Below are 57,671 nucleotides of genomic sequence, written 5' to 3'. Positions count from 1 at the left end.
CAACCCCGGCTCCGTTATCTTGACATACAACTGGTTGTCACATACCAAACCGAAGAATGTCCGGCCGCAGTACAATCCGTAGTCCCCAAACATTTTTCTGAAGGAAATATCCCCGGCATGCCGGAGCTGGAAACAAATATACTCTACTACATCCGGGGAAGAAGCCATGCCGGACTCTCTCATGCCTCCCCCGCCCGCTGCAAGAAGCAAATGACAGCCGGGAAGGCCGACGGCAGGAACGAGGCATCCCCGTTATTGACGGGAAAAGGCGCAGCATGCCCCACGGAGTCATGACGGACGGCATCCATGCCGCCGCGGCCGCTCCGTACTCCCGACCCTGCCCGGCAAGCCACGAACGGCGGCGATTCCGTCCGCACAGAGCCATTCTTATGATTGCCGTGACGAATCTTTTTATTCATGATGCCCATGAATCTTCCATGACCGCCGCGTCCGACATCCTCAGGGAACCAGCCTTCATCTCCCGTCAGGAAGCCCCCTCCCTTATGGAAGGGGCCGGAACCTGCCAGACGGAAGACGGCGATCAAAACACCTCCGCGAACCGTCCGGGAAACCATAAGGCCATGGGGAAGAAAGGCCTTGCGGAGAAACGGAAAACACCCCGACCGCGGAGCGGGCGCGTCATCCTGCTCAACGGAGCCTCCAGCTCGGGAAAAAGCACGTTGGCCCGGAACTTGCGGCTCCTGCTGAAAGAGGAAGCCATGATTTTCTCCATGGACGATTATCTGGCCATGAGCCGGGGAAAGCATGAAACCGCCCTGGATGCCGTCAGGGAATCCGGCCTGCCCTTCATTGAATCTTTCCACGCCGCCATTGCAGAGGCGGCCCGGAAAGGCGCCCTGGTCATCGTGGACCACGTCATCGGCGAATCCCCCCGCTGGATTCAGGACCTCCTGAACCGCCTGGACGGCATCTCCCGTATCCTGGTCAGGGTGGAATGCCGTCAGGATGTTCTGCTGGAGCGCGAGCGGCGCCGCACTGACCGGACCCCAGCCCCGGCTCATGCCCAGCGCCAGCACGCGGGCATCCACCGCCATTTCCCGCATGATTTCTCCATAGACACTTCCGAAGACGCTCCCCGAAAATGCGCCATGCGGCTCATCAGCCTCCTGCCGGGAGAATTCCTGCCCTGATGCCGCGGGAACAGGCGGCAGCCTCCCAATTGGGAAAACGGGCTGTTCCCGCAAACATGCCGGAAAGACATGAATAGGACTTTACAGAACCGCCTTCGTTACGGTAGCCTGTGCCCGCGCTTGTTGCATGGAGAGATGGCAGAGCGGTTTAATGCAGCGGTCTTGAAAACCGCCGTGGGGCAACCCACCGTGGGTTCGAATCCCACTCTCTCCGCCAAACTTCTTTAATGCCGGGCACAAGCCATGCCTGTTTTCGCGGAACAGAAAAAGGCAGACGAATACGGCGACCGCCCCGGCATTCCCGGAACGGCCTGAGTGTCTTATCGCTCCTTCCTCCCTCCTAAGACTCTCCATCCAGCTCCCGGCGGATGTATTCCGCCGTGGGAGAGTCTTTTTTGGCTATCTGTTCCGGCGTGCCTTCCGCCACGATGGTTCCTCCGGCATCGCCGGGGCCGGGGCCCATGTCGATGACGTAGTCCGCCTCCGCCATGATTTCCGTGTTATGTTCAATGACGATGACGGTGTTTCCCTGGTCCGCCAAACGGTGCAGCACGTCAATGAGCAGCCGTACGTCCCGCGGATGCAGGCCGATGGAGGGTTCTTCAATCAGGTACAGGTCTCCGGGCAGTTCCCTGCCTTTCATCAGGGCGTTCCGGCTGACGCGCCGGCCCTTGATGAGTTCCGTCACCAGCTTGAGCCGCTGGGCCTCCCCGCCGGAAAGCGTGTTGGAGGCCTGCCCCAGCGTCAGATAGCCCAGGCCGGTTTCCGACAGCAGTTTGAGGGGATCCGAGATGCGGGGCTGGCTTTCAAAAAATTCCGCCGCTTCCGCAAAGTCCATCTGAAGCACGTCCGCAATGGTCTTCCCCTTGTACCTTACGGTCAGGGTTGCGGCGTTGTAGCGTTTACCCCGGCAGGTCTCGCACGGCACATAGCAGGGGGGCAGGAAGTCCATTTCCAGCTTTTGCATGCCCGTACCCTTGCAGGATTCACAGTTGCCCTGCCCCGTATTGAAGGAGAAGCGGCCGCGGTCAAAGCCCAGCCTGCGGGCGTCAGCCGTCTGCGCGAACAGGGTCCGGATGTCGTCCAGGAAACCCACATAGGTGGCCGGGGTGGAACGGGGCGTTTTGCCAATGGGGCTCTGGTCCACGCCGTACACCATGCGGATGGAGTCAAAGCCGGAAGAGGTTTTCCATAATTTTCTCTGGTCCCTCGTGAGCTTGTCGCCGATGGCCTGGCGCGCAGCCAGACGGATGGTTCCCGTCATCAGGGAGGTTTTCCCCGCACCGGATACGCCGGTAAGCACCGTCAGCCGTCCCTTGGGAATGGCCGCGTTCACGTCCTTCAGGTTGTGCAGGCGGCAGCCCTCCACGCGCAGCCACGCGGATTCATCCTTTTTGGAAGGAATCCTGCGCCTTTTCCCGCGGTAGGGGTGCCTGGGCTTATGGTGCAGGGCCGCGCCCGTGACGGAGTCCGGCATGGCGGCCAGTTCCTCAAAGGTGCCCTGGGCCATGATTCTGCCGCCGTGGATGCCGGCTCCCGGCCCCATGTCCACAATATGGTCCGCGCGCCTCATGGTATCTTCATCATGTTCCACCACCAGCAGGGTGTTGCCCCGGCGTTTGAGTTCATCCAGCGTGCCCAGCAGCAATTCGTTGTCCCGCGGATGCAGGCCGATGGTCGGTTCATCCAGCACGTACAGCACGCCGCGGAGGTGGGAGCCCAGCTGGGAAGCCAGGCGGATGCGCTGGGTTTCCCCGCCGGAGAGCGTCGTGGCGCTCCGGTCCAGGGAAAGGTAGCCCAGCCCCACCCGCTGGAGAAAGTCGAGGCGCTGCGTGATTTCCGCCACGACGTCACGGGCAATGAGCGCTTCCTCCCGTTCAAATCGCCACCCTTTGACCAGTTCCGCGGCGGCCACGGCAGGCAGGGAGGCAATGTCACCGGGAGTCACGCCCTGAAGCCGCACGGAGCGGGCAAATTCATTCAACCGCACGCCCCGGCAGGCAGGGCAGGTTGTTATTCCCTTGTCATCGTCCGCCCGCCGCGCCAGTTCCCTGTCATATTTCAATTCGGCTTCCAGCAGGGATTGCGCCTGGTCTTCCTTTACTTTCCCCTTGCCGACGATTCCATGCCCGCGGCATACGGGGCACCACCCGCGCGGAGAGTTGAAGGAGAACGTGTACGGTTCCAGTTCCGGGAAGGATTGCCCGCAGGAGGCGCATGCCAGCCTGGTGCCCATCAGTTCCGGACGGCCGGAGCCGGGCGGGAGCACTTGCAGAAACCCTTCCCCCATCTCCAGCGCGGCATGAACCGCCCCGGCAAGCTTTTCCAGCGGCCAGGAGGCCTCCGGACGTGCAACGACCAAGTCCAGGTCATGGCTGGAATAGCGGTCCAGCGGCTGGAATCCGCTCAGGGGAACCAGTTTGCCGTCCACCCACATTTCCTCATATCCCTTTCCTTCCGCCCAGCGGGCCAGGTCGGCGTAATGCCCCTTGCGCCCTCTGACGAGGGGGGCCAGCAACGCGAGCCCGCCATGTTTTTTCAGCTCCCTCGCCACCAGCTCCACCACTTCGGATTCCGACCTCTTGCCCACCGGAACGCCGCACTGCGGGCAGTAGGCCTGCCCCAGCTTGGCATACAGCAGACGCAAGAATTGCCAAATTTCCGTGACGGTTCCCACGGTGGATTTGGTGCCCCCGCGGGACATGTTCTGTTCAATAGCCACCGTAGGGGGCAATCCGGTCAGGCGGTCAATGTCCGGACTTTCCAGCTGTTCCGTGAATTGCCGGGCGTACGGGGACATGACGTCCATGAAACGCCGCTGCCCTTCCGCGAAAAAGATATCAAAAGCCAGGGAGCTCTTCCCGGAGCCGGAAAGCCCGGTCAGCACGGTCATTTCTCCCCGCGGCACGTCCAGGTCCACGTTTTTCAGGTTGTGGTGGCGCGCTCCCCGCAGGGCCATGACGCCTTCCGGTATATCCATGTCCGCGGAGTCCGGGACGGCGGCGTCCGCAGGGTCGTAAACGGAAGGGTTGCCTTCCAGCACATCCCTGAGGTATTTGCCCGTGTATCCCTTTCCGGCGGCTGCAATTTCCTCCGGCGTGCCCGTGGCCACCACATGGCCGCCTCCGGCGCCGCCCTCCGGCCCCAGGTCAATCACGTAGTCCGCGGATTTGATGAACTCCGGATTGTGTTCAATGACCAGCAGGGTATGCCCCTGCCCCACCAGTTCCCGGAACACGGCCAGCAGAACTTCAATGTCCGCAAAGTGAAGACCCGTTCCCGGCTCGTCCAGAATCAGCATCTTGGGGCTGTTCGCGCCGGAACCGATCTGGTCCAGCAGGATCTTAGCCAGCTTCAGGCGCTGGTTTTCACCGCCGGAAAGGGTATTCAGAGGCTGCCCCAGGGTCAGGTGCCCCAGCCCTACGCGCTGAAGCACGCCCAGCTTGGAAGCGATGCGGGAGGCTTTGGCCCCTTTTTCCGTGCTGAAGCATTCCAGCGCAGCCGCTACCGTCATGCCGAGCACGTCCGCAATATTCCTGCCGTCACGGTACACGCTCAGCACTTCGCTCCCGTACCGGGAGCCGCGGCACAGCGGACACTGCACGAAAATGTCGGAAAGAAACTGCATTTCCACCTTCTCACTCCCCATGCCCATGCAGCGCGGACACCGGCCGTCCCCGCTGTTGAAGGAGAAGAAACCGGGCTTCATGCCGCGCGCGCGGGCCGTCTCCGTTTCCGCGAAGAGGGAACGTATTTCTTCAAAAACTCCGGCATAAACGGCAGGGGTGGAGCGCGGGGTGCGGACGATGGGGCTCTGGTCCACCATCACCACCTCATCCAGATGTTCCCAGCCCTTGATGGACCTGACGTGGGCAGGTTCTTCCTCACATACGGCTCCTTTCTCCACCAGCGCGTTCAGGTAAAGAACATCGTGGGCCAGGGTGCTTTTCCCGGACCCGCTGACGCCTGTCAGGCAAGTAAAGACGCCCAAGGGCACTTTCACGTCCAGTTTGCGCAGGTTATGGCGCGTAGCGCCGGATACGGTCAAAAACCGGCGCGGCTTGCGCCTCTTTTTGGGCACCGCGATGCGTCGCCTGCCGGAAAGAAAAGCCCCCGTCAGGGATTCCGCAATTTCTCCAATCCGGGCAGGCTCCCCGGAATAAACCAGCCTTCCCCCTTCCCGTCCGGAACCGGGGCCCATGTCCACCAGGCAGTCCGCGGCGCGCATGACCGCTTCCTCATGCTCCACCACCACCAGGGTGTTCCCGCGCTTTTTGAGCCGGTTCATGGCGAAAATCAAACGGGACGTATCGCGGGGATGAAGTCCAACGGTAGGTTCATCCAGCACAAACAGCGTATCCGTCAGGGATGCGCCCAGACAGGTGGTCAGGCTCACGCGTTCAATTTCCCCTCCGGACAGGGACCGCGTGGAGCGGTCGGACGTCAGGTAGCCCAATCCCACTTCATTCAGATATTCCAGGCGGCTCCTGAGTTCCGCCACGGCATGTTTCAAGCCGGGGTCTTCATCCGCCCGCGGCGTCACGTACCTATCCACCCAGGCCAGCAGTTCATCCATGGGCATGCCGGAAAGTTCCGGCATACTTTTGCCGCCCACCTTGAATTGAAGGGCTTCCGGCCTCAGGCGCAAACCGTGGCAGGAGGGGCATTCCTGATATGTGCGGAAACGGCTCAGATACACCCGCACGTGCATCTTATGCGTGCGGCTTTCCAGATATTTGAAAAAGCCCGCAATGCCGTACCACAGCCCCTGTTCATACATTTCATCCGGGTCATCGCCATCACCGTACAGCAGCCAGTCCCGCTCCCATTGCTTCAAATCCTTCCACGGCACATCCAGACGGACTTTGCGGGCGTTTTTGCGCCAGCCGCGCATCAGGTCCCGCTTGCATTCGGAAAAGACTTTCCCGTCCCCCTCAAAAATATGGATGGCCCCGTCATGAACGCTGAGTTCCGGCTTGATGCACCGGTTGTAGTCAATCGTGATGACGCGCCCGTAGCCGCGGCATTCCGGGCACGCCCCCAGGGGGGAATTGAAAGAAAACAGGCCCGGCCGCGGCTCCATCAGCGGATGCCAGTCCCCGCGGAATTTCAAAACGGACAGCCAGACGCCGTCCACACGGGGAATCACATGGGCCACGCCGCCGCCCAGGCGCATGGCCGTTTCCAGCGCTTCCAGCCTGCGTTCCCTCTGGTCTTCCGTCAGCCTCACGCGGTCCTGAACCACCAGCAGCGGTTCTCCTTCCTCCAGCGTCCAATCCTCATCCTCCAGCCGGAGGGTCTCTCCATGCGCAAAAGCGCGCAAGTACCCCTGTGCCACCAGATTCCTTTTCAACGCGGGAAGATCCACAGATTCGGGCCGCGCCACCTCCAGGCAAACCATCACTTCCGTTCCGGCGGGGAAGTCCGCATGCAGTTTTTCATCAATGGTGCCCGGCGTTTCCGGCTTGATTTCCCGTCCTGTTTCCGGGTCAATGCCCACGGCCAGACGGGCGAAAACAAACTTCCAGTAATCATTCAGCCCCGTCATGGTCCCCACCGTGGAGCGGGATGTCCTGACGGAGTTGCGCTGATGCAGGGCGATGGCCGGAAGAATATTCTCTACGGCGTCCACGTCCGGCTTGTCCATGCGGTCCATGAACTGGCGCACGTACGGGGAAAAAGTTTCCATATAACGCCGCTGGCCTTCCGCGTACAGCGTGTGCATGGCCAGACTTGTTTTCCCCGAGCCGGAAGGTCCCGTCACCACCGTCAGCCGCCCTAGGGGAATATCCACATCCACATTCTGCAAATTATGCTCACGGGCGCCGCGGATGCGGATGCGCCCATCCTCGCAATGACTCATGGAGAAAGAATATTATTAATTTGGAATCATTCCAAGAGAAGCGCCTGTCATGAATCCGGGTTTCCGGCGGCGTCCAGCCAGGTCCAGCCTATTACGTCATCATCGGCACAAATGGAGGGCCGTGCTTGCATTTCTTCCGGCAGCCGCTAGTATTTTTCGATTCTTAGACCGCTGAAAGCGACTCTACCTCGTCAATTTTCAACAAGACAAAGATGATTAAGTGGATTCTAACCAAGATTGTCGGCACTAAAAACCAGCGTGAAGTGCGCCGTCTGCGCCCCATTGTGGAACAAATCGTTTCCATTGAAGAATCATGGAACGGCAAGGGACAGGAATTCCTGCTTGAGAAAACGAAGGAATGGCAGGGGTACCTCCATCGCTTCCTCCCCATGGATCTGCCCCCCGTGCGCATTGTGGAAGCCGCGCCCAGGGAAGAGCTGGAGGAAATAGCCGCCAAACTGAACGCCCGTTTTGAATCCCTGAAAGAAGAATTCGCTTCCCTCCCCACGGTGGAAGCCACCCCCGCCTCCATTGAAGAAGGGAAAGCCGCCTGGAACAACATCACGCCCCAGTTTGACAAGCTGCGCGAACGTTATCTGAACCAGATACTGCCGGAGGCCTTCGCCGCCGTCAAACACGGCGCCCGCCTGCTCTGCGGGGAAGAACGCGATATCTGCGGACAAAAACAGGTTTGGGACATGGTCCACTTTGACGTGCAGCTGCTGGGCGGCATTGCCCTGCACCGCGGCTACATTGCGGAAATGGCCACGGGGGAAGGGAAAACGCTTGTCGCCACCCTCCCCGTTTACCTGAACGCCCTGACCGGCATGGGCGTGCATGTGGTGACCGTGAACGATTACCTGGCGCGCCGCGACTCCGAATGGATGGGCATGCTCTTCCAGTTCCTAGGGCTGACTGTCGGCTGCATCCAGAGTATGATGCCCTCCCAGCTCCGCCGGGAACAATACGCCTGCGACATCACTTACGGCACCAACGCCGAATTCGGCTTTGACTACCTGCGCGACAACGGCATGGCAACCTCCAAGTCCGAACAGGTGCAGCGCGGGCACTACTTCTCCATTGTGGACGAAGTGGACTCCATCCTTATTGACGAGGCCCGCACCCCCCTCATCATTTCCGGCCCCGCGGTCGTCACCCGGGAACAGCAGTATGATACCCTGCGCCCCGCCATTGAACGCGTGGTAAAGGCCCAGACGGACCTTTGCAACGAACTGATGGCCCAGGCCCTGAAAGCCCAGGAGGAAGGCCGCACGGAAGAAGTGGGCCGCTGCCTGTTCAAGGTAAAAATGGGCCAGCCCCGCCACCGCGCCTTCCTGCGCGCCATGCAGGATCCCGAACTGCGCCGCATCGTGGAAAAATATGAACTGACTCTTTACCAGGATACCCGCAAGAAGGAACTCTACAAGCTGAAGGAGGAAATGTTCTTCACCGTGGATGAAAAAACCCACGACGCCGACCTGATGGAAAAAGGCAGGGAGGTCATCTCCCCCGGCCATCCGGAAGATTTCGTGTTGCCGGATCTGGGAACCGCCTTCGCGGAAATGGACGAAGACCCGCGCCTGACGGAAAAAGACAAACTGCGCCGCAAAAATGAACTGACCAAACAGCTTGACGAAACGGGAGCGCGCCTGCACACCACCTCCCAGCTGCTGAAGGCCTACTGCATTTACGAAAAAGACGTGGAATACGTCGTCAAGGAAGGCAAGGTCATCATCATCGACCAGAATACGGGCCGCGAAATGCCGGGACGCCGCTGGAGCGACGGTCTGCACCAGGCGGTGGAAGCCAAGGAAGGCGTGGAAGTGGAGCGTGAAAACCAGACGTACGCGACCATCACCATCCAGAACTACTTCCGCCTGTACAAAAAACTGGCGGGCATGACCGGCACGGCGGAAACGGAAGCCGCGGAATTCCATGATATTTACAAGCTGGACGTTCTTCCCATCCCGACCAACCGCCCCTGCATCCGCAAGGACCAGAATGACCTCATCTTCAAATCCCGCCGTGAAAAATTCAATGCGGTGGTCAACAAAATCCAGGAACTTCACGACAAAGGCCAGCCCATCCTGATAGGCACGGCCAGCGTGGACGCCTCCGAAACGCTCTCCCGCATGCTCAAGAGGGCCAAAATCCCCCATGAAGTGCTGAACGCCAAAAACCACCAGCGCGAAGCGGAAATCGTAGCGCAGGCCGGCAAGCGCGGAGCCGTCACCGTCTCCACCAACATGGCGGGCCGCGGCACGGACATCAAGCTGGGCGAAGGCGTCGCCGACCTCGGCGGCCTCTTCGTCCTGGGTACGGAACGCCATGAATCCCGCCGCATTGACCGCCAGCTGCGCGGCCGCTGTTCCCGCCAGGGGGACCCCGGCGCCTCACAGTTCTTCATCTCCTTTGAAGACGACCTGATGCGCAACTTCGGCGCGGCGGAACGCATGACCAAGATGATGGAACGCCTGGGCGTGGCCGACGGCGAAGCCCTGGAACACAGTTTCCTGAACAAATCCGTGGAATCCGCCCAGAAACGGGTGGAACAGCGCAACTACATGTGGCGCAAGCACGTGCTGGACTATGACGACGTGATGAACAAGCAGCGCGAAATCGTTTACGGATACCGAAATGAAGTGCTCTCCACGGAAAACCCGCGTGAAATGATTTACGATATTCTGGAAGAAGTAATCGCTACGCGCGCTCATGAATTCCTGGATCCGGATGCGGAAGGCGTCACCCACCCGGACGAATTGCTCGCCTGGATGAACGCATCCTTCCCGCTGGGACTCACGGCGGAGGCCGCCAAACTGGAAGAACGGCCCATAGACGACACCATCGCCTTCCTCACTGACAAGGTCAAGGCCACTTACGAAGACAAGGCCTCCCGCGAACGCCCGGAATACCTGGACCACATGGAACGCCAGATCATCCTGGGGGCCATTGACAAAATGTGGCAGGAACACCTGTACAACATGGACTCCCTGCGGGAAGGCGTGCGCCTCCGCGCCCAGGGGCAGAAAGACCCCCTGGTGGAATACAAATCGGAAGCCTACGATCTCTTCATCACCCTGATGGAAAGCATCAAGGGAGAAGCCATCAGCAACCTCTTCAAGAGCACCACCAACCTGGACGCCTTTGAGGACTTCCTGGCCAGCCTGCCCCAGTTCGAATCTTCCGACGAAAACCAGGAAGGCGGAACCAGCCTGCCTGAAATCGGTTTTGACGGCATGCCTTCGGACCTGCTCTCCGCCCTGAGGGAACAAGTCTCCCGGGCACGTGAACAACAAGCCGCCCAGCAGGCGGAACCGGAACAGGCCCCGGCCGTCATTTCCGACGCCACTACCATTGGGGAAGGTTACAAACCCGCCGTGGCGGAACCCAAACTGGTCATGCCCAAGCGCAAGGTCAGCGTCGTCCTCCGCAGGGAGGAAGCCCCCCAGGCGCCGGCGGCAACACCCTCCTCCGGAGACGGGGAAGAAACTGCCGTTACTCTGGACTCCCAGGACTTCGCGGAAACCATGGACAACCGGGATTCCGCGGATACCCGCACATTCTAAAAACGCCACGCATCATTTACAGGCCGGGGAGAAGCGGATATTCCCGTTCCCCCCGGCCCCAAGCTTCCGGTCCGCCTTGGCTACGCTCCCGCTCAACAAATCCGCCAATGTCCGTTCCGTGCTGGAGTATGTTCCGTACTTCAGGGATAAAATCTTTGCCGTGCATGTGGAACGCCCCCTGGTGGATTCCAGGGAATTGGTGGACGCTTTGCTGGATCTGGACGTACTGCAGGAAATAGGCGTCAGGCCCGTTCTGATTGTGGAAGGGGCGGATGCCTCCGCGCTGTACGAACACACGCGCGTCTGTGAAATGCGCTCCGCCCTGGTGGAAGCGCCGTTGAAAGGCGGCCAGCTTGTCCGGGAAAGAGTCCGGGAAATCCTGGGGCGCCACCAGATTCCCGTGGTGGCTTCCGGCCGTTCCGGCTCTTTTGACCCGGAATCCGTCCATATGGCCTTCAGCCTGGGGGCCTCCAAATACATCGCCCTGCTCAATGACCACAAGGTTCCGTCTCTGGACGGCCGCCCCATTGCCGCCATTCTGGAATCGGAAGTAGCGGGGCTGGCAGGAAACGTGACCCACCGCGAACTGCTTGACCAGGCGGCGGAAGCCTGCCGGGCGGGAATCCCCCGCGTGCATCTGCTGGACGGAAAAATGCGCGGCGTGCTGGTGGAGGAACTCTTCTCTGAAGAAGGCGTAGGCACCATGGTCCACACGGACTCCTACCGGGAAATACGCCCGCTGAAGGAAGAAGACATTCCGGAGCTCCTCTCCATGATCGCCCGTTCCGTGGTGGACTCCAAACTGGTCAACCGGAATTACGAAGACATCGCCGCCAGGATGGACAGTTACTACGTACTGACCCTGGACGACAGCATCGTGGGCTGCGTTGCCGTTTATCCCTACCCGGAACACCACAGTGCGGAACTGGGCTGCCTGTATATCAAGCACCGCCATGAAGGCCGCGGCTACGGCCGCGCATTATGTGAATTCGCCAAAAGGAAAGCGGAGGAAATGGGCATGGACTTCATCTTCGCCCTCTCCCAAAGCGCCGTCCATTACTTCCGGGACCGCATGCATTACGCGGAATTTTCCCGCGACAGCCTGCCTCCGGAACGTCTGCGCACCCTGGAACTCAGCGGTCGCAAATCCGGGGTTTTTGGCCTCAGATTGAAATAAGAAACCGGCCGCATGCCGCGCGCGCCTTTTTTGAACCTGTTTTCTCTGGAAGGAAAGCAGGCGGTGACAAGCCCATGCTCTTTTTTATTATTCAACTGCAAGACGGGAAAGAAATTTTAGAAAATATCCCTAACTCGCATTCATTACAGAATTGCAACAACTCTTGATATTCCAGAACCAGCGGCCAGGATGGAAATCCTGCACATCTCACCAAATAGCAAGCCCCTTAAATCCAATGATTTAAGGGGCTTTAAAATGGTAGCAGGGAGGTGATTTGAACACCCGACCAAAGGCTTATGAGTCCTCTGCTCTACCACTGAGCTACCCTGCCGTTAAGTGGTTGATGCCGTAAGGCGGGGAAATATTTAGCCCGGATTGGAAAGAATGTCCAGATTTTTTTATGGATCAGGAGCATTTTATCACGGCAACCCGCTTTTCCCTTCAGGTAAATTATTACTGATGAATCATTTTTTCCACTCATCCGTTTCACACGGCCTGCGTCCCAGGCCGTTTCCCGCATACGGGCATTTACGGCGCGGGGCATTATGATGCCTCCAGCCCCATGCCACTGACAGAGCGGGACAGGAAATAGAGGCCCATAAAGATTTTCGGGTCCACCACTTTTCCCTGTTCCATCTGCTCCATCAGCCAGCCATGCACCAGAGGAAGCGGAATGCGGTGCACCGTAATATTTTCATGAGCCACACCTCCTCCTTCCGATATTCGATGCAGGCCTTCCGCCAGATAGAAAGATACCATTTCCGTAGTCAATCCTGGAGAGGAAGGCCCCGCAAGAAGATACGTCCAGGAATCCGCACGGTATCCGGTTTCCTCTTCCAATTCACGCCGGGCGGATTGCAGCGTGCCTTCCTCCCCTTCATCCCCGGAAATCCCCGCGGGCAGTCCGACTGTCCGGGCATGCAGGGGAACGCGGTATTCTTCCACCAGCAGCAGTTCTCCTTCTTTCGTCACGGCCACAATCATGACGGCTCCAGTGGCATTAACCCGGCGCACGTATTCCCACCTTCCTTCTTTCAGGAGTTCCAGAAATTTCCCCCGGCAAAGAGACAGGCATGCTTCCTCTGGCTGTTCCATTTGTTCCATGATGCAACCCACGTTAGGTTCCCGGCCGGCCGTTGTCAACCATGCGGACCGCCTCCCTTCCGCATCTTCCCGGGCAATTCCGCTCCGGTTCCTGTAAGTGGTTGATTTCCGGCGGCGTAATCATGCCCTTTTCGTCACCCGGCCCAGTAACAACATAATAACATATTGATAATAAGCAATTCACAACGTCATGCAGAAAATATACTCAGGAGTACTAAATTATCGGAGGAAGCAAGAACAAAATATTTTTTCATGTGGAACCCCCGTGGAACGTAGAGCCGCGGAACGATGACTCGCGCTGTTTCAAAAAGATATTTTTTCCTCAGACGCAAATCAGTAATTTGGCGCTCCCGTCAACCGGGGTGTCGGACTGAAAGCGGATGAGTTCGCCTTCTCCACCCCGACGAACGCCACGAGCTGTCACGGCTGCGGAGGAACCTGATACGGTTCCATCCGCAGCGCGGCCTCGTAGCGGGACGGAACGCCTTACGGCTATTTCTAACCAGCAACATCTTTTATTTCCAATAACAATGACGCCGCCATCAGAACTGTCTGCCACCTGGTCCAGAATCACGGGAGCCCTGCAAACAATCATGTCCCCGGAGGTGTATGGATTGTGGTTTCCCAAGTTTTCCCTGCTGGAGGATTCAGGGAAGGCTTTGACGCTGATGTGCGACGATCCTATGGCCGCCCTCTGGGTAGAAAACAGCTATACGCCGGAGCTGAAGCAGGCCGCCATGCTGGCTCTGGGCACGGAACGCCAGATCAAGTTCGTCTGCACGGATGAAGTGGCTTCCATGCCCGCTGCAGAAGGCCAGCCGCAAAAGGCCTCCTCCCGGGCCAAAACGCCGCAGGCGGCGGATTCCCCGGCCGCACCGGTCAAAAAACAGCGCACCCCGGCAGCCAGGGCATGCCTGAATGATTTATATACGTTTGATTCGTTCGTGGTTTATGAGGACAGCCGCTTCGCGTATCAGGCCGGGCTGTCCGCCGCCCAGTCGGAACGGCCCCTGTTCAATCCGCTTTTCCTGTACGGAAAATCCGGCGTAGGTAAAACCCATCTGCTCCAGGCCATCGGCCATGAAGTGCTCCATCAGGATTCATCCACCAATGTGGTGTACGTCACGGGCGAACAGTTCGCCAATGAATTTATTGACGCTTCCCGAACCCAAAACGGACAAAGCTTCACCAAACTGCGCCGCAAATACCGCAAGGCTGACGTCCTGCTGGTGGACGATGTGCAATTTATCTCCGGCAAGGAAAAAACGGTGGAAGAATTCCTGCATACGTTTGACGAACTGTTCCATGCCCACAAAACCATCGTGATTTGCGCGGATGCCGCCGCATGCGACATTTCCAATCTGGACCCCCGGCTGGCGGCGCGCCTGGAATCCGGCCTTACGGTAGAATTGAACCTTCCGGACGACAACGCACGGCTGGAAATCCTGCGCAGCAAGCGCGACCGGGCCGGCATGAACGTCTCCGACGAAATTCTGGAGTTTCTGGCCAGCCGCATCCAGAAGAGCGTGCGCCGTCTAGAAGGCGCGCTGCTCCGTGTGGCCACCTTTACTTCCCTGTCCGGAGACATGCCTGATATCGCCAAAATCGAGCAGCTTCTACGCGACATCCTGCGGGAAGAAACAAGCCGCATCCTGACCGTGGATTCCATCCAGAAGCGCGTGGCGGATTTTTACGAACTCAAGGTGAGCGATCTGACCGGCAAGCGCCGCCCCAACAGCATCGCCTTTCCGCGCCAGATCGCCATGTACTTGAGCCGCCGCCTGACGGAACGCTCCCTGAAAGATATCGGCCAGGCATTCGGCGGCCGGGACCACGGCACCGTCATTCATGCGAACAAGCTGGTAGCCTCCCGTATGGAAGAGGATGTGCGCGTGAGGGACATCGTCCAGAGGCTGGAAGAAGAGCTGAGGGATTGATTTCCCTTCTCTTCGTTCCCTGCCGGCCAGGCGGGAAAAGCTCCGCCCCCGTTTAGCCCCCATGGCTTTTCAAACGGAAGAAGCGCTTCCGCGGCGCGGGGGAGAATAAGCTTGAGGCGAAAGCGGTTTGGATTAGAATCACCCTGTTCCCATTGATTCCATGATCCACGCCGACCAGCTTTCCAAAGAGTTTGGCCGCTTTCAAGCGGTAAAGAATGCCTCCTTCCAGATTGAAAAGGGGGAAATCGTAGGGTTCCTGGGGCCGAACGGCGCAGGCAAAACCACGACTTTGCGCATGCTGACCGGCTATCTGCCCCCCACTTCCGGCACAGCCACGATTGCGGGGTTCGACATTGTGAAAAATCCCCTGGAGGCTCGCAAACATCTGGGTTATCTGCCGGAACACGTGCCTCTTTACGACGATCAGCGCGTCACGGAATACCTGAAATTCCGCGCCAGGCTTAAAGGCATTTCTTCCAAGCAGATCTGGCCTGCCGTCTCCAAGGTTGTAGAACAATGCGGCCTGGATCCCGTGCGCCGCAAGATGATCCGCACCCTTTCCAAAGGCTACCGCCAGCGCGTAGGCCTGGCGGACGCCCTGCTGGGGGAACCGGACCTGCTGATCCTTGACGAGCCCACCAACGGTCTTGACCCCAACCAGATACGCCAGATACGCGAGCTGATCAAAGGCCTGGCGGCCAACCACACCATTATTCTTTCCACCCACATTCTCAGTGAGGTGGAAATGATTTGCAACAAGGTCATTATCATTGACCAGGGGACTATCAAGGCGGCGGATACCCCCACCAACCTGACGGCCAACCTCCGGGCAGCCGGCAAGATTACGCTGGAATTCCGGGGAGACCTGGCGCTGATTACACGGAAACTGGAAAATCTGGAACATGTGAAGAAGGTCATCCATGAAGGAACGGACGCCGACGGCTGGCATACGCTGACCGTACGCGCGGAGGCCGGAACGGATACCCGTGAAAAGGCCGCGCGCCTCCTTGCGGAACAGGGATGCCCCCTGCGCCATATTTACCGCCACACCCCCACGCTGGAAGAAGTGTTCGTGGAAATGACCCGCAAAGATTAACCCCCATTTTTCCATCCCCGCCCATCCACCACCTCCCATTTCCCTTTTCTCCCCATGTCTCCAGTACTTACCATTTTCAGAAAAGAACTCAGAAGCTACGTAATGACTCCGTACGGATGGGTTATCCTGGCTTTCGTCATGGCCCTTCAGAGCGTCTCCCTGTCCGGCACGCTGAAGGCTTTTCAACTGGCCCCACAGAAGGAAGGCATCCTGTTCTTCATCCTGCATTCCCCCATGTTCTGGTTTTACTTCCTGTTCATCTTCCCGCTGCTCACCATGCGCTCCCTGGCGGAGGAAGAAAAGACGGGAACGCTGGAATCCCTGCTTACCACGCCCATCAAGACATGGCAGGTGGTCCTGGGAAAATACTTCTCCGCGTACGCCTTTTACATCATCCTGTGGCTGCCCATGCTTCTCTACCCCACCCTGGCGGACTGGTCCAACCTGATTGTGCAGTGGATTTACGGATATGACGCGGGCATGGTTCTTCCCTACCGCCTTGCGGACTGGGCCGGGGCATACGCCATACTGCTGCTGATCGGCGCCTGGTTCACGGCCATTGGCATTTTCGCCTCCTCCATGACGGGCAGCCAGATTATTTCCGGCATCATCACCATCGGCCTGCTGGTTCTGATTTTCTTCATGGGGCTGATTCCCGTGGTGTGGGGGGAATTCCCCGCAGCGGGGATTTTCCACTACATGTCCTGCTCGGAACATCTGGACCGCTTTTCCGCCGGGCTGGTTGACACGCGCCCCGTCGTATTTTACCTGACCATGACAGTCCTGACGCTGGCCGTCACCATCCGCATCATTGACCACCGCCGCTGGAAACACTGATTCATCCCGCCTTCACCCCTTTTCATTTTTATCTATGAGCGAAACACCAGACACCCCCACCGCGGCCGCGGAAGCCTCCCAGCCCGCCGCCCGCAAGGTCAAACGCCCCTGGATGACCTGGATCAAGCTTTTCCTGCTGTTCCTTATCGTCGTATGCCTGAATTACGTGGGCTGCCACGAGTATTACCGCCGGGACCTGACGGAAGACCAGCGTTATGAAATATCCCGCCAGAGCATCAACATGCTCCAGTCTCCGGAAATCCAGAAGCGCAAAACACCCGTCAAAATCACGTTCGCTTTCCTGCGCACCACGCAAAACTACACCCGCATGCGTTCTCTGCTTGAGGAGTACGAACGTTATTCCAACGGCAAAGTGAAGGTGGAGTACGTGGATCCCCTCCGCCAGCCGAACAAGGCACGTGAAATCTCCAATATCTACGGAATTGAATTCAAGAAGAACCTGGTCATCATTGATGCCCGGGAAGATACGGAAAAAGCGCTCAAAACGTTTGAAGGCACCCAGGCAGACGCCGCCCACGTGCGCATCCTGCCTGGAGACGCCTTCGTAGTGTACGCCCCCGGGCCGGACGGCAAAAGCATGAAGGCGGTGGCCCTCCAGATTGAGGATATGATGACTGCCGGCATTTACGGGGCGGCCAACGGCGAACCGCGTAAAATCTATATCGCGGCGGACAAGAGCAACTTCAACGAGGCCCTGAGCAACAACCAGGAGGAAAGCATCTTCACGACGCTGGGCAAAATCTGCCGTTCCGTCAACCTGCAGCTTGTGCCCATCCGCATGAGCGGTCTGGAAGAGATTCCGGAAGATGCCGCGGGATTTATGATCATCGGTTCCAAATATGATCTGTCCCCGCAGGAGGCGGAAGTGCTCCAGCGGTACTGGGCGCGCCCGAACGCCGCCATCCTGATCATGCTGGAACCCCGGAATGACATCCCCAGACAGCTCTACCGCTTTCTCCGCGAACAGGGGCTGCGGCCCCAGAATGACCGCGTGATGCTCCGCAACAGGGGCAACCGTTCCGTTTTTGAAATTAACTCCATTTTCGCCCCCTCCCTGAATTGCACCCGTGAATTCTGGAATTCCAGCACCGGACTGGAAGGGGAGAGCATCTCCCTTATCCTGGATTCCGACAACGCGGCCATGGAACAGAAGCGCATTACGCCGTATCCCCTTCTGGTAACCACGGAGGATTATTATGGAGAAACCAAATACAACCAGTTCCCAGCCAAATTCGACGCGAGGGAAGACAATCCGGGGCCTCTGATGATCGGCGCGGCCCTCATCCGGGGGAATGCCGGGGACGTGAACCAGAACAAGACTACCGGGCGCCTGGTTCTGCTTGGCAATACGGACCTGCTTCAGCCCCGGCAAATCAAACCGGAACAAAGGGATTTCATGCGTACGATGATCGGCTGGATGACGGACCGTGAAGAATTGCGCGGCCTCGGCTCCCGCCATGACCTGACCGTCAAGCTGAATCTGGACCGCAATGCCCTGGGCGTTTTGGAACTCCTGACGAATATCGGCCTCCCCCTGCTGGCGCTGCTGATCGCCCTGATTATCTGGAACACGCGCCGTCATTAACCCCATCCACGCCCATTACCGGAAGCACATGCGCACATTCCGCTTTATCCTTCTCATCCTCATCGCCCTCGCTTCTGTCGGCGCGGCGGTGCTCCTCACCATTGACGGCAACCTGTCCCGCATCATCGGGCGCACCGCTTTCAGTTCCGGAGAACGGCTTTTCCCGTACACCCGGGAAGAAATGAACGAGGTTTCCTGGATGCGCATCAATTGCGTGGGGGATGTCGCGGAATTCCGCCGCAAACCCAACGGCGTCTGGTGGTGCGAAAAGCCCTGGAACGACCGTATGGATCCTCGCGCGGCGGCGGCCATTCTCCAGTACACGTACTCCACCAGCATCGTGGACGCATTGCCCCTGCACAAGATTGATTCCGCCTCCCTGAAGGAATTCGGCGTGAAGACCACTCCCGTTACCATCACTCTCAAGGAAATGAGCGACGACGGAAAGCGTTCCTCCACCGTGGCGCGCTATACGCTGGGTTCCCCGGCGCCCTGGCTGGTGGACGATCCGGAAAACAAGACCACGGATGACACCACCTATATGCAGACGGATTTCTACGGACGGGACACCCGCATTCTGGTGGGCACCGGGAACATCCTCCCTCTGTTCAAGTCCGGCATCCGCCAGCTTCGGGACCACCGCCCCCTGCTCCTGCATCCGGCCATGCCCGCCTCCATTGAGATCAATAACCGGGGCCAGCGCATCGCCCTGGAGCGCAAGACTCCCGGCTCCCCCTGGAAAATCACGCATCCCCTTTCCCTGGATACGGACCCGGCCATGATGGAGGTGCTTCTGGGCACGCTTCAGAAGCTGACCGCCGTGCGCGTGTACAACCCGGAGGAAACAAGCGTACCGGACATGACGGATGATCAAATCACCTCCGTCTCCATCAGGAATTTCACAGGCAGCCTTTCGGGGGACGGCAAATCCCTGCAAATGGAGGAACAGCCCGTCACGCTTAGGATTTACCCTCCCTCCGACAACGGCAGCCTGTCCGAACTGGTCAAGGCCACCGTTTCCGACCGCAAGGCCGTCTTTGAACTGGCGCAAACGACGGAAACCAACAAGGAAATCCCCGGCGTACGCAATATTCCGCTGGATCTGGATCTTTTGCGTTCCAAGCAATTGACGGACATCGGGGATTACAAAATTACCGGCCTTTCCATCCGCAAGAGCTTTCAGGATTATCCCACCATTGCCCGCTTCATTCAGGGAGATGAGAAAAAAGGCATCAAACCCACCTGGCTGTACACGGCAGAGGGCGCCCGTTACCAGGAAGCTAATCCGGATCATCTCATTTCCCTGCTGAAAACCGTTAAACAGGGAAAAGTGGCCGGCTTCGCCTCGGACAAGGCTACGGATCTTTCAGTGTACGGGCTGGATAACCCCAGAATGACGCTCACCATGTCCCTTCTGCCCAAGCCCGGTGAAGAACCCCGCCCCCCCGTGACGGTGTTTTTCTCCAAGGGAGCGGACGGTTCCTGGTATGCCCGACAGGCCGGGAAACCCACCGTCGCCATACTGGACAACGCCTACATGAGGGATTTGCTGGCAGATGCCCTGGCCTGGAAAAAAAAGAGGCTTCTTTCCTTCAGCAGGTTTGACCTCAGAGAAATGCACCTGGACCGCATCGGTTCCGGCGGCCCCCTGATTCTAAAATTCGACCGTCTGGACGATTCATGGACGGCTTCCAGGAACGGGAAGGATGAAACCCTGAATATTAACCCGAACCGCGCCAACCGCTATCTGGACGAACTGGAAAAAATGGAGGTGAGCGCCTGGCTCCCCTATACGGACGTCATGGCGCATGAAGCCCTGAAAAATCCCGTTTTCCGCCTGAAACTCGTCCTCCAGTCTTACAAGGATGCGGGCCCCGTGCCAACCAAATCCGGCGCCGGCGATATTACCTTTGCCCCGGAACCGGAAACGGAAGACAAAGTCATCACGCTGGAAATCGCCCCGGCGGGAGAAGCCGGATACAGCAGGTTTTATTACGGCAGAGTCAATACAACCCCGAATTATTTTATCCTGAACATGGACGCCGTACGTCTGCTCGGCGCCAGCCTTTCGGAAGACAACTAACCATTCCTCCCGCATGAGCAAGATTGAGCTGCACACCGCCATTTCCTTTCTGGATGGAATCCTTTCCGTGGATTCCATTCCGGACGCCTCCCGCGCCCTGAACGGCCTTCAATTGGAAAACGGAGGCACTGTTTCCAAAGTGGCCGCCGCCGTGGACGGCTCAGAAAAGGCCATTCATGCGGCCCTGGAAACAGGGGCGGACCTGCTCATCCTTCACCACGGCATTTTCTGGCAGCCCATGCAGCCCATTACCGGCATCGCCTACCGGAAGCTGAAAGCCGCTATAGACGGGAACCTGGCGATTTACGCCGCCCACCTCCCTCTGGACGTCCACCCCGCATACGGCAACAATGCCCTGCTGGCGAAGGCCTGCGGCCTCCGTTCATGTTCTCATGAAGGACTGAACTATCACGGCGTTTCCCTCGGTACGCACGGAGAATTTTCAGGCACATGCGCGGAATTGGCGCAAAAGCTGGAAACCGTCCTCGGCGCGCCCGTGCAGGCCTTCTGGCAGGATTCCCCGGAGGCTCCTGCCGGAAATGTCTTCATCTGCACCGGAGGCGCGGGGGACGATCTTGCCCAGGCCGCAGCCCTCGGCTGCGGCACCTACGTAACCGGGGAAGGTTCCCACTGGAACATCCCCCTGGCCCAGGAACTGGGCGTCAATCTGGTCTTCGGCGGCCACTACTTTACGGAGACGTTCGGCGTAAAGGCCTTGGGGCTTCTTCTCAAGGATGTTTACGGGCTGGACTACACTTTTATTGACCTGCCGCCTTCCTCCTACAGCCATTGACCAAACGCCGCGGAACATGAATCTGACTACGGACGACGCCGACGGAAAAATCCGCCTGGACCAATACCTTGCCGCCCACCTTCCGGAACTTTCCCGCTCCAGAATCCAGAACCTGATCAAAAGCGGGGACGTATTGGTCAACGGTTCTCCCGCCAAGCCTAAAAACCCCGTTTCCCGCGGTGACTCCATCACCGTCCGCATTCCGGAGCCGGAACCGGCGGAAGCCCTTCCCCAGGATATCCCCCTGGACATCCTGTATGAAGATGAAGACGTGATCGTCATCAACAAGGAAAGCGGCATGGTCGTGCATCCCGCGGCCGGCAACCCGGACGGCACCATCGTAAACGCCCTGCTCCACCACTGCGGGGATCTCTCCGGCATCGGCGGAGTGGAACGCCCCGGCATCGTCCACCGCCTGGACAAGGACACCTCCGGCTGCCTAGTCATCGCAAAAAATGACGGCGCCCACCAGTCCCTGACGGCGCAGTTCGCGGCCCGCAGCACGGAAAAGCGTTATCTGGCCGTCGTCCAGGGCATTCCTTCCCAAAGTTCCGGCACGGTCTTCACCCATATTGGCCGCCATCCCGTGAACCGCCTGAAAATGGCGGTAGTCAATCCCGGTTCCGGGAAGGCCGCCATTACGGACTACGATTTGCTCTGCGCGGACCCGGCCACGGACTCCTCCCTGGTTCTGTGCACGCTGCACACGGGAAGAACCCACCAGATACGCGTGCACATGCTCCATCTGGGCCATCCGCTCATCGGGGACCCCATTTACGCCAAGCCCGCCCGGCAGAAGGCCAAACCCGGCCGGCTCATGCTCCACGCGTGGCGGCTGGGCTTCGACCACCCGCGCACGGGAAAGCGCATGGAGTTTGAAGCTCCCGTCCCGCCGGAATATACGCCGTGGCTCCAACTCTTCCCCAACGGGCTTTACGGGACCATTCCGGAGCCCCGGAAAAGACATGACGGGCAAGGCTGACACGTCGCGCCCTTTTCCGTGCGCCGCACACAGTTCTCCCCTCAGGAATATCAGAGGCGCAACCGGCGCTTCCTGCGCAGGAATAAAAGACTGCCGCCTGCAAGAAGGAGAGAAAAAGAAGCCGGCTCCGGAACTGCTTCAATCAGATTCAGGCCATAGGCGGAATCAATGTAATAGTCGAGCGTTGAATGGTACCCGTCCATATGAAGATAACCATTTTTTTCAGTCAGGGAGCAGGAACGCAACGCGGTCGTATCATCATCGGAGTCAGTAAAATAGATTTTGGTAAGTAGCCCTGTTCCGTCATCCCTGTCGACTCCCCAAAGTGTGATCGCGTGCCCCATGGCATCATTCGCAGAAATGCCAAGACTTACCCCATAGCAGGAATTCAGGGAAGAAACGATAAAATCGGAGCAATAAGCGGAAAACGTGTCGTACCCGGACGGGAGGCTGCTGGACGTTTCCGTCGTCATATCGTTCCAATAATAGATATTTTGTTGATACAGCTTCGGGTTATAATACCCCCCTCCCCATGTTGATGGATCCAGCGTATGCGGCATGGAATACCCATACTCATCAAGCCCGAAATCATAAGGCAAATAGCTTCCCTCATACCACCATTCCCAAGCATACTGGGCGGCGCCGCCCAAATCCTGAAAGGAATTGACATAGGTTCGGAAAATATTCTCCCCGGTCGGAGTCCCGTTATTCGCGCAGGAGGCATAGGAGCTATTCTCTTGCCACCAATTGATGAGGTTGGAAGCGGAAGCGGCCCAGCACAAGTAGGTATCTCCATTCCACGATTTGTTGAAATCGCTCCATCCGGATTCCTGCGTTACACCGTAGGTCCAGACAGAGCCGGAAAAAGCCGGAGAAGAAGAGAGCAAAACGCCGACACAAAAAGCATAGAGGGAATGATATCTCATGTTTTATTTCGTACTTTTTTTTATTCCAAAAACAAGTTTTTAATGGGAAGGACACAAAAAAACTTTCTCTTCGCTCGGCAACTCTATTTTCGTCTCATCCTTCCCTGCCCGGTTGAATTCCATCAGAACGAAGATTCTCTTCATCTTCTTTTTCCCGTGAGCGGAAAATTCCCGTTTTCCCCATTGCTCCGGGCCGCACCGTTTCCGGGCAGCAGCAGGAGCTTTAATCTTGATTTGCCCCACCGGAACCGCTACCTTGACACGGCTTTAACCACACAGCTTTCACAGAGACATGGAGACCACGCACCACGGGGAGGACGCCTCTCCGGACAATCCCCCCAGGCAGCAAAAAAGCGGAAACACGGATGAACAGACCATCGCCCTGACAAAGGCGCGCCTGGCTATTGACGAGGTGGACGCCCGGATTGTAGAGCTGTTAAAAAAACGCGCCGAATGGGTGCATGAAGTCGGCCGCATTAAAAAGGAAAAAAATTCCCCCATCTTCGTTCCCGAACGGGAAACGGCCATGCTCAACAAACTGAACCGCCTGAATGCGGGCGTGCTGCCGGAAGCCTCCCTCCAGGCTATTTACCGTGAAATCATCTCCTGCTCCTTCTTCCTGGAAGGCGGCTTGACCATTGCTTACCTGGGCCCCAAAGGGACCTGGAGCCATCAGGCGGCTCTCAAGCAGTTCGGAAAAAGCTGCGAACTCATTCCGTGCCAGAGCTTCAAGGACGTGTTTGACATGGTGGACCGGGGAAAGGCCCAGTACGGCGTAGTTCCCGTGGAAAATTCCTCGGAAGGTTCCGTCACCGCCGTGATGGATCTTTTCGTCACCTCACCCCTCAAAATCTGCGCCCAGATCAATCTGAACATCCGCAACAGCCTGATGGCGGATATTCCGCGGGAACACATCCGCATCCTGTATTCCCACCCCCAGGTCCTCGGCCAGACGAGAAACTGGATCCAGCGGCACTTCCCGAACGCGGAACTCGTGGAAACATCCTCCACTACGAAAGCCAGCATTCTTGCCAAGGAGAACGCCGCCATGGGCGCAGCGTCCCTAGGCTGCCCTCTGGCCGCGGAATTGTTCGGCCTGAACATTCTGGAAGAAGACGTTCAGGACCAGTCCTGCAACACCACCCGTTTTGCCGTCATCGGACGCCAGGAAACGCAGCCCAGCGGCAGGGACCGCACCTCCCTGCTCATCCGCATCCAGCACAAGCCCGGCACCCTGGCGGAAGTGGTCAACTGCTTCCAGCGGCACAACAATAACCTGATACGCATTGAATCCCGCCCGTCCAAAGTCATCAACTGGGAATACGTCTTCTACATAGACGCCGCCGGCCACATTCAGGAATCCCCCCTCCGGGAAACCCTTCCGGAGCTGGAACAGCACTGTTCCATGCTGAAAATTCTGGGCAGCTACGCGGATACGGACGTCATTTAAGCCGGTTCAGCTTTCCCCCCAGCCTCACACCATCCTGAACAACCATGAACATAGCCACGATTGCCGCCCTGGCCGTCACTCTGGGGCTTCCCGCCCCAGCCCAGCAGTCCGTCACTAAAATCATTACGGAAAACGGGCAGCCCTCTCTGGCCCTGGACGAACAGTTCGCGGCCCGGCTGCGCGGCGGCGGAACAAAGCAGAACTCCCCGGCCACCGTTCCCTCGGAATTTTCGGCAGCCGCGCCCGGACTCCCCCTCCCCGCGGACGCCAATCATGCCGCAGTCAGAGAAACGGCGGAGGAACGTAACCGGCGCATGGAATGGTGGAGGGACGCCAAATTCGGCATGTTCATCCACTACGGCCTGTATTCCGGACTGGCCGGGGAATGGAAAGGCAGGCCCGGAGGTTCCGAATGGATTCAAAAAAACGTGGAAGTGGATACGGACACCTACGCCGCGGAAGCCCTGCCCCTGTTCAAGCCCAGGGAAGGACTGACGGAAGAATGGGCCCAGCTCGCCCGGGATGCGGGGTGCCAATATATAGTGCTCACCAGCAAGCACCATGAAGGCTTCGGCCTGTTTGACAGCGCCTTGACGGATTACGACGCCAAAAGCGCCGTGAACAGGGACATCATCCGCGAATATGTGGACTCCTGCCGCAGACGCGGCCTGAAAGTGGGCCTCTACCACTCCGTCATTGACTGGCACCACCCGTCTTATGACAACACCATCTGCCCGGACCTCTGCTACCCTGCAGGGCAGGCGGCCATGCTTAACAGGAAAAACATTCCCCGCGACCATGCCGCCTACCAGAAATACCTGCACGCCCAGGTCCGGGAGCTGATGACCCGTTACGCGCCCATCGACATCATGTGGTGGGACTACTCCCAGGGGGCCATGGAGGGGGCCAAAGGCTGGAAAGCGCCGGAACTGATGGACATGGTGCGCTCCATTAATCCCGGCGTCATCATGAACAACCGCCTGTACGCCTATTCCGGCCTGAACAAGGACCAGGCCGGAACGCTGGACCTGCGCTGCGGGGACTATATTACCCCGGAACGCTTCATCCCCCGGCGCGGATATCCCGGCGTGGACTGGGAATCCTGCATGACGGTGAGCGACAAATGGGGCTACAACCGTTACGACACCAACATCAAGTCCCCGGAAACCATCATTGAAAAACTGGTGGAATGCGTTACCAAGGGAGGCAATCTTCTGCTGAACGTCAATCCCATGGCAGACGGCACCATTCCGGAAAAAGTGGCCGCCACCATGCGCGGCGTAGGCCGGTGGCTCAACATCAACGGTGAAGCCGTGTACGGCACACGGGCATTCATTCAACTGGACCAGCCGGCCTCCATCAATCGGCAGGGGGATATCTTCGTCTTCCTGATTCCGCCGCCGGACAAGGGAGCGGCCCAGCCGCCCAGCGAAGGAACCATGAAAGAACTGACGGCGGGCGCGGAACACGCCCGCATGCAGCCGCTGGACGCCACCGGTTATGAAGATGATGAGGGAACGGCCATCACCCTGCCCGCCGGCTATTCCAAAGCATTGCTTTTGGGGGACAACACCGTCCTTCCCGTCGTCAACGGAACGGTTCTGTTCAAGGCTCATGAACATTCCAAAACACCCTGTTCCGTCATCAAACTGAGCAAATAGCCATTGTTCCCACTCATTTTTCCTATGGAGGAAGACCTTTTTTCCCTGGCAGCCGGCAAACAGCCTTCACAGCAGGCAACGAATGAAACGGCATCCCGGGCTGGGGAGGCGCGGGAAAACGCCGGCGCCGGCCACCCCGGAAACGCGGAGGAAACCGCTCCCCGCCGCATAGACTACCTGCGTGCCGAACTGCGCCGCCACAACCGTCTGTATTACGAACAGGCGGAACCGGAGATTTCCGACGCGGAATATGACGCCCTGTTCCTGGAGCTGGAAAAACTGGAAGAAGCCCACCCCGAACTGGCGGATCCGGACTCCCCCACGCGCCGCGTAGGCGGCGCCCCCCTCCAGGGCTTCAACCAGATCAGGCATGCGGTGCCCATGTTGTCCATTGACGACATTTTTGAGCAGCGGGACGCCCCCGTGCCGGATGAAGAACTGGAGGAATTCTACCATAAGCTGGCCAGGGCGCTGCAAACGGAGAAAGTTCCCGTCTCCGTGGAACCCAAGATTGACGGAGTGGCCCTTTCCATCATGTACCGCGGCGGGAAGCTGGCTTACGCGGCCACGCGCGGAGACGGAGACGTTGGGGACGACGTAACGGCCAACGTACGCACCATCCGCAGCGTTCCCCTCACCCTCCCCCCCGGCGCGCCGCCCGTGCTGGAAGTGCGCGGGGAAGTCTTCATGCCCAATGAAGCCTTCGCCAAACTTAACGAAGAACGGGACGCCGACGGGCTCCCCGCCTTCGCCAACCCGCGCAACGCCACCGCCGGAACCCTCAAGCAGCTGGACCCCCGGCAGGTGGCCGCCCGTCCGCTGGCTTTCCTGGCCCATGGACTGGGCGCGTATGAAGGCCCGGAACTCAGGGACGCAAAAGACTTCTGGGACATGCTCCGCCATTGCGGCATCCCCTGCAATGAACCGGTGTATTACACGGACAGCCTGGAATCCACCCGCCAGGCCGTGCGGGATATTGACAGCCTCCGCCATACGCTCCCCTACGGTACGGACGGGGCCGTTATTAAAATCAGCACCATGGCTACGCGGGAAGCGCTGGGCGCTACGGCGCGCGCCCCCCGCTGGGCGGCGGCGTATAAATTCCCCCCGGAACAGAAGGAAACCACCCTGCTGAATATTATCGTGCAGGTAGGACGCACCGGGGTGCTGACGCCCGTGGCGGAATTGCGGCCTGTGCTGCTGTCCGGTTCCACGGTGGCGCGGGCCACCCTGCATAACCAGGATGAAATCGACCGGAAGGACGTCCGCATCGGAGATACGGTGCTGGTGGAAAAGGCGGGGGAAATCATCCCCGCCGTTCTGAAAGTGAACCTCTCCAAACGCCCGGAGGACGCCAGGCCCTACAGCATTCTGGAAGCCACGCAGGGGCTGTGCCCCGCCTGCGGCAACCCCATCATGAAGGAAGAAGGGAAAGTAGCCTGGCGCTGCACCAACTTCACCTGCCCCGCGCAGGCCGTGACGGGCATCACCCACTTCTGTTCCCGTTCCGCTCTGGATGTGGAAAGCATCGGCTCTTCCGTGGCGGAAGCGCTGAGAAGCTCCGGCCTGGCATCCTCTGCGCTGGACCTTTTCTCCCTGACTACGGACCAGCTCGCCAACCTGAACCTGGGCACGCCGGAGGAACCGCGCCGCTATGGGGAAAAAAATGCCCGGAAAGCGCTGGACGCCCTGCAAAACGCGCGCGGGCTTCCGCTGGAACGCTGGCTCATCGCCTTCGGCATTCCCCTGGTGGGGGAAGTTGTCGCCAAGGCGCTGGCGGACACGCATCCCGACCTGAAGCATGTGGCGGATTCTCCCTACCTCCGGGACATCGTCCGCCTGGATGAACTGGTGGAACAGGCCGCCAAAACCAACCCCAACACCCGCGACAACAAAAAGGCGGTGAAGGAAGGCGCGCTTTCCGCAGAAGCGGTACAGGAACGCCACCAGGAACTGATGGAGGAAATCGACCGCCTGACCGCGCCCTATCTGGCAACGGGCTACCTGCGTAAAAACACGGCCAAATTCAGCTATGGCTCCGAAATAGGCGTGGCGGCGGCCAAATCCCTCCTAAGCTTTTTCGCCTCCGCAGCAGGGAATCACACCATGAACGTCCTGAACGGATTGGGCATCAATCCCCAGTCCCAGTCCTACCGGGCCAACCTTCTGGAAATCCCGGCGGGATCCCTGTCCGGAAAAACCTTCGTCATTACGGGAACGCTCAGCCATCCGCGGGACTACTTTGAACAGCTTATCGCCTCCCACGGAGGAAAAGCTACCGGGGCCATCTCCAAATCCACCTCCTTCCTCCTGGCAGGCAACGGAGGAGGATCCAAGCGGGACAAAGCCCTCAAGCTGGGCGTGCCCGTCATTTCCGAGGAAGACTTCTACAAAATGATTGGAAATTAATTGCCGCAAAACAGCGGGAACGGGAAGCAAAAACTGAAGCGCACGCATCATGCGTCCGGCTGCCTGTATCTTCACATTCCCTTCACTTTTTTCCGTGCGCCGTTTTCCGGGAATTTCATTCCTGAATCCAGCAAAAAAGCTTGCTACAGGCTGCCATCTGCCCCCTAATAAACCGCGTATGCTGAACCTGCCCAATGCCATTACCCTGACGCGTATTGCCCTGGTAGTCGTCTTTACGGCAGCAGTCAGCGTCGCGGACCAGTATTCCTGGGGATACCTGGCCGCCCTGGTCACGTTCATTCTGGCTGCCTGCACGGACTGGCTGGACGGCTACCTGGCCCGCCGCCTGAATCAGGTCACCACCTTCGGCAAACTGATTGACCCCCTGGCGGATAAAATAGCCGTCTCCGCCGCCTTCATTTACCTGACGGGGGAAGGACTCTGCCCCGCCTGGATTACCATTCTCATCATCAGCCGGGAATTCCTGGTCACCGGACTGCGCCAGATCGCGCAGGATCATGGCGTCATCATCCCTGCGGGGACGTCCGGCAAATGGAAAACCGCCTTCCAGCTGGCCTTCTGCATCGCCTGCCTGCTGGCCCTGACATGGACGCATACGCCGGAATACCTGCCCTCCATCGCGGACCGGCTGGCCGCGCTCTGCCTGTGGCACGGTTCCGGCGCATCCAACTTGCTGTACCAGGTTACGCTGTGGGGGTCCGTCCTCCTGACCGTTTATTCCGGAGCGGTTTACTGCGCGGGCGCCCGCAAATTCCTGCAACGCTGAACGTTGTCTTTTCCCCATCCGTCAGGAGGGTAAACAGCATTTTTCATTTTCCGGAACATTCCGTATTCCAGGCGCATGATTTCATTCCGCCAGGTTTCTGGATGAAAGAACGCACACGCTGAACCTTCTTCCATTGCTCTTCGTGCGCATGCAGAAAAGTCCCGCCCCCTTGAAGCCATCCATCCTTTGTTCCGGGAGAGGAGCGCCTGTACAGCTCTCAAGCCTCTTTACCTGTCCCTGATATGACGTTCCTCAAAAATATTGAGGGGATCATCGTGCTTGGCAGTTGGTTTGCCTCCGATACTGCCTGATTTTTGTTTACCGGCCTTTTCCCATAATCTTTCCAGGGAAACAGGAGTTCCGTTCAAATCATACCGGCCAAGAGCAAACTGTTTACTGTCCCTGTCAAAATAATAATTGTAACAATCCTTTCTTGGATAACAAAAAGACTTTTTGTTCGGGGCGGAAGCAAAAAACTGTAATGATCCCTCTTCAGAATTATAAACCGAAATCTTTCCTTCTTGATCAACGCAAAGAAACAACGAATAAAAGATACCCTTTCGAGCATCATAACTGTGCCATCGGCTCCAAGAGTCACCCCTTCCAACTTCTCCCCTTATCCCTCCAAAAAGAAGCTCCCCATCCTCACCCCGCTTAACAAAAGTCTGTACAATATATAAATAATCTTTGCTGTCTTCCCTGTACCACGCAACATATTTTGAATCATTCTTTCCCTTTCTATCGACACAAACTCCAAAAACAACCTTTTTTTCATCATTATCAGAATACAATGTATCTTGTTGTTCAATATTTACATACCTCTCATCCAATTTGTAGAACGATTCCTGCATGACACTCTTCCATTGAGGTTCATTGGAATATAATGGGGTTGGCAGATACTCCCCGGTAAAAAGGTTTGTACGCATGGAAATAGACTTCCTCTTTTGCAACATTTTCTTTAAATATTTCATATTGAAAGAATTATCTTCTTTCACAAAATCCACCGGATATTTGTAATGATACGAATTTGCCTGTTCAAAAAGAGCATCAATAACATTTTGATAATATTTTATCCCTGCCTCAGAAGTAAGGCGTTTTTGTTTCGCTTCAGCAAGAAATCTGACAAATGGATGCTCCTTGCCATTCCTGCCGGAATCCGGAAAACCGGCTTCCCCGCCCCGGTTTTCCTCCCGCGTCAGATTATTCAATAACCGCTGATCAGCTTCTGAAAGTTTTTCCAGTAAAATAGTTTTGACCTTTCCTCCATTCACGACCAGCTGAATTTTATTACCCACCCTTCCCTCATACGTTGCTTTTAACTGATGCCCCGTCACCGCTGTCCAAATCCGGGGCTTGCTTAAATCCGCCCTTTCTTCCGATTGGAAATCCGCAAAGAGAGGACTGCCGCAACATATGGTCAATACGGAAAAAATGACCATTCCATTCTTTATTTTTGTTTTCAGGGGCATAACTCATTTAACATGGTTTATCCAATGAATAAGTATACGGATAAGGAATCCGCTGATTGGAATATGTTGTCTCTAACATGGCGGCCTGCATCCCTGATGCAGATGAACCCTGAATTGGAACAGGAACAGGACCTCTTGGACGTTTCCCCTAAATTGTTCACCAAAAAATGAATCAGGCCATTCATACGCAGAATTTAGGGTTGACGGCGGATTCCTTACCCGCTTCATCCAATAATCCGTTTATATTCAGTTCCTATAAAAAATTCATGACGAAAACTGTTTCCAAAGCGGAGGGGAAAAGGAGCTTCCAGGAACCAGCCGCGTACCGGAATATGGAGCCATGACAGAGCAGGCGTTTTTATTTTTCTTGACAGATGCTCTTCGTCGTGTTCTGATGAAGCCGTTCCCGCCGAATGGTGTTTGGTTGTTGATTGTTGATAGTCATTTGCGGTTGGCGGAATACGGGCGTCCCCGTCTTGACCTTTTCAGTATCGCTTCTGCGGGCTTTTTTGTTCCGTTATTGCCGTGATTCCGTCAGTTCATTGCAGCCGGGGCGCATTCACAGACACACCCACAGACATGGTATCGACTACATTCAGGGAGCTTGGCTTGTCGGCTCCCATTCTCCACCAACTGGAGAACCTGGAGTACAAGACCCCCACTCCCATCCAGGCCGCCAGCATCCCGCTGCTGCTGCGGAACAAGGACCTGCTGGGGCTGGCGCAAACCGGAACCGGCAAAACGGCCGCGTTCGCCCTGCCCCTTATTCAACATCTTTCAGAACGTCCCGGAAAACCGCCGGGCCGCCGGGTGAGGGCGCTTATTCTGAGTCCCACCCGGGAACTGGCCGCGCAAATTCATGAAAACATCCTCGCCTACGCCCGAGGGCTGCACCTGTCCACCGCCGTCATTTTCGGAGGCGTGGGGTATGCTCCCCAGTTCAAAAAGCTGGCGGACGGTCTGGATATTCTCGTAGCTACGCCCGGCAGACTGATTGACCATCTGGAACGCCGGACTGTCAGTCTGGACAGCGTGGAAACCCTGATTCTGGATGAGGCGGACCATATGCTGGATATGGGATTCGCTCCGGCCCTGAAAAAAATCGTCTCCAGAATCCCGGAAAAACGCCACACGCAAATGTTTTCCGCCACAATGCCGGAAAATATCCGGAAACTGGCCCAGACTCTGCTTCAGGAACCAGAAACGGTGAGGGTCTCCCCTCCCTCCTCCACGGCGGACAAGGTGGAACAGTTCCTTTGCATGGTCGGCTCCCAGGCGGAAAAAAGGCCCCTTACCCTGAAACTGCTGAAACAGCAGGAGTTGCCTGGCCGCACGCTTATCTTTACCCGGACCAGGCACGGAGCCGACCGCCTGGCCTCCTTCCTGTCCGGAAAGGATTATCCGGCTTCCGCCATTCACGGGGATAAAAGCCAGGGCACGCGCGAACGCATGCTCCGTGAATTCCGCTCCGGGGAAACGCCCGTCCTCGTCGCCACGGACATCGCCGCCCGCGGCATTGACGTGAAAGACGTGCAGCTCGTCATTAACTATGACCTGCCGGAAGAACCGGAGGTCTATGTGCACCGCATCGGCCGCACGGCGCGCGCCGGAGCCGCCGGGCAAGCCATCGCCCTCTGTTCCCCGGAAGAAATCAGAAAAGCCAGGGATGTGCACAAGCTGCTGGGACGCCTCATTCCCGTGCACGCTTCCAGCGCTTCCGTTCCTGATGAATTGCGTACGGTTCCGGGCGCGTGCAGGAAAAGGAGCAACTCTATGCAGGAAAAACGTTCCTCATTCCGCAGGGGGCCGCGGAAAGGATACGGAAGACGCAACTCCGCCGGAATGCACGGCAGCCGTTCGGAGGCATGATTTTAATCATTCAAAAAAACTTTTGAACGGAATCGGAGCCTGCCCGGTCTCACTTGCTGCAAACGGTTCGCCGGACCGTTCCAGTCGGGAAGCTTCAACCGGAGTTTCAATCATGAAAATAATCTCGTTCATCATCAAGACACTGTGCGCGGGCACCGTCGGTTCCCTCGCCTGCCAGGCCGCCATGCAGGCTTACGCGGATGACGTTCCCTCCACCTTCGTGGAAGGAAACTATTCCCCGGAAGTAGCCAGCTACGTGCAGAGCATCGCAGGCGTGGCGCTGGCCTCGGGCATTCATGATGATGACGAAAACGCCACCGGCAGTTATCAGGTTCTGGTCCAGGTCCTCAACAGCGGCAATGTAACGGAATTGCCGGAAGACCTGAAACGGGCCATTGAGATGCTGACCGACTACGTTCCCGACCCGAACGCGATCATCCAGCCGGTTCTGTCCAAAAAGCAGATCGAAAGGATGAGGAAAATGGCGGACCGCATTGAAAACCTGATGGAGGAAAAATACGGAGTGGACCTGGAAGACTGCATGAACATCATGAAGCGTGCGCTGGCCCCGTCCATCCCGGACATCCTCCGCTCCTGCGGCATGGAAGGCTCCCGGCTGCCCGCCACCACCGCTTTCCGCCCCAGGCTGGGCAAGGCTCTGAATGAGGCCTATGCCAGGCTTGCGGCTCCACAACTTCCCGCCGCCGGCATGGCGCCATAACCGGACCATCTACGGATGATCGGGAAGATGATTCCGATTCCACGGCATGCGGGCCCCAGCCAAGGGCCCCCTGGATAGAAGCCGCAGGAAACGGAATGATCTTCCCCTTCTCCGGGAACGGAAACGGCAGCCAGCGTCGGCGGCAACAAGCAACACCCTCCGGATGTCCTCCGATGCAGGGCCGATCCTTCGGAACGCGGAGCGGCGATACGCCCGCTCCCCTGCTTTATTCCCAAGCAACGGCATGCAACATCGGCACAACCGGATGATGCCCTTACAAGCCCCGTCCTTCCTGCTCTGCGGCAGGGACGGGGCTTTTTCCATGTCCGGGATTTTCAGAAGGCGACGGTCTTCCCTCCTGATTCCCTCCCGGAATCAGGAACGCTCCTTTTTGACAGCGGAATGCATTTTTTTCACCATCCGTGAAAGAAAGATTCTCAAGCCGCAGTACCTGTGGTAAACTGAGAATTCAAATCTTTCATATAATTACCATTCATGGATCATTCATCATCACGCCGTCGTTTTCTTCAGACTCTGGGCCTGGCTACTGGCGCCCTGGCTGCCGGTCCCTTTGCCAACGCCCAGGAAGTCGCCCCCCTGGCTCCCAAGAAAATCACCATTCCGGACCCGAATAACATCGGCCCCATGACCACCTGGCCGCCGCGCAAGCCCGGCGCCATCTACATGGGCGGCTTCAGGGCTCCCAAGCTGGACAAGGTGCGCGTAGCCTTTGTCGGCGTGGGTGAGCGCGGCTCCATGCACGTGGGCCAGATGGCCGTTATAGAAGGCGCGGAAATCGTCGGCATTTGCGACCTGTATGAAGACTGGGCCAAGCGCAACGCGGACGTCGTGGAAAAGAAGACGGGCAAGCGCCCCCCCATTTTCACGAAAGGGCCGGAAGACTACAAGCGCATGATGAAGGAAGTCAAGCCGGACGCCGTCATCGTCTGCCCCAGCTGGGAATGGCACTGCCGCGTTACCTGCGACGTGATGAAGATGGGCGCCCACGCCTTTGTGGAAGTGCCTATGGCCGTCTCCATCAAGGAACTCTGGGAAATCGTGGATACCTCCGAAGAAACCAGGAAGCACTGCATGATGATGGAAAACGTCAATTACGGACGTGAAGAACTCCTGTACCTGAACATGGTGCGCCAGGGCGTCATCGGCGATCTGTTGTACGGAGAAGCCGCCTACATCCATGAACTGCGCAACCAGATGAAGCAGGTGGAACGCGGCACCGGTTCCTGGAGAACCTACCACTACGCCAAGCGCAACGGGAACGTGTATCCCACGCACGGCCTCGGCCCCATCGCCCAGTACATGAATCTGGCCCGCAAGGACGACTGCTTCGGCCGTCTCGTGTCCTTCTCCAGCCCGGCCCTGGGCCGTCCCGCGTACGCCAGGAAGAATTTCCCGGCGGACCACAAGTGGAACAAGCTGGACTTTGCCTGCGGCGATATGAATACCTCCATCATCAAGACCACCATGGGCCGCACCGTCCTGGTGGAATGGGATGAAACCAGCCCGCGCCCCTACTCCCGCCTGAATCTCATCCAGGGAACCCTGGGCACCCTGGCCGGCTTCCCGACCCGCGTAGCCGGCGAAAAGCTGGGCAATGGAAATTATCACGAATGGATTGAGGGCAAAGAAAAGCTGGCCCCCATTTTTGAAAAATACGAACACCCGCTCTGGAAGCGCGTCGGTCCGCTGGCCCTGAAGATGGGCGGCCACGGCGGCATGGACTTCGTGATGCTCTTCCGCATCATCGAATGCCTCCGCAATGGCGAACCGATGGACCAGAACGTTTATGAAGGAGCCTTCTGGTCCTCCGTCTCCGAGCTTTCCGAATACTCCGTGGCCCAGGGCGGCATGCCCCAGGTGTTCCCGGACTTCACCCGCGGAGACTGGAAAACGACCGCTCCGCTGGGCATTGTCCAGTAACAGCCGGTGACCTTCCCCGGCCCGGAGCTTTTCCGCCTCCACGGCGCGCTTCCAGGCCGGGGCAAATGCCCTCTTTGCAAAAAAACAGGCCCAGCTTGCAAGCGGCCTGTTTTTTATTGTGTCAATGACATCCAATTCCAGAAGTTGAAAAACGCTGCAAGCGCCCCACTTGTCCGGAAAGGCTCCGTATGGCGCCAAAAAGCGGAATTCCATGAAATTTTTTTCCTCTCCCGGAACGTATACAGGATTGAAAAACGTTTAACGGGGCATGTTTTCCGCCCTGTCCCTCTCCCATAGGGGAATGCCGTTTCCTTTACATCGCACACGCCTCCATGCTTTCCTACTGCACCAATATTCATCCCGCCGAATCCTGGGCGGAAACCAGGGAAGCCCTTTTCACCTGCGTTCCCCGCATCAGGCAGGAACTCGCGGCAATGGACTCCCCTTTGAAGAATCTCCCGCTGGGCATCGGTCTGCGCCTGTCCGCCAGGGCGGCGGCGGAACTTCTGGAAACGCCGCACGCCGTGGAAGCCCTGAAATCATGGCTGGATGACCAGGGCGCGCGCGTGGAAACCCTCAACGGTTTCCCTTACGGTAATTTTCACGGGCAGCGCGTAAAAGAGCGCGTTTTCCAGCCGGACTGGACTACACCGGAACGTTTTGAATACACCTGCAACCTGTTCCGCATTCTGGCGCTCATTGGAGACGAACAGGCTGACAGGCTGACCGTCAGCACGCTCCCTGCCTCACACAGCTGGTTTCATGCGGATGAAGAACGCCTCTTTTCCCGGCTGGACGCCATGAGCGGATTCCTGGATATGCTGGGCAGACAGACCGGCCGCCTGATGCAGCTGGGGCTGGAGCCGGAGCCATTCGGTCATTTTCACGATACGGAAGGAGCCATCCGTTTCTTCAACGGCCTTCGCAACTATTCCCGCCGTCCCGAACTGATCGAACGCCACCTGGGGCTGACATACGATACCTGCCATTTCGCCATTCTCCGGGAAGAGCCGGAAGCCACTCTTTCCGCCTGGGAGGAGAACAACATCGCCCTCTGCAAGGTTCAATACTCCAACGCCCTGGAATGCCGCGTACGCGGTGAAGAAGACCTGGAACGCCTGCGCCAGTTTGACGAAGGCGTTTATTTCCATCAGACCAGCATCCGCAACCAGGACCGCACCATGCTTTTCCCGGATCTGCCCAATGCCCTGGCCTATGGACGGGACTATGCGGAGGAAACGCGGGATTCCCAATGGCGCATCCATTACCACATTCCCCTGTACGCTTCTCCGGAACCACCCTTGAAAGGCACGGAAGAATTCATCCTGAAAACGCGCCATTTCCTCCGGGACCGCCAAGGCCCGCAGCCGCACCTGGAGGTGGAGACCTATACCTGGAGCGTCCTGCCGGACCACATGAAGATGCCCCTGGCAGCCCAGATTGCCCGTGAACTGCATTACATTGAAACCCTGTAACGCCATGACGCCCCGCATGCATCCCTACGCCGTCCTGTCCTCCGGATTCCTGCTGTTGTCCACCGGTCTTTTCTCCTGCACGCTGCTTTCCACGGTTTCCTCCGGGGGACCGGAAACGCCGCGGACCCTGGGCGCGCGCATGGAAAAACACACGGAAGTCCTGCAAAAAGACATCGGGGCCAGAAACGCCGGCCAGCCCAAATCCATGGAAGCCGCCGCCAAATACATCGCCGGGAACTTCTCGGACATGGGGTACGCCGTCACCATGCAGCCGGTATCCGGAGGAAACGCGGAAAAAGGAGAGGCCATTTACAACATCCTGGTTTACAAGCCCGGCCTGTATTCCAGCAACCAGAGCATCGTCGTGGGGGCCAATTACGATTCCAGCGGACGGCGCAACAACGGCAGCGGAACAGCCCTGCTGCTGGAGACGGCGCGAGGCCTGAAGGACATCCCCACCAATCACAATATCTATTTTGTCGCGTACGCGAATGGAGCGGAACCCACGGGGAAATCCATTCCTTCCGGCGCCTGCGTGCATGCCGGCGCCCTGAGCGGCAGCATCGGGGCAGCCAACATCCTGGGAATGATCAATCTGGAACCCCAGAAGCCGGATGCCGGAGGGGAACGAAAACAGCCGGCCCCGGAATCCTCCCGGGAAGCCGTTCTGTTCGTGACCACCCCGCACGGCAGGAAATTCGCAGGCCAGTGCGCCGCCCCCTTCGCCAAATCCTGGGATCAGGCGCCCACAACCTTTTACCGGGAACCTTCCGCCCTCACAGGCAATGACCGCCATTACGCGGTCCTGGGCATTCCCACGGTCTCCTGCCGGTGCAGGTATCCCGTCACGGATGCCCGCACGGAAGAGTATGTGCAGGCGCTGACGGACATGATCCACCAGGTAGCGGACAACGACGCGCCCGAACCGGCAAAAAACGCCGATCAGGACGGGAAAACATCCTGACGTTTCCCTCCCTCCCCGTTACCGGGACAGCTTTCTCCTTCCGTGGCCCCCGCCCAGCACCAGCACGGGCATGAAGGAAAGAGCCACCAGCGCAATAACCATAGGCATCCAATTATCGGAATACCTCTGCATCAGGAACGAAGTCAGGGACGGGCCGGCCAGTGTGCCGACGGAATAACTCAACAGCAGCAGCTGGTTCATGGTCACCAGTTCATCCCGGGAGGCTTCCTCGCATCCCCAGGCCATGGCAACAGGGTACAGGGAAAATCCGGCCAGCCCCAGAGCAATCAGGGAGGGAGCCATCAGCCCTCCCTTCAGCATCAGCCCGGCACAGGCCGCCGCCACCAGCAGGGACTGGCATTTCATGACGAAAGCGCGGCCGTACCTGTCCGCCAGCCTCCCCATGGGCCACTGCCCCAGAATGGCAGCGGCAATCAGCAGGGCCATCCAGTATCCCACGGAAGAGTGGCTCATGCCCTGGCGCTTCAAAAACAGGGGCATCAGGCAATAAATAGTACCCAATACCACACCGGAAATCACACATCCCACAATGCCCAGAAAGACGCTGCGGCGCCTCAGCAGTGTCCGGATCTCCACATGGGAGGAAGATGAAATCTCCCCATTGCCCGATTCCAGACGCGCAAACATCAGCGGAACCATGCCCGCTACTGATAAAATGCACACTTCCGTTGCAATCAGGGACATATCGCTGGGGAACCAGCCCAGAAGCAGCTGCCCCAGCACCGTACCCAGATAATAAACCACCATGTAGGAAGCCAGAAGAATGCCGCGGGTTTGCAGCGTTCCGGCCCTCAGCAGGGCGCTCTCCACCACCACCCAGACCAGGGCGCAGCTGATCCCCGCCAGCAGCCTGAGGCTGCTCCAGGCCGGCATGCCGGGAAACACAGGCAGCAGAACGGTGGACACCGCGCACAAAAGGCATGCATATTGGTAACTTCCTTTGAATCCGGCCCTTCGGATCACGCCGCCAGCCAGCAGCGTGCCGGCCAGGTTCCCGAGAAAAAAGAAAGCCCCCACCAGCCCCGCCTCCCAGGTGGCGGCATCAACTTGCTCCATCCACAGGGGAACAACCGTATTCAACACGGCAAACGCCACTGTCTGGAAAAAAAGCCCCGCCAGCAGCAGGGCAATAGGCCAGGTAAATGTACGCATCACGATAAAGCGGGGACTATAGCACCAAAGCCGCACCAGTCAACCGTCTCTTCCGCCGGAAAGAAAAACAAGAAAAGCGCCTTAAGAACAAAAGACACATTTTATTGAATGTGAATTATTAAAAAACAATTCAAAAAGATAGGAAACTGTCATATTCCCCGGCGCAGGGAAGCGGGCAGTATCTTCATCTGCTCCCGGTATTTGGCCACCGTCCTGCGGGCGATGTTCACCCCTTTTTCCCGCAGCGCAGCCGCCAGCCCGGCGTCACTGAGGGGTTTGGAAGAATCTTCCTCCGCAATCAGCCGCCGCATCAGCTCCTGGACGGCGCCGGAAGCCATGGCTCCGGAGGCCACCCCATCCGGGGAAACGCCGCCTTCAGAAGGAACTCCCGCACTGAAAAAGGATCTCAGTTCTTTCATCCCCCACCTGCACAACAGGTACTTGTCCCGGCACGCCCGGGAAACCGTGGAAACGTGAACGCCCATCTCCTCCGCCACCTCTTCCATGCCCATGGCCTTCAGGCGGGAGGGACCGGACCTGAAAAAATCCTCCTGCCTCCGCACGATGACGCGGGCCAGGCGCAAAACGGTCTCCTGCCTCATATCCAAAGCCCGCAACAGCTCCTGGCCCTCCCGGAACGCCCTGCGGAGATACTGCCTCAGCTCCCGGCTTCCGGCCCCCTCCGCCATCAGCTCCATATACCGTTCATTCATGGACAGGCGCGGAAGATACTCGGAAGTGAGGGCAACCTCCAGCGCGCCGGAAGGGTTTTCCTCCACAATGACGTCAGGCAGCAGATGAGGGTTGCCTCCGGGGGCGTAAGCCCCCCCCGGATCAGGAGTCAGGCTTCTAATCACCTCCAGGGCTTCCGCCACGGCGCCCGGTTCCACGTCCAGCAGGTTCGCGGCTTCCTCATATTTGTGCGCCGCCAGTTCCCGCCAGCAGCGCTTGACCAGGCGGAAAGCGAGCGAACGCTTCAAACCGCGCTGTTCAAGCTGAATCAGCAGGGAATCCCTTAAATCCGCAGCCCCCACTCCGGGCGGGTCCATTTCCCTCAGCGCAGCCAAAGCTTCCCCCATGTCCCGCATGCTGAAACACCCCTGCTCTTCCAGCTCCTGCGGAGACTCCGTCAGAAATCCGCGTTCGTCCAGAGCGTCAATCAGCAGGAACAGGGCGTCCCGGGCGCGCCCCGTTAATGCGGAATGCTGCGCCTGGTTCATCAAATGGGTTTTCAGGGATTCCGGAGCCACTACGGATTCATACATGAAATCACGGCGTGCGGCCGCATCCTCAGAAAGGCGGCCTTCCGCCGTAAACTCATTCCACCCGTCTTCCCGTTCATTCCTGTCATCTCCGTCCTCCAGCGCTTCCGGGGAAGCGTCCGGCAATTCCTCAAGCATGGGATTGGTTTCCAGCGCCTGGCGGACAATCTGCCTCAATTCCAAAGCGGAGGCCTGGAGAATCTGCATTCCCGTCTGCATGGACTGGGAGACGGCCATCTGACGCGTCATTCCATGCTGCAGGGATACCTCACTCATACGGCCCACAAGCTACACCACCCCCCGGAATCTGGCAAGGGGGAACACCCTGCCGCAAAAGCTGCCCGCACACCGCAACAGCGAAAAAAAGGCCATCACTTTCATGTGGCGTTTTTGGAAAGCTCCCGTACAATAAATGCCCATGAAGATTTTACATATACTTGCTTTCTCCCTGCTGGCCTCTCTTCTCTCCACGGCTGCGCCGTCCCCTCTGGTTCCGCTGCCGCGGGAACAGCCCCAATGGTGGAGAAAGCAATATGAACAGCAGGTGGAACAAATAAAGAACAACCCCTGCGGCGTCCTTTTCCTGGGAGATTCCATTACGGACTACTGGAAAAGGGAAGGGAAAACAATATGGGAAAAGGCGTTCGCCCCCTATCATCCCTGCAATTTCGGCATTTCCGGGGACCAAACCACCAATCTGATTTACCGCATCACGGACTCCGGTATCCCGGCCCAGACGGATCCCAAACTCTGCATCGTCATGATCGGCACCAATAATACCGGTCATTTCAAAGGAGGAGAAGCTCCGGAACAAACGGCTATGGGCATTCTGGGCGCCGTTGAACACCTGCTGGTCAGGTTCCCGGACACCCACGTCCTTCTGCTGGGCATCTTCCCGCGCGGCACAGGACCGCAGGACAAGCTGCGCCAGCATAACGACCGCATCAACGCCGTTCTGGCCCAGTGCAAGCTGCCCCGCACCACGTACGCCAACATCAACAGGCGTTTCCTGGATTCCGCCGGAAAACTGCTCCCCGGCATCAGCAGGGACAATCTGCACTTTACGGAAAAAGGCTACGCCATCTGGGCGGACGCCGTGCTGCCCTATATCAAAAAATACTGCAAATAGCTTTCTTTCCCATCCTCAACGCATGGCTGCCGGAAGACGTCTTTCCATCAGTCATGCGTGCGGTCCGGGAACATGCATGCAGGAGACATGCCTCCCCGGCTGAAAGATGGAATCAAGCCTCCACCGCCTGTGACGCATCCGGAACCCGGAAGAAACGCAAGGAACATAAAAATTGCTTTTTGCCGGGGATGTCCTAGAGTGCCTCTCCGCAATGAGCATGCCGCTTGCCGACTTGATATTCCTGGCTTTTGCCCTCTCCGTGGACGCTTTCGTCGTGGCGTTCTCCTACGGTTTGCTCATTAAGCAAAAGCGTTTGAGCAACGGAATCAGGCTCTCCCTGTCCACCGGGGCCGGTCAATTCCTGATGCCCGTGCTGGGCTTTTTGCTTACAGGCTCCGTGCACCGGTATATTGCGGCCTGGGATCACTGGCTGGGCTTCGCCGTGTTCACGTTCCTTGGAATTAACGTCCTCCGCGAAGGATGGAATCACCGCAACGGAGAAGAGGATATGCCCCACGTCGCCAGCCTGACGCTTCCTACCCTTATGGCCGTGGGAATCGCCACCAGCATCGACGCGCTGGTGGCGGGCGTCAGCATTTACCTTTCATCCGCCCAGTGCGGAACCGGCCCCACCCTTCACGCGGTGCTTCTCCCTGCCGCCGCAATCGGCCTCACCACGTTCCTGTGTACGGCGGCTGGCTTTTTTCTGACCGGACGGCTGCACCGCTTCCCGACCTTCCATCTGGAAGCGGGAGCCGGGCTCATCCTCATCGGCCTGGGCGTCAAAATGCTCTGCGACCATTTGTGCTGAAATGTACCACGAAGGATGATAAAAACGTCTTTCCAGCACCGTAGTAAGCAGAAAAACGCACTGGCTCCCTCCCCCCTCTTTCTGCTATTATCAAGTAATCCTTTCCACATGAATATTTCACACCTTCTTCTCTGCACCTCCCTGCTCGCGGCGCCCGTCTGCGCGGCGCAGGGCCTGACGGAACCTGAAACGGAAACGCCGGCCTCCGCCAGCCGTCTGCCGGCGCCCCTGGCACAAAAAATTGCCTCCGGAGACTTTGACGGTCTGCAGACGGAACTGCGTTCCACCCTCCTGAAGGCAGGAGAACAAACGAAATCCGAACAAAAACTGCTCCAGAACAGGCAGTACCGCCATTTGCTGGACATTCACGAACTCCTGCGCGTCACGGGACCGGACAAGGTGAAAGCCGTGTTCTCCAAAAGCGCACAGGATGCCGCTTTCATCAAAACCTTTTTACAGGATCCGGCATGGATAGAGCTTTACCTTGGAGCGGGCCTGATTCCGGAAAATTCACCGGAAGGTCTTCAAATTCTTTCCGACATCTGGAAAGCGGACGGCAAGAGCCCGGATTTCCGGAATTACCAATCCCTGGCCACCGGGCTGGCCTCTGTCTTTTCCTCCGGCCCCATGGCGGGAAGGCTCAAAACCAACTCCGCCAACAGCAATCCGGTGCGCCGCTACCGGATTTTCAAGAAACTGCATCAGGAAAACAAGCTGCATCCGGGATTCATCAAGCTGCGCCCATGGGAAATGCGCTTCGTCGTAGGAAGTCCCTGGGACGATAAATCCTACGAATGGAGCAATGAACACGTCAATCTCCCCTGGCGGCGGTACACGGCCGCCTGCTGGGCCGCCCCTTATACGGGCCATAATTTCTTTGGCGATACCATTCAGGGACCGCTTTTCTACGTGCCGTGGAGGGATCTTCACACGACTGCGGAAAACACGCAGATCATCGGCGGCGTCTGCGGCGGCCTCTCCTACTTCGGCACCATGGCGGCCCAGGCTCACGGCATCCCGGCCTATCCGGTAGGGCAGCCCGGCCACTGCGCGTACGCCGTGCGCGTGAAGCGGGGGGAATGGAAAGGCGGCTTCGGCGGACCGGACGGAGGCATGCACAACCATATCTTCGGCTCCCAGGCCCCAACTTCCTACCTGCTGATGGAAAACGTCTTTGCTGACAACGACAAGGCGGACCAGGCCTACCTGTGGGCCGCCCAGGCCCGGCTGGACGAAGCTTCCGGCAATAAGGACAAGGCCATCCAGGCATGGGAGGAAGCGCTCAGGCAAACCCCTCTGCACCCGTTCTTCCGCACGGAACTCCAACGTCTGCTGATGGAAAAGAAAGGCATGCAGCCTATCGACTGGTACGTTTACGCCAAGGATGCCCTTTCCCACTATCAGGGCAACGGCTTTGCCGCATTCGACATCCTCAAGGACGTGCAGAATAAATTCCTGATGGATATTCCGGCGGAAGACCGGATTGCCTGGTTCCGGGACCTGCATGAAGCCATCGCCACCACCCCCACATCCTGGGCAGTGAAATTCCAGCCCGTGCTGGACGCCCAATCCGCCTTCCTGGTCAATCCGCAGGAAAAAGCGGCCTATCTGGAAACAGTCCTCTCCACCCACCTGAAAACGGGAGACGGCACCAATTTTGGCCAGGCGTTGGAATGGGGAGTGAAAAACTTCGTGGAAAACGGCCAGGCGGACGTCTTCTCCAACGCATTCGCCAAGGTAGCCCAGCAAACGGAAAAAACCGGAACCTCCGGAAAAGCCCCCGACCCCAAAAAGCTGAAGGAAGCCTACGGCACAGCCATCTACGCCACGGAAACGGCCCGCTCCATTCCGGCCTTCCAGGCCTTGAGCAAAGCGGCGGCCACTTTCTCCGGCGCCAATATGGCGAGCAATACGGTCAAGGCGGCCGTTCCGCAGGGCTGGAAACTGGTGCCCGCAGACGGCATGGTCCGGTGCTCCACCACAAGCCGGTGGGACACTCCCTGGGATCATATCAACCTGCTGCGTCCCTGCGGGGGCGCCCAGCATACGGACAAGGAAGCCAGTCCGAACGTCATTGTAGAACTGAAAAACGGCGTAAACCTGGCCGGGCTGGTAATCACCAAGCGCAACGGCAATGAAGACCGGATGAAGAAGATGGAGGTTTCCACCTCCACGGACGGAGCCACCTGGTTCCCCCTGTCCGCCACGGAAAACATGCCCAAGGAATGGGTGATCACCGCCCCGGAAAGCGCCAGAGCCAAGTGGATCAAGGTGGAAGCCAAAAACGCACAGCCGGAATTCATGCATCTGCGCCATATCCTCGTTTACGAAAAATAAATTCTCCATTAACGCCATGCTTCATCATATCCATACCGTTTCCGGCCTGCTGGCCGCAGCTCTCCTCCTGTCCGCCCCCGTCCAGGCGGCCCTCCCCGCCTACAGCGCCGTGAAAGACGAGGCGAAAACCGTCAATAAATACATGATCGTCGTGTGGGCCGGCACGGACTGGTCCCCCAAGTCACGTGAAATCACCCGCGCAGTGGAACACCTGGCCAAGAACTCCCCGGAACCCGTGCTCTGGTGCATCCAGGACGAACGTGAGGAAATGACGGAAGAAGAGCAGAAACTGCCCAAGCCCCCCGGGGAAATCTGGAACATCCCCGCCATTCAGGTGGTCTCCCCCACCGGAAACATGGTATTCCTGTCGGAAGGCGTCTCCAGGGAAACATTGCCAGCCGTCATGAAGCAGGCGATGGAAGCCGTAAAACAGCAAAACAAAGCCAATGCCCTGTGGGAAAAAGCCGCCGCTTCATCCGGAACGGCCGCGGCCCTTCTTTACGGAGAAGGGCTTCAGCAGCTTCCTCCTTATGCGGCCTCATCCAGAAAGGATATTCTGGAAAAAATCAAGAAGGCGGACCCGGAAGATACCAAGGGCGTGCACTTCAAATCCACCTTCAATCATCTGCCCTACATTGAAAAAGTGCAGAGAATGGTGAATGATTCCGCCAAAGACGGCGGGCCAAAGGATTACAAAATCGCCCATGCCTATGTAAACAAACAGCTCAAAATCCCCGGCCTGACGCCCCTTCAAAAACAACAGGTCATGGCGGCCAGGTTCTGGCTCTACCGCCATGAGGGGAAAAAGGACCAGGCGCTGAAGACCCTGACGGACATCGCCAGGATATCCCCTAAAACCCTCATGGGAATAGGCGCCCAGAACTACTACCGCTACCTGACGGAACCCGTCACCCTGAAAAGTCCTCACTTCACGGGCTACGACCTGCGTCCGGAACTGACGCCTACCCGCGTTAACGTCAGCAGCATGCTCGACGGCCCCGGAAACTACAAGATCACCTTCAAGATGAACAACGGAGGCTGCAATATCCGCAATCCCCGCTTCATGAAGGGCAACCGCGTAGTCAGCGAACTGCCCAAGGACCGTCAGGACAAAAACGGGCGCGAATTCACCCTGCGCCTCTCCGGTTCGGAAAAGCCGGACCTGGTTTTCGACTGCCAGGGACACGGATGGTTTGATGCGGACTGCGACATCATCGTGACCAAGGAATCCTGATTCTTGCCGGCAAACAAACACGCCGCCATATCACAACCTTCACAGAGGCAGGATATTCCCAGGGGATTTCCTGCCTTTTTTCCGGAGAGGGAATCATTCCCAACCGGCGCTCAAGCGGAAGCCGCCCCACTCTCCCTGCCCTTTGCCGGCCCAGGCCGAACAACATTCCCGGCAGCTTCAAGGGAGCAATAAGAGAAACATTCTTCTCATTCCCGCGTCTTCAAGGGAGGATTACCCCTTCTTCCCGTCTTCCCTCGCGTTCTCCGCCAGTTGGCGTCGGTACTCCATGCGCTCCCTGATCCGCAGTTCCAGTCCGTTTCCGGTGGGAGTGTAATACACGCGGCCTTCCGGGAGGTAGGCCTGGGGAACGTAATGTTCCGGATAGTCGTGGGAATACAGGTATTCCAGCCTGGCGGCATCCGCGCCTCCGGCAGCGGCCAGCTTCTTGCGCGTGGGCGTCCGGAGGTGCTCCGGCACGGCCAGCGTTTTCCCATTGCGCACGTCATCCATGGCGGCGTTGATGCCCATGTAGGCGGAATTGCTCTTGGGAGCCGTCGCCAGGTAAACCGCAGCATGCGCCAGCGGGATGCGGGCTTCCGGCATGCCGACCATTTCCGCGGCGCGCGCCGCATCCAGAGCCACGCGCAGGGCGTTGGAGTCCGCCAGCCCTACATCCTCCGACGCGGCGATGACCAGCCTTCTTCCGATAAAGCGGATATCCTCCCCGGCTTCCAGCATCATCCCCAGCCAATACAGGGCGGCGTCCGGGTCAGAGCCGCGCATGGATTTGATGAAAGCGGAAATCGTATCGTAATGGGAATCCCCCAGGCGGTCGTACCTGATGGCCTTGCGCTGGATGGATTCCTCCGCGACGGAGATGTCCACATGAATGACGCCGTCTTCCCCCGCGGGAGTGGACAGGACAGCCACTTCCAAAGCCGTGAGCGCCTTCCTGGCGTCTCCGTCCGCCTTGGCGGCCAGATGGTTCAGGGCATCCTCCTCCATATCCACGCGGAATGCGCCCAGCCCGCGCACCTCATCCGCCAGGGCGCGCTTCAGCAGGGCGGCCAATTCCTCCTCCGGCACCGGTTCCAGCGGAAAGACCTGGGAGCGGGACAGCAGGGGGGAGTTAATCGCAAAATAGGGGTTTTCCGTGGTCGCTCCAATGAACCTGACCGTTCCCTTTTCCAGATGGGGTAGCAAAACATCCTGCTGGGCCTTGTTGAACCGGTGCAGTTCATCCACGAAGAGGACGGTTTTCCGCCCGTGCATGCTCATCCTCATCTGGGCCTGGGCTATTTTTTCCCGGATGTCCGCTACATTGGATTCCACGCCGTTGAGCATCATGAAATGGGCATTCGTCGTCCGGGCGATGACGGCGGCCAGAGTAGTCTTCCCGCAACCGGGAGGCCCGTAGAAAATCAGGGACGTGAACCGGTCCGTCTCAATGGCCCGTCTCAACAGCTTGCCCGAAGCCAGCAGATGCCTCTGCCCGGCCACTTCATCCAGGGCGCGCGGACGCATGCGCGCGGCCAGCGGCATGGCGGAAGTATCCGCTCCGGGCTCAAAACCTTCCCGCGCTTCCGCTTCCTGTAAACTGAACAAATCCATCGGAAACACTTTACCCGGTTGAAAGGCTGGAGAAAAGGCCAATCCCCGGAATCCTGAAAGTTTGGCGGAAGAGACACCGTTTCCCCCCTCAGGAAAGAAAGGCGCCTTTATCCCAACCTGGACCAGAAGGACAGCATGAAAACCATGCTGACAGGGGCCAAAATACTGAACAGCAGCCCCGCCACAGCCAATCCCCTGCGGTTCACCTCCCAGTAATGAAGGGAGGCGATCAGCATCCAGATGGGAATCACAACCATGTGGACGAGAGCCAGAAGCCCCCAGCCTGCCAGCACCAGCAAAAAGAGCCATGACTGCGAGCCGTCCGCATTATTGCTCGGCATGACAAGGCCAAAGAAGCGGTACACAAACAAAAAGAAGACGAATACGGCAAAAGGTATCCATCCCCAGCGGGCTTCCTCCTTCCGGCGGGCCATGGCCAATTCGAAACAGGGATCTTTAAACGCAGGCCATTGCTTGGCGGAAGAATCTCTGAAGAAACGCATATCGCCCGAAGTCTCTATTATCGCACCTTTCTTCCGTCAATGATATTCAATGCCAGTCCGGCTTTTTCCCGCAGAAAATTTTTTCCTCTAACAAATACGGGACATCGGCTTCAGCCAATTACCTTATTGTCAAACCAAAGGACTGTGAAAATTCATGAAAAACTTTTGACCATAAATCATTTTTTCATTCTTCCTCCCCCCGCTCTTCTTCTTTTCCCATGATGGGAAAAGTCTTTTTGCATGATCCAAATTTCAACACCCGTCCAATTTGTCATACACATCCCCAATTTCCCATAAAAAAGACTGCCTCCGCTACAGGAGCGGAGACAGTCCGGAGTAATATAAAACCGGAAATTACGGAAGGCTACCTGCCCAGAATTCCCTTGAAGTATTCCAGCGTCGTCGCCAGGCCTTCCGGCAAAGTATGCCTGGGCTGCCATCCGGCATTGCGGAGCTTGTCCGCACAGGCGCGGGAATGCTTGACGTCTCCCGGACGTTCCGGCGCATGAAGCACCTTGGAGGAAGATCCCGCAGCCTTGATGATGTTCTGCGCCAACTCTTCAATGGTGATCTGGCCGCCGTAACCGGCATTGAACACGCCGGTGACTTCCGGGTGTTCCGCCACAAAGGTCAGGGCTCCTACAATGTCTTTCACATAGATGAAATCGCGCGTCTGGGAACCGTCCCCATACACGGTGATGTCTTCCCCCTTGACAGCTTTTTCAATGAAAATGGGCACGGCCGCAGCATAGGCGCCCTTGGGGTCCTGCCGAGGGCCGAAGACATTGAAGAAGCGCACGGCCGCCGTATTGATTTTTCCTTCCGCCCGGAACATGTTGAGGTAGTATTCCCCGTCCAGCTTGGTAATGGCATAGGGGCTCTTGGGTTCCGGGTACATGGTTTCCAGTTTGGGCACCGTAGGATTATCTCCATAAATGGCGGCGGAAGACGCCAGCACGATTTTTTTGACTCCGGCGGCGGAAGCTTCCTCCAGCACGTTCAGCAAACCGTTGACGTTGATGTCGATGCATTCGCCGATCTTGCTCATGGATTCCGGCACGGAGACGAGCGCGGCCATATGGAAAATATAGTCCACCCCCTGCACCGCCTGGCGCACCAACTCCCGGTCGCAGATGGAACCTTCGATGAATGTGTGCCTGAGCCCTTCCAGGTTTTTGAGATAGCCCGTGCGCAGGTTGTCCAGCACACGGATTTCTTCCGCCTTATCCTGATAGTGTTCCACAATATGGGAACCGATGAATCCGGCGCCGCCGGTTACGAGAATCTTCATGTTTTTCCGATGTTGGTAAATATTGATTAATAGCGGTCCACAATGGCCTTCATTTCATCCATCTGCGCCTCAATGGATTCCACCAGGGCCATCTGCGTACGGCAACGGTCCAGGTTGTGTTCCGGACGGTGGATTTTAAAATACACGTCACCGGACAGGTAGTCCGTCAGGAAGCGGATGCCGCATTCCATCGTGAGCAATTTGCCGGAGAACGGCAGCAGGCTCTTTTCCAAAGGCGTCAGGAAACTCTTGGCGGAACTCAGGTAACCCTGCACCAGAGCTTCAAACATGAACATGCGCATCGTGACCTTGGAGACGTCCTTTTCATCTTCCGCGGCGGGAGACGTGGCCGTCCGGATCATGTCGCCGAAGTCGTAAATGGCGGAACCGGGCATCGTGGTATCCAGGTCAATCACGCAAATGCCTTCTCCGGTTACATCGTCCAGCATCACATTGTTCAGCTTGGTATCATTGTGCGTACAGCGCAGGGGCAATTCCCCGGATTTCAGGTAATCCACCACCATGTGGCAGTCCGCCTCGCGGGAAAGATACCAGTCTATTTCCTTCTGCACTTCCTTCACGCGCCCCAGGGGGTCGGACTGGATGGCTTCTTTCAGAGCCGCCAGGCGGGAAGTAGTATTGTGGAAATTGGGAATGGTTTCGAACAGGGGCTCTCCGGGCAGGTCTGCCGTGAGCTTCTGGAACTCGCCGAAGGCGCGCGCCGCTTCCTGGCACTGCTTGGTAGTTTCAATCTGGTCATACGTGCGTGCACGTTCAATGAACGGGTACACGCGCCAGCAGTTGCCGTCCGAATCCAGGGCGTACGGCTTGCCGTCCACGGAGGGAACCAGCGTGAGAGTGCGGCGGTAAGCTTCCGGGCACTGTTCCTCTTTCAGGCGCTTCAGAGCGTGGTCCGTTACGCGCTTTACATTCTCCATCAGGGGGATGGGCTGCTTGAACACATTATGGTTCACGCGCTGGAGGATGTAACGGATACGCTGTCCCGCCTGATCCACCCAGATGCAGTAGGTGTCGTTGATGTGGCCGCTGCCGTAGGAGTAACCGTGGACAAAATCGCCGCGGAGATCGAACAGGGTTGATACAGCCTTGAGATCGTGCATAGGAAAAAAGGCTTAGTTGAGCTTTTCAGGGTATACGCCCTGCTGGATAAGTTTGTTGATGCCTTCCACAACCATGGGCTTATCCCCCGGATAGGTCATGCCGAACCAGGAGGAAGAAGTGGGAAGAACGGCGCAATCGGCCCGGTCCGCATGAATCAGGGCATCCACCACGGTGGGAATAAAGCATTCGCTCTTGGGTTCCTGGCCGTGTTCTTTCAGGAAGTCAATGAAATGATCTTCCGTCAGTTCAATGAAGGAGGGGGAGAACAGCCAGAAATTCATGGAAACCAGTTCTGCGGGATCCACCGGCAGGCGTTCGCCCTTCAGGTTGTTTCCGCGCACGACGCCGTCTTCGTCAGCCTGGATTTTCACGAATTCCTCCACGCCGTCCAGCAGGCCGTCCTTGATGGAGCAAATGCCGCGGTTCACGTCCCCGTTGTCGGAGAGGGTATTCTTCAGCGGATAGCCGATCATGCCGTAATGGGCCTTGCCGGGTTCATCCGTAGTGGAAGTCAGGAACTTGGCGGCCTGCACAAAAGCGTCCGCACCGTAAAAGTCATCCGCATTCACTACGGCAAAGGGTTCCTTCACCACGTGGCGGGCGGCACGCAGGGCGTGGGCGGTGCCCCAGGGCTTTTCCCGGCCTTCCGGCACGGAGAAACCTTCCGGCAGGTCGTCCAGAGACTGGAAAGCGTAATCCACCTCAATCTTGCCGGCAAAACGGCTGCCGACCTTTTCCTTGAAAATATCTTCAAAGTCACGGCGGATAATGAATACCACTTTTCCGAAACCGGCCCGGATGGCATCATAAACAGAATAGTCAAGAACGACTTCCCCGTTGGGGCCCATCGGATCAAGTTGCTTGAGACCGCCGTAACGGCTGCCCATGCCAGCTGCTAAAACAAGAAGTGTAGGCTTCATCATACGCAGACCATTATGACCAAGCCTCCCCGTTTGGCAACAGGAAAATGCCGGAAAACCGGAGAAATCCGCCCGTTAAAAAACGTAAGAGCACCAAAGCCCCAGCACTACTTTTTTGAAATCGTCCCGCCCGTAGCCGCAATACCATCCCAGGAAAGGCTCCACCCGCAGACCGCCGGAAACGGCCCACAGCGCCCCCGTGCGCACCATCAGCTCTTTCAAGCCGTTCCTTCCCAGATAATCATGGGCAAAGCCCAGGGAAACCGTATTCACCATGGCGACAGATTCGCACAGCAGGGGCTGCCAAGTAACGCCCCACTGGGAATACACCCCCTCCTGTCCGGAATCATACAGGAGGGAGCCGCGGAAAGACCAGGAAGGAGTGGGGTTCCATTTAAGGGAAAAGCCCGGCTCCGCCCCGTTCTTCAGAGGGCAGGAATCATACCGCTGTCCGTTGACAAAAAAACCGGCCGTGCATTCGTCCGCCAGATAATACTGGACTTCTCCGTGCAAGGTGGTCTGGCTGAAATGGCGGCGCTGCCAGTTGCGGATGGCGAAAAGTTCCCCGCTCACCGCCCAGGAATCCGACAGGGAGGCTCCGCCGGAAATCTGGCCCTCCAAGGAATCCCCCCCCATCTTTTCTCCCCGGTGGACATAATAGGAACGGTAGCCGCCAAGCATCTCCCCGCCCATGCGGATGGGGGAACGGCCGTCCACCTCCGTCAGGGGCGGCGGCCCGTCATACCCCAGGACGGCCTGCACGGCACAGCACGGAATGATGAAAAACAGCCTCATGAAAACCGTTTAACACAATTCGCTGCGCCTCTCCAACGCCAAAACGGGGCATGCACATTCTCCGGGCTTGGCAAAACGGGAATCTGCCCTTACCCTCTCGCGCATGGTTCATTTCACCCTGTTCGGGATACCTGTTTACATCCGCCCCAGCTTCTGGGTGGTGCTGGCCATTTTCGGCGGCGCCCTCAGCATCAGCAGCGTGGAAGATCTCATTTATCCGGCCCTGTTCGTCATTGCCGGCTTCATCGCCATCCTGTCCCATGAAATGGGGCACGCGCTGGTGGGACGCAGGCTGGGCGGCGGCCAGCAGACGATTGTTCTGGAACTCTTCGGCGGCCTGACAAGCAGCCACGGCATGCAATTGACGCGCGGAGGCAGGGCCCTCATGATTCTGGCGGGCCCCATGATGACCCTGCTGCTGGGCATCATCAGCCTGTGGCTCACCTGGAACATCGTCGCTCCCGTCATGGCCTCTCACAACCTGGACTTCTGGGACCTGGCCATCAGCCCCTTCACAGCGGCGCTCATCTCCCCCAAGCTGTACATCCTCTCCTGCCTCATCATGATTGGAGAATGGTGGACCCTCCTGAATCTGCTGCCCATCTATCCCCTGGACGGCGGCCAGCTGATCGCCCAGTACATCCGCTCCCCCAGGAAAGTATTCATGACCGGCTTCATCACGGCCATCCTCATCGGACTGCTCAGTTTTCAGCTCTTCCACGGCTACTTTATCCCCATCTTCATGGCCCTCTTCGCCTACAGCAATTACCGGGAATACAAAAACGCCCCCTTTTAACAGCATTCCGAATTTCCTTTGCGGGCTCCGCCCGTTCTATTCAACAAACCATCCAATATGTCTCAACAAACCGCAATCTCCCCTACCCGCGCCCAGGATTTCCCCGAGTGGTACCAGCAAGTCATCAAGGCCGCCGACATGGCGGAAAATTCCGAGGTGCGCGGCTGCATGGTCATCAAGCCATGGGGCTACGCCATCTGGGAACTCATTCAGAAAGACCTGGACCAGCGCTTCAAGGACACCGGCCACACGAACGCCTATTTCCCCCTCCTGATTCCGATCTCCTATCTGGAAAAGGAAGCGGAGCATGCCGAAGGCTTCGCCACGGAATGCGCCGTAGTCACCCACCACAGGCTGGAAGCGCAGAAGGATGAAACCACCGGCAAGACACGCATGATTCCCACCGGGGAGCTTACGGAACCCTTCGTCATCCGGCCCACTTCGGAAACCGTCATCGGCGCGGCTTTCGCCCGCTGGACCTCCAGCTACCGCGATCTGCCCCTCAAGGTCAATCAGTGGTGCAATGTGATGCGCTGGGAAATGAGACCCCGAATCTTCCTGCGCACAGCCGAATTCCTGTGGCAGGAAGGACATACGGCCCATGAAACCCGGGAGGAAGCCATTGAGGAAACCCTCACCATGCACAAGGTTTATGAGGAATTCCAGCGGGACGTGCTCGCCATCCCCACCATTCCCGGGGAAAAGACGGAGGCGGAACGCTTCCCCGGCGCGGAGCAGACCTACACGGTGGAAGCCATGGTGCAGGACCGCAAGGCCATCCAGGCCGGGACCTCCCACTTCCTGGGGCAAAACTTCTCCAAATCCCAAAACATCTGCTTCGCCGGACGGGACAACACCCAGCAATTCGCATGGACGAGCTCCTGGGGCGTTTCCACCCGCATGATCGGAGCGCTCATCATGATGCACTCCGACGACGACGGACTCGTCTGCCCGCCCCGCGTCGCTCCCCAGCAAATCGTCATCATTCCCGTCACGCCTAAGGAAGAAAGCCGCCAGGCCGTTCTGGACCACTGCGAGGAGCTGGCGCGCACCCTCCGGGCCAAAACCTTCCATGGCCAGCCGCTGCGCGTGCTGGTGGACAAGCGCGATCTGGGCGGCGGCGCCAAGAAATGGGAATGGGTGAAAAAAGGCGTGCCCGTGCGCCTGGAAATAGGCCCCCGGGACCTGGAAAAAGGCTCCGTCTGCCTTCAGCGGCGTGACCGGCCCGCCAATGAAAAATCCTTCGTCCCGGAAACGGAACTGATCGATACCGCTGCGGATATCCTCCAAAGCATCCAGGACGCCCTGCTTCAGCGGGCCATTTCCTTCCGGGACTCCCATATCCGCCCTGCCTCCACGCTGCGGGAATTGGAAGAAAACTTCTCCGGTGAGGGAGACGCAGACTGGCTCCAGGTGCCGTGGGACGGGTCGCCGGAAGAAGAAGAAGCACTGGCTAAGCGGCTGCGAATCTCCATCCGCTGCATCCCGCTCGGCGAACTGGGCCAGGGCGAACCGGCTCCCTGCATCCTCACCGGACGCATGACGACACGCCGCGTTCTGTGGGCCAGAAGCTACTGAGCCCTCTGATTGTCCCTTTCAACGGGATTGTTCCAAGGCAGGCCCAAACGGGCCTTTACGGAACAATCCCGTTTTTATACGCCCCTCCACCGTTTTCCCAAAAACAGCATCAACAAGGAACGGAACAACATGTATCGCAGACCAGAACTCTTTCTTCTCCTGTGTCCCCATGCCGGCGGCGACATCCGTATTCCGGGAAAACAGGATTTTTTCTCTAAAAAAATCTTGCCAAGACCGGAAAACCTTATATACTCCTTGGCACACGGACGCTGTAAGGCTCCAATCATTTAAAGCGGATGTAGCTCAGGGGTAGAGCGCAACCTTGCCAAGGTTGATGTCGTGGGTTCGAATCCCATCATCCGCTCCAACTTTTTTATAGCAAAAGACCCGCACAAATCTTGATGATGTGCGGGTTTTATATGATGGCCCGTACAGAAAAAACTGTCTCCCCCTATTGCAAAACCGTCACAGGAAACATTTGTATCTGCCCTGGTGAAGCCCTCCGGACGCTCATCCTTCATGGCAGACGTTACCGGTTTTCTCAGGCATGTCCTGCCTTATTGTTTAATGACTTAGTGTTTATCCTCTGAAACCTAGGCGGACTTATACCCACCGTATCAAGAACCTATAGCGACCCCTATGGTCATGATGACAAGCCATGTACCTGACAATATAAGCGCAATAAGATCGTCTTTTCTGTTCGAATTCACGATGATGCCACACAATCCCCAAAACAGGCTTGTAAATTGACCGATGAACATTGCCAATCCTAATGTTATAGATAGAGAGACAGGAAAGCTAATGTTTTTGCCGAATAGTGTTACACAAGCTATAGGAAACAGCGCTATCCATCCGATGAGTGAAGGAGTGTAAGATTTCATGATTAATGATGGCGCATGCCTGAAATCATCTTATACCGCTTCTTTCATCAGTTGCCGCAGGAAGTTAGTCGGCAACGAGAACATATGGCTCCATCCATCAAGAATCAGAAAAAGATGAACCAAAAAGAGCGATTCCCGTAGAAATAGGGAACATAATTCCGCATTTATCTAATAGAAAAGTCTCCACGGAAAATATATTTTTTCGCAATAAGTAGTGTAAGGATAACCATTGCTCGGAGGGGCCATGATTTGTACTTCGATACGGCAGCCTTTCACGAGGTCTGGGTTGTTTAACAGATACTCCTCAACTTCCGGAGGAATCCGGGCATTCGTTCCGTCTTCGACAACGAAACGAAGACCACAAGTTTTACTTCTCCAGGAAGCTCCATCGCCTGTTAATTTCATTCCATGCCGGGCAAATATCTTATGGAGTTCCAAATCCTTTTCCACTGTTTCCAACAGAGTTACACTCCTCTCATAACCGTCTCCCGTATCTATGGCCGACCAGAAGAGGGAGAACGGTAAATAAATGAAGTAAAGAGCGGCTATTCCTATGACGATCCACATTTTCTTTTTCATCTTAAATAATTTATTAATTCTCTTTTTGTTTATTCACAAGGCACTCTTCCTTCCCCATAGCCTCTATGCCCTTGAGGAGCTGGAGCCAGAAGAGGAGTATCAGGGGCAAACGGGGCTACAAAACCAGCTCCTTCCACGATTGCACACGCCCATCCGCAGCAATTTCTTGCTCCCGAGTTGTATAATGAATATAGAGGGACATTCTTTTCATCTTCCCGGATCTGCTCTTCAACTTTACTTACTGACTCAGGACAGGCTTTATAAGTGTAGGAATTTCTAGGATCGGCAGCTCCTTCATTATGGGCATCATCCTGAATTTCTCCGGCTCCAACGCCTAAAGCGCCTTTGTGCCAACTTCCGGGGTAGAGACCTCTCTGCATATTGGGCGTTTTGACCCAAGCATGTCCTACATTTCCTAGCAAATTCCTGAATGGTTTAACCAGAATAAAAATTTCCTGTATTTCATATTCGCAACATTCCCTTCCTGCGTCATCCGCAATTTTAGAGTATTTTACACCATCCTTGCAACATTCCGTTTCAGCATCTTCAGAAAGGCCAAGCGTATCAGAGTACAGGCATGTATTGTTCTTGACGAAGATATCAAGATGCCATCCGTTTACCCGCCGGTAAAATTTCTAATATTCCATTTATGTCTAAAGAATCACCATATTTAAAATGATATTACACAACAGATGAAGGAAAATTAAATAATGGAATCAGAAAAAATATTAATCCTGTTTACGCAATTAAATAATTAGTATGAAATTTATATCCATACCCATTATTGTTTAGGATGATGTTTCCCCTCAAAAGGAGTATGTACTTTGCCCGAAAGCCATGTCCCATCTATAGGAGATATGTCTATATAATATGATCCAGGAGAAAAAAAGGTCTTCTCTTCTTTATTTCGTTTTGCATATAAAATACCTTTACGCAGAACAAAATCGATGCCAAAGAAATTTACAGGCTGATTTTCTTTAATTATAATTTCTTGTCGTATTCTCTGAGTTGAATGGTAAGATGTTACAAAGACTTGAATTTTTTTAGTAGAATCTTTCAATATAATCTTATTCGGTTTCATATGCCGATTTTTATTTTTTTCAGATACTGCGCAGCTATTCCATAATATGGGAAACAGGATGAGCAAGCCTCCTAGAATATATTTATTGATTTTCATCGCACGGGCATTCGATATTTTTTAAAATAGCATCTATTTCATGTTGATTGACGCTTCCACTATATTCCCCCATCATATGTCCTTCGTGTCCTTTATTAGGAACAGAATTTAGGGAGCCATTTGGTTCGATCTCATCGTGATAATCATCGGGAAGTCCCATAAGATGGCCGGCTTCATGCGCATAAATCCATGGATCTGCCTGGAATTCCCATACTCCATATCTGCCTCCAACTCCATTAACATAAGAACGATGAGATGAATCTGATGTTATTTCTATACGGAATTATATAGAACAATCTTGCTGTAAGATTTTTAGAATATTCTGATTCCTTGATATCCAGTAAATTGCTCCGACGAAAAAATAGATAAAATTAAAAAAATAAAGTAAATAATTACAAAAATTTATATATGATTCACATAATTTTTTTATTTAGAGCATAATGAAAACTATAGACAAAATTAATTATTGAAAAACATGCAAAAAATATCATATATGAAAACATAATAACATTGATTGTTTCTATTGAAAATATCTCTAAAGCAAAAACTATAATTATATTCAAAATGCAAAGAATAATTAAGAAAATGAGACACATTTTCTTAAT

The 57,671-nt window shown here is 56.9% G+C and carries 43 protein-coding genes and 3 tRNA genes (1 of these 46 running past the window's edge); 28 read left to right on the top strand and 18 right to left on the bottom strand.

Annotated elements, in window-relative coordinates; translation table 11 throughout:
• Positions 1 to 168 carry the 5' portion of a TfoX/Sxy family protein gene (locus B3075_RS05055; protein WP_290488374.1) on the bottom strand. Its footprint begins 192 nt before the window's first position, so the window shows 168 of its 360 coding nt (coding positions 1-168); its start codon is at positions 166 to 168; its stop codon lies beyond the left edge, outside the window.
• A 230-nt stretch (positions 169 to 398) separates the two neighbouring features.
• On the opposite strand from B3075_RS05055, the gene B3075_RS05050 reads away from it, so the two are divergent.
• Both B3075_RS05050 and B3075_RS05045 read left to right on the top strand, forming a co-directional pair.
• Positions 399 to 1,151 carry a phosphotransferase-like protein gene (locus B3075_RS05050; protein WP_290492033.1) on the top strand — a complete coding sequence of 251 codons (753 nt, stop codon included), beginning with the start codon at positions 399 to 401 and terminating at the stop codon, positions 1,149 to 1,151.
• A gap of 129 nt (positions 1,152 to 1,280) precedes the next feature.
• A tRNA-Ser gene (locus B3075_RS05045) sits at positions 1,281 to 1,368 on the top strand.
• Positions 1,369 to 1,491: 123 nt separating this feature from the next.
• Here B3075_RS05045 and uvrA read toward each other — a convergent pair.
• Positions 1,492 to 7,014, bottom strand: coding sequence for an excinuclease ABC subunit UvrA (uvrA, locus tag B3075_RS05040; RefSeq protein WP_290488372.1), 5,523 nt, complete (start codon positions 7,012 to 7,014; stop codon positions 1,492 to 1,494).
• A gap of 212 nt (positions 7,015 to 7,226) precedes the next feature.
• Between uvrA and secA the strand changes: the two genes are divergently transcribed.
• Both secA and B3075_RS05030 read left to right on the top strand, forming a co-directional pair.
• Entirely contained in the window at positions 7,227 to 10,580 is a 3,354-nt protein-coding gene (gene secA / locus B3075_RS05035) for a preprotein translocase subunit SecA (protein ID WP_290492032.1), read from the top strand.
• 76 nt (positions 10,581 to 10,656) lie between these two features.
• Positions 10,657 to 11,757: a GNAT family N-acetyltransferase gene (locus B3075_RS05030; RefSeq protein WP_022198055.1), complete on the top strand. Its 1,101-nt coding sequence runs from the start codon at positions 10,657 to 10,659 to the stop codon at positions 11,755 to 11,757.
• A 256-nt stretch (positions 11,758 to 12,013) separates the two neighbouring features.
• On the opposite strand, the gene B3075_RS05025 is transcribed toward B3075_RS05030, so the two are convergent.
• Together B3075_RS05025 and B3075_RS05020 are read right to left on the bottom strand one after the other, a co-directional pair.
• Positions 12,014 to 12,088: transfer RNA gene (locus B3075_RS05025), tRNA-Met, on the bottom strand.
• 212 nt (positions 12,089 to 12,300) lie between these two features.
• On the bottom strand, positions 12,301 to 12,861 hold the full coding sequence (locus tag B3075_RS05020; protein WP_290488371.1) for an NUDIX hydrolase: 561 nt from the start codon (positions 12,859 to 12,861) through the stop codon (positions 12,301 to 12,303).
• A 530-nt stretch (positions 12,862 to 13,391) separates the two neighbouring features.
• On the opposite strand from B3075_RS05020, the gene dnaA reads away from it, so the two are divergent.
• The 7 genes from dnaA to B3075_RS04985 all read left to right on the top strand — a co-directional run bounded on the left by dnaA (position 13,392) and on the right by B3075_RS04985 (position 22,195).
• On the top strand, positions 13,392 to 14,798 hold the full coding sequence (dnaA, locus tag B3075_RS05015; RefSeq protein ID WP_290488370.1) for a chromosomal replication initiator protein DnaA: 1,407 nt from the start codon (positions 13,392 to 13,394) through the stop codon (positions 14,796 to 14,798).
• 160 nt (positions 14,799 to 14,958) lie between these two features.
• Positions 14,959 to 15,894, top strand: a complete 936-nt coding sequence (locus tag B3075_RS05010; protein WP_288927366.1) for an ABC transporter ATP-binding protein — start codon at positions 14,959 to 14,961, stop codon at positions 15,892 to 15,894.
• A 54-nt stretch (positions 15,895 to 15,948) separates the two neighbouring features.
• The gene (locus B3075_RS05005; RefSeq protein ID WP_022198051.1) at positions 15,949 to 16,731 is read left to right on the top strand and encodes an ABC transporter permease subunit; all 783 of its coding nucleotides are present in this window, start codon (positions 15,949 to 15,951) and stop codon (positions 16,729 to 16,731) included.
• Positions 16,732 to 16,765: 34 nt separating this feature from the next.
• Positions 16,766 to 18,337: a DUF7088 domain-containing protein gene (locus tag B3075_RS05000; protein ID WP_290488369.1), complete on the top strand. Its 1,572-nt coding sequence runs from the start codon at positions 16,766 to 16,768 to the stop codon at positions 18,335 to 18,337.
• 28 nt (positions 18,338 to 18,365) lie between these two features.
• Positions 18,366 to 20,420 (top strand): DUF4340 domain-containing protein, encoded by a 2,055-nt coding sequence (locus tag B3075_RS04995; protein WP_290488368.1) that lies wholly within the window; start codon positions 18,366 to 18,368, stop codon positions 20,418 to 20,420.
• Between the two features lie 13 nt (positions 20,421 to 20,433).
• Complete coding sequence (locus B3075_RS04990; protein WP_290488367.1) at positions 20,434 to 21,213, top strand: Nif3-like dinuclear metal center hexameric protein; 780 nt, start codon at positions 20,434 to 20,436, stop codon at positions 21,211 to 21,213.
• A gap of 16 nt (positions 21,214 to 21,229) precedes the next feature.
• On the top strand, positions 21,230 to 22,195 hold the full coding sequence (locus B3075_RS04985) for an RluA family pseudouridine synthase (RefSeq protein ID WP_094136079.1): 966 nt from the start codon (positions 21,230 to 21,232) through the stop codon (positions 22,193 to 22,195).
• Between the two features lie 50 nt (positions 22,196 to 22,245).
• On the opposite strand, the gene B3075_RS04980 is transcribed toward B3075_RS04985, so the two are convergent.
• Positions 22,246 to 23,121, bottom strand: coding sequence for a PEP-CTERM sorting domain-containing protein (locus tag B3075_RS04980; protein ID WP_290488366.1), 876 nt, complete (start codon positions 23,119 to 23,121; stop codon positions 22,246 to 22,248).
• A 292-nt stretch (positions 23,122 to 23,413) separates the two neighbouring features.
• Here B3075_RS04980 and pheA point away from each other — a divergent pair, with 292 nt between their 5' ends.
• The 4 genes from pheA to pgsA all read left to right on the top strand — a co-directional run bounded on the left by pheA (position 23,414) and on the right by pgsA (position 29,428).
• Positions 23,414 to 24,571: a prephenate dehydratase gene (gene pheA / locus B3075_RS04975; protein ID WP_094135991.1), complete on the top strand. Its 1,158-nt coding sequence runs from the start codon at positions 23,414 to 23,416 to the stop codon at positions 24,569 to 24,571.
• 44 nt (positions 24,572 to 24,615) lie between these two features.
• A complete protein-coding gene (locus tag B3075_RS04970; RefSeq protein ID WP_290488365.1) occupies positions 24,616 to 26,232 on the top strand; it encodes an alpha-L-fucosidase in 1,617 nt (538 codons plus the stop codon).
• A gap of 24 nt (positions 26,233 to 26,256) precedes the next feature.
• Positions 26,257 to 28,641: an NAD-dependent DNA ligase LigA gene (ligA, locus tag B3075_RS04965; RefSeq protein ID WP_290488364.1), complete on the top strand. Its 2,385-nt coding sequence runs from the start codon at positions 26,257 to 26,259 to the stop codon at positions 28,639 to 28,641.
• A 178-nt stretch (positions 28,642 to 28,819) separates the two neighbouring features.
• On the top strand, positions 28,820 to 29,428 hold the full coding sequence (gene pgsA / locus B3075_RS04960; protein ID WP_290488363.1) for a CDP-diacylglycerol--glycerol-3-phosphate 3-phosphatidyltransferase: 609 nt from the start codon (positions 28,820 to 28,822) through the stop codon (positions 29,426 to 29,428).
• A 227-nt stretch (positions 29,429 to 29,655) separates the two neighbouring features.
• Here pgsA and B3075_RS04955 read toward each other — a convergent pair whose 3' ends face one another.
• Entirely contained in the window at positions 29,656 to 30,897 is a 1,242-nt protein-coding gene (locus B3075_RS04955) for a hypothetical protein (protein WP_290488362.1), read from the bottom strand.
• A 340-nt stretch (positions 30,898 to 31,237) separates the two neighbouring features.
• Between B3075_RS04955 and B3075_RS04950 the strand changes: the two genes are divergently transcribed.
• The 6 genes from B3075_RS04950 to B3075_RS04925 all read left to right on the top strand — a co-directional run bounded on the left by B3075_RS04950 (position 31,238) and on the right by B3075_RS04925 (position 37,867).
• Entirely contained in the window at positions 31,238 to 31,426 is a 189-nt protein-coding gene (locus B3075_RS04950) for a hypothetical protein (protein ID WP_102738173.1), read from the top strand.
• Between the two features lie 50 nt (positions 31,427 to 31,476).
• Positions 31,477 to 32,766 (top strand): DEAD/DEAH box helicase, encoded by a 1,290-nt coding sequence (locus tag B3075_RS04945; RefSeq protein WP_290488361.1) that lies wholly within the window; start codon positions 31,477 to 31,479, stop codon positions 32,764 to 32,766.
• Positions 32,767 to 32,878: 112 nt separating this feature from the next.
• A complete protein-coding gene (locus tag B3075_RS04940) occupies positions 32,879 to 33,487 on the top strand; it encodes a hypothetical protein (protein ID WP_094135997.1) in 609 nt (202 codons plus the stop codon).
• Positions 33,488 to 33,982: 495 nt separating this feature from the next.
• Complete coding sequence (locus B3075_RS04935) at positions 33,983 to 35,428, top strand: Gfo/Idh/MocA family protein (RefSeq protein ID WP_094135999.1); 1,446 nt, start codon at positions 33,983 to 33,985, stop codon at positions 35,426 to 35,428.
• A 332-nt stretch (positions 35,429 to 35,760) separates the two neighbouring features.
• Positions 35,761 to 36,903, top strand: coding sequence for a metabolite traffic protein EboE (eboE, locus tag B3075_RS04930; protein WP_290488360.1), 1,143 nt, complete (start codon positions 35,761 to 35,763; stop codon positions 36,901 to 36,903).
• A gap of 4 nt (positions 36,904 to 36,907) precedes the next feature.
• A complete protein-coding gene (locus B3075_RS04925; RefSeq protein WP_290488359.1) occupies positions 36,908 to 37,867 on the top strand; it encodes a hypothetical protein in 960 nt (319 codons plus the stop codon).
• An 18-nt stretch (positions 37,868 to 37,885) separates the two neighbouring features.
• Here the strand turns inward: B3075_RS04925 and B3075_RS04920 are convergent, their stop codons facing one another.
• A complete protein-coding gene (locus B3075_RS04920; protein ID WP_290488393.1) occupies positions 37,886 to 39,040 on the bottom strand; it encodes an MFS transporter in 1,155 nt (384 codons plus the stop codon).
• A 149-nt stretch (positions 39,041 to 39,189) separates the two neighbouring features.
• Positions 39,190 to 40,578, bottom strand: coding sequence for an RNA polymerase factor sigma-54 (rpoN, locus tag B3075_RS04915; protein WP_290488358.1), 1,389 nt, complete (start codon positions 40,576 to 40,578; stop codon positions 39,190 to 39,192).
• Positions 40,579 to 40,720: 142 nt separating this feature from the next.
• On the opposite strand from rpoN, the gene B3075_RS04910 reads away from it, so the two are divergent.
• From B3075_RS04910 to B3075_RS04895, 4 genes are all read left to right on the top strand, one after another.
• Positions 40,721 to 41,431, top strand: coding sequence for a GDSL-type esterase/lipase family protein (locus tag B3075_RS04910; RefSeq protein WP_180974692.1), 711 nt, complete (start codon positions 40,721 to 40,723; stop codon positions 41,429 to 41,431).
• A gap of 211 nt (positions 41,432 to 41,642) precedes the next feature.
• Positions 41,643 to 42,242, top strand: coding sequence for a manganese efflux pump MntP family protein (locus B3075_RS04905; RefSeq protein ID WP_290488357.1), 600 nt, complete (start codon positions 41,643 to 41,645; stop codon positions 42,240 to 42,242).
• A gap of 108 nt (positions 42,243 to 42,350) precedes the next feature.
• Positions 42,351 to 44,579, top strand: coding sequence for a discoidin domain-containing protein (locus tag B3075_RS04900; protein ID WP_290488356.1), 2,229 nt, complete (start codon positions 42,351 to 42,353; stop codon positions 44,577 to 44,579).
• A gap of 16 nt (positions 44,580 to 44,595) precedes the next feature.
• A complete protein-coding gene (locus B3075_RS04895) occupies positions 44,596 to 45,813 on the top strand; it encodes a hypothetical protein (RefSeq protein WP_094136007.1) in 1,218 nt (405 codons plus the stop codon).
• Positions 45,814 to 46,044: 231 nt separating this feature from the next.
• Here the strand turns inward: B3075_RS04895 and B3075_RS04890 are convergent, their stop codons facing one another.
• The 6 genes from B3075_RS04890 to B3075_RS04865 all read right to left on the bottom strand — a co-directional run bounded on the left by B3075_RS04890 (position 46,045) and on the right by B3075_RS04865 (position 52,055).
• The gene (locus B3075_RS04890) at positions 46,045 to 47,424 is read right to left on the bottom strand and encodes a replication-associated recombination protein A (RefSeq protein WP_094136008.1); all 1,380 of its coding nucleotides are present in this window, start codon (positions 47,422 to 47,424) and stop codon (positions 46,045 to 46,047) included.
• A 107-nt stretch (positions 47,425 to 47,531) separates the two neighbouring features.
• A complete protein-coding gene (locus B3075_RS04885; RefSeq protein ID WP_290488355.1) occupies positions 47,532 to 47,927 on the bottom strand; it encodes a hypothetical protein in 396 nt (131 codons plus the stop codon).
• Between the two features lie 364 nt (positions 47,928 to 48,291).
• On the bottom strand, positions 48,292 to 49,218 hold the full coding sequence (locus B3075_RS04880; RefSeq protein ID WP_022197172.1) for an NAD-dependent epimerase/dehydratase family protein: 927 nt from the start codon (positions 49,216 to 49,218) through the stop codon (positions 48,292 to 48,294).
• 26 nt (positions 49,219 to 49,244) lie between these two features.
• Complete coding sequence (locus B3075_RS04875) at positions 49,245 to 50,339, bottom strand: phosphotransferase enzyme family protein (RefSeq protein WP_022197171.1); 1,095 nt, start codon at positions 50,337 to 50,339, stop codon at positions 49,245 to 49,247.
• A gap of 12 nt (positions 50,340 to 50,351) precedes the next feature.
• A complete protein-coding gene (locus B3075_RS04870) occupies positions 50,352 to 51,260 on the bottom strand; it encodes a sugar phosphate nucleotidyltransferase (RefSeq protein WP_172973262.1) in 909 nt (302 codons plus the stop codon).
• A 75-nt stretch (positions 51,261 to 51,335) separates the two neighbouring features.
• Positions 51,336 to 52,055, bottom strand: a complete 720-nt coding sequence (locus tag B3075_RS04865) for a hypothetical protein (RefSeq protein ID WP_290488354.1) — start codon at positions 52,053 to 52,055, stop codon at positions 51,336 to 51,338.
• Between the two features lie 103 nt (positions 52,056 to 52,158).
• Between B3075_RS04865 and B3075_RS04860 the strand changes: the two genes are divergently transcribed.
• The 3 genes from B3075_RS04860 to B3075_RS04850 all read left to right on the top strand — a co-directional run bounded on the left by B3075_RS04860 (position 52,159) and on the right by B3075_RS04850 (position 54,796).
• A complete protein-coding gene (locus tag B3075_RS04860) occupies positions 52,159 to 52,851 on the top strand; it encodes a M50 family metallopeptidase (RefSeq protein ID WP_022197168.1) in 693 nt (230 codons plus the stop codon).
• Between the two features lie 57 nt (positions 52,852 to 52,908).
• Positions 52,909 to 54,429 (top strand): proline--tRNA ligase, encoded by a 1,521-nt coding sequence (gene proS / locus B3075_RS04855; RefSeq protein WP_022197167.1) that lies wholly within the window; start codon positions 52,909 to 52,911, stop codon positions 54,427 to 54,429.
• Positions 54,430 to 54,721: 292 nt separating this feature from the next.
• Positions 54,722 to 54,796 (top strand) — tRNA-Gly (locus tag B3075_RS04850).
• A gap of 250 nt (positions 54,797 to 55,046) precedes the next feature.
• Here B3075_RS04850 and B3075_RS04845 read toward each other — a convergent pair.
• From B3075_RS04845 to B3075_RS04830, 4 genes are all read right to left on the bottom strand, one after another.
• Positions 55,047 to 55,310 (bottom strand): hypothetical protein, encoded by a 264-nt coding sequence (locus B3075_RS04845; RefSeq protein WP_290488353.1) that lies wholly within the window; start codon positions 55,308 to 55,310, stop codon positions 55,047 to 55,049.
• Positions 55,311 to 55,478: 168 nt separating this feature from the next.
• On the bottom strand, positions 55,479 to 55,889 hold the full coding sequence (locus B3075_RS04840; protein WP_290488352.1) for a hypothetical protein: 411 nt from the start codon (positions 55,887 to 55,889) through the stop codon (positions 55,479 to 55,481).
• Between the two features lie 781 nt (positions 55,890 to 56,670).
• The gene (locus B3075_RS04835) at positions 56,671 to 56,949 is read right to left on the bottom strand and encodes a hypothetical protein (RefSeq protein ID WP_252922533.1); all 279 of its coding nucleotides are present in this window, start codon (positions 56,947 to 56,949) and stop codon (positions 56,671 to 56,673) included.
• A 103-nt stretch (positions 56,950 to 57,052) separates the two neighbouring features.
• Positions 57,053 to 57,226 carry a hypothetical protein gene (locus B3075_RS04830; RefSeq protein WP_290488351.1) on the bottom strand — a complete coding sequence of 58 codons (174 nt, stop codon included), beginning with the start codon at positions 57,224 to 57,226 and terminating at the stop codon, positions 57,053 to 57,055.
• Positions 57,227 to 57,671 lie beyond the last annotated feature (445 nt).

It is taken from the genome of Akkermansia sp. UBA7090 (assembly GCF_002493465.1).
Classification (GTDB): Bacteria; Verrucomicrobiota; Verrucomicrobiia; order Verrucomicrobiales; family Akkermansiaceae; genus Akkermansia; species Akkermansia muciniphila_A.
Note: the sequence above shows the minus strand (reverse complement) of the source record. Positions and strands in the feature narration are given on the sequence as shown.

Excerpts from the sequence above, each read along its gene's own strand:
- uvrA (WP_290488372.1), bottom strand. The coding sequence starts at position 7,014 with ATGAGTCATTGCGAGGATGGGCGCATCCGCATCCGCGGCGCCCGTGAG.
- secA (WP_290492032.1), top strand. The coding sequence starts at position 7,227 with ATGATTAAGTGGATTCTAACCAAGATTGTCGGCACTAAAAACCAGCGT.
- B3075_RS05020 (WP_290488371.1), bottom strand. The coding sequence starts at position 12,861 with ATGGAACAAATGGAACAGCCAGAGGAAGCATGCCTGTCTCTTTGCCGG.
- dnaA (WP_290488370.1), top strand. The coding sequence starts at position 13,392 with ATGACGCCGCCATCAGAACTGTCTGCCACCTGGTCCAGAATCACGGGA.
- B3075_RS05010 (WP_288927366.1), top strand. The coding sequence starts at position 14,959 with ATGATCCACGCCGACCAGCTTTCCAAAGAGTTTGGCCGCTTTCAAGCG.
- B3075_RS05005 (WP_022198051.1), top strand. The coding sequence starts at position 15,949 with ATGTCTCCAGTACTTACCATTTTCAGAAAAGAACTCAGAAGCTACGTA.
- B3075_RS05000 (WP_290488369.1), top strand. The coding sequence starts at position 16,766 with ATGAGCGAAACACCAGACACCCCCACCGCGGCCGCGGAAGCCTCCCAG.
- B3075_RS04995 (WP_290488368.1), top strand. The coding sequence starts at position 18,366 with ATGCGCACATTCCGCTTTATCCTTCTCATCCTCATCGCCCTCGCTTCT.
- B3075_RS04990 (WP_290488367.1), top strand. The coding sequence starts at position 20,434 with ATGAGCAAGATTGAGCTGCACACCGCCATTTCCTTTCTGGATGGAATC.
- B3075_RS04985 (WP_094136079.1), top strand. The coding sequence starts at position 21,230 with ATGAATCTGACTACGGACGACGCCGACGGAAAAATCCGCCTGGACCAA.
- B3075_RS04980 (WP_290488366.1), bottom strand. The coding sequence starts at position 23,121 with ATGAGATATCATTCCCTCTATGCTTTTTGTGTCGGCGTTTTGCTCTCT.
- pheA (WP_094135991.1), top strand. The coding sequence starts at position 23,414 with ATGGAGACCACGCACCACGGGGAGGACGCCTCTCCGGACAATCCCCCC.
- B3075_RS04970 (WP_290488365.1), top strand. The coding sequence starts at position 24,616 with ATGAACATAGCCACGATTGCCGCCCTGGCCGTCACTCTGGGGCTTCCC.
- ligA (WP_290488364.1), top strand. The coding sequence starts at position 26,257 with ATGGAGGAAGACCTTTTTTCCCTGGCAGCCGGCAAACAGCCTTCACAG.
- pgsA (WP_290488363.1), top strand. The coding sequence starts at position 28,820 with ATGCTGAACCTGCCCAATGCCATTACCCTGACGCGTATTGCCCTGGTA.
- B3075_RS04955 (WP_290488362.1), bottom strand. The coding sequence starts at position 30,897 with ATGCCCCTGAAAACAAAAATAAAGAATGGAATGGTCATTTTTTCCGTA.
- B3075_RS04950 (WP_102738173.1), top strand. The coding sequence starts at position 31,238 with ATGACAGAGCAGGCGTTTTTATTTTTCTTGACAGATGCTCTTCGTCGT.
- B3075_RS04945 (WP_290488361.1), top strand. The coding sequence starts at position 31,477 with ATGGTATCGACTACATTCAGGGAGCTTGGCTTGTCGGCTCCCATTCTC.
- B3075_RS04940 (WP_094135997.1), top strand. The coding sequence starts at position 32,879 with ATGAAAATAATCTCGTTCATCATCAAGACACTGTGCGCGGGCACCGTC.
- B3075_RS04935 (WP_094135999.1), top strand. The coding sequence starts at position 33,983 with ATGGATCATTCATCATCACGCCGTCGTTTTCTTCAGACTCTGGGCCTG.
- eboE (WP_290488360.1), top strand. The coding sequence starts at position 35,761 with ATGCTTTCCTACTGCACCAATATTCATCCCGCCGAATCCTGGGCGGAA.
- B3075_RS04925 (WP_290488359.1), top strand. The coding sequence starts at position 36,908 with ATGACGCCCCGCATGCATCCCTACGCCGTCCTGTCCTCCGGATTCCTG.
- B3075_RS04920 (WP_290488393.1), bottom strand. The coding sequence starts at position 39,040 with ATGCGTACATTTACCTGGCCTATTGCCCTGCTGCTGGCGGGGCTTTTT.
- rpoN (WP_290488358.1), bottom strand. The coding sequence starts at position 40,578 with ATGAGTGAGGTATCCCTGCAGCATGGAATGACGCGTCAGATGGCCGTC.
- B3075_RS04910 (WP_180974692.1), top strand. The coding sequence starts at position 40,721 with ATGAAGATTTTACATATACTTGCTTTCTCCCTGCTGGCCTCTCTTCTC.
- B3075_RS04905 (WP_290488357.1), top strand. The coding sequence starts at position 41,643 with ATGAGCATGCCGCTTGCCGACTTGATATTCCTGGCTTTTGCCCTCTCC.
- B3075_RS04900 (WP_290488356.1), top strand. The coding sequence starts at position 42,351 with ATGAATATTTCACACCTTCTTCTCTGCACCTCCCTGCTCGCGGCGCCC.
- B3075_RS04895 (WP_094136007.1), top strand. The coding sequence starts at position 44,596 with ATGCTTCATCATATCCATACCGTTTCCGGCCTGCTGGCCGCAGCTCTC.
- B3075_RS04890 (WP_094136008.1), bottom strand. The coding sequence starts at position 47,424 with ATGGATTTGTTCAGTTTACAGGAAGCGGAAGCGCGGGAAGGTTTTGAG.
- B3075_RS04885 (WP_290488355.1), bottom strand. The coding sequence starts at position 47,927 with ATGCGTTTCTTCAGAGATTCTTCCGCCAAGCAATGGCCTGCGTTTAAA.
- B3075_RS04880 (WP_022197172.1), bottom strand. The coding sequence starts at position 49,218 with ATGAAGATTCTCGTAACCGGCGGCGCCGGATTCATCGGTTCCCATATT.
- B3075_RS04875 (WP_022197171.1), bottom strand. The coding sequence starts at position 50,339 with ATGCACGATCTCAAGGCTGTATCAACCCTGTTCGATCTCCGCGGCGAT.
- B3075_RS04870 (WP_172973262.1), bottom strand. The coding sequence starts at position 51,260 with ATGAAGCCTACACTTCTTGTTTTAGCAGCTGGCATGGGCAGCCGTTAC.
- B3075_RS04865 (WP_290488354.1), bottom strand. The coding sequence starts at position 52,055 with ATGAGGCTGTTTTTCATCATTCCGTGCTGTGCCGTGCAGGCCGTCCTG.
- B3075_RS04860 (WP_022197168.1), top strand. The coding sequence starts at position 52,159 with ATGGTTCATTTCACCCTGTTCGGGATACCTGTTTACATCCGCCCCAGC.
- proS (WP_022197167.1), top strand. The coding sequence starts at position 52,909 with ATGTCTCAACAAACCGCAATCTCCCCTACCCGCGCCCAGGATTTCCCC.
- B3075_RS04845 (WP_290488353.1), bottom strand. The coding sequence starts at position 55,310 with ATGAAATCTTACACTCCTTCACTCATCGGATGGATAGCGCTGTTTCCT.
- B3075_RS04840 (WP_290488352.1), bottom strand. The coding sequence starts at position 55,889 with ATGAAAAAGAAAATGTGGATCGTCATAGGAATAGCCGCTCTTTACTTC.
- B3075_RS04830 (WP_290488351.1), bottom strand. The coding sequence starts at position 57,226 with ATGGGACTTCCCGATGATTATCACGATGAGATCGAACCAAATGGCTCC.